Source organism: Actinomadura madurae, assembly GCF_047130825.1.
Taxonomy (GTDB): Bacteria; Actinomycetota; Actinomycetes; order Streptosporangiales; family Streptosporangiaceae; genus Spirillospora; species Spirillospora madurae.
In genome coordinates this window covers 3,002,863-3,059,310 of the sequence record NZ_CP083237.1, presented here as the reverse complement: position 1 = coordinate 3,059,310, position 56,448 = coordinate 3,002,863, and the positions used below count along the sequence as shown (strand labels likewise).

Genomic DNA, 56,448 nt, shown 5'->3' with positions numbered 1-56,448 from the left:
GTTCGTCCTGGTCGAGGCCACGGACCGGATCCTGCCGGAGGTCGGTCCCGACATGGGCAGGTGGACCGCGGAGCAGCTGCGCGGCCGCGGCATCGCCGTGAAGATGAAGACCTATCTCGAATCGGCCGTGGACGGGCAGATCGAGCTGTCGGACGGCAGCAGCTTCCCGGCCGGGACGCTGGTCTGGAACGCCGGCGTCAAGCCGTCCCCGGTCGTCCGGCACGGCGACCTGCCGCTGGACGAGCGCGGCCGGGTGAAGGGCACCGAGTACCTCACCGTCGAGGGCCTCGTCCGGGCGTTCACCGCCGGTGACAACGCCGCGATCCCGGACCTCACCCAGGACGGGATGTACTGCCCGCCGAACGCGCAGCACGCCGTCCGCCAGGCCAAGCTCCTCGGCGACAACATCGTCCGGTCGCTGCGCGGCAAGACGCTCAAGCCGTACGTGCACGGCAACCTCGGCACCGTCGCCGGCCTCGGCCTGCACAAGGGCGTGGCGAACCCCCTCGGCATCAAGCTCAAGGGCTGGCCCGCGTGGTTCTTCCACCGCAGCTACCACGGCGCGATGGTCCCGACGTTCAACCGGAAGATCCGCGTCATCGCGGACTGGACGCTCGCGCTGTTCCTCAAGCGCGAGACCATCTCGCTCGCCACCATCGAGCAGCCCCGGGCCGACTTCGAGCTCGCGGCCCTCGACGAGAGCAAGGCCAAGGCCAAGACCACCGAGTCCGCGGCCTGACCTTCCGGCCCGGCGCCCCGGCGGTCCCCGACCGCCGGGGCGCCGTCCGTTCTGGGGGAGAATCGGTCCGTGCGGATCGGCATCCTGGGCCCTCTCGACGTGCGCGCCGACGACGGCGCGCCCGTCGCGGTCGGTGGCGCCCGGCTGCGGGTGCTGCTGACGCTGCTCGCCCTCGACCCGGGCACGGCGATTCCGGCGGACCGGATCATCGACGCCCTCTGGGAGGACGCGGTCCCGCGGGGCGCGCCGAACGCGCTGCAGTCCCTCGTGTCGCGGCTGCGGGCCGCCATCGGGCGGGACGTCATCGAGTCGGGGCCCGGCGCGTACCGGCTCGTCCTGCCGCCGCCGGGGTCCGTCGACGCGCACGACTTCGAGGCGCGGGTCCGGGCCGCGCGGGCCGCCGCCGAGCCGGGCGAGCGGTCGGCCGGCCTCCGCGACGCGCTCGCCCTCTGGCGCGGCCCCGCGCTCGCCGACGCCGCCGGGCTGCGGTTCGCGGACGCCCCCGCCGCCCGGCTGGACGCGCTGCGCCGCACCGCGCTCGAAGACCGGCTGGACGCCGACCTGGCGCTCGGCCGCCACGCCGAGCTGATCCCCGAGCTGCAGGCGCTCGCCGCCGCCGACCCGCTCCGCGAACCCGTGGCCGCCCTGCTGATGCGGGCCCTGTACGCGTCCGGGCAGCAGGCCGAGGCGCTGGCCCGGTACCAGGACGCCAGGCGGGCGCTCGGCGAGGAACTCGGCGTCGACCCGGCGCCCGAGCTGGAGGCCGTCCACCTCTCGGTCCTGCGCCAGGACCCGTCCCTCCTGCCGGACGCCGCACCGCCCCCGAGCACGTCCAGGGGCAACCTCAAGGCCCGGCTGACCAGCTTCATCGGCCGCGACGCCGACCTCGGGCGGGTGGGCGACCTGCTGGCGCGCAGCCGGCTCGTCACGCTGACCGGGCCCGGCGGCGCGGGCAAGAGCCGGCTGTCGGTCGAGTCGGCGGAACGGCTCGCCGGGCGGATGCCCGACGGCGCCTGGCTGGTCGAGCTGGCACCGGTCAGCGACCCGGCCGAGGTCCCCGCCGCCGTCCTCACCGCGCTCGGGCTCCGCGAGCCGGCGCCGATCACCGCCGTCCCGCCGGCGCCGGCGCCCGACCCGGCGGACCGGCTCGTGACGGCGCTGTCGGGCAGGCGGCTGCTGCTGCTCCTGGACAACTGCGAGCACCTGCTGGACGCGGCGGCCCGGCTCGCCGAGGCGGTCCTGGAGAACTGCCCCGGCATCCGGATCCTCGCGACGAGCCGGGAACCGCTCGGCATCACCGGGGAGACGCTCCGCCCCGTCGAGCCGCTGGAGCCGCCGCCCGCGGACGCGGGCCCGGAGGAGGCGCTGTCCTCCCCGGCCGTCCGGCTGTTCGCCGACCGGGCGGCGGCCGTTTCGCCCGGGTTCGCGGTCACCGCCGCCAACGCCGGGTGGATCGTCCGGATCTGCCGCGCCCTCGACGGGATGCCGCTCGCCATCGAGCTGGCCGCCGCCCGGCTCCGCGCGATGACGCCGGCGCAGCTCGCCGTCCGGCTGGACGACAGGTTCCGGCTCCTCAACGCGGGCAGCCGCACCGCCCTGCCCCGGCACAAGACGCTCCGGGCCGTCGTGGAGTGGAGCTGGGACCTCCTGGACGGGCCCGAGCGGACGCTCTGGCGCCGTCTCGCCGTGTTCCCCGGCGGCGCCACCGTGCAGAGCGCCGAAGCGGTGTGCGCGGGCCCGGGGCTGGACGGCGCCGACGTCCTCGACCTCCTCGCCGCCCTCGTGGACAAGTCGCTCCTGACGGTCGGCGACACCGACGGCGAACCCCGCTACCGGATGCTGGAGACGATCCGCGCCTACGGGCTCGAACGCCTCGCCGGCTCGGGGGAGGAGACCGCGACCCGGCGGGCGCACGCCGGGTACTTCGTCCGGCTGGCGGAGGAGGCGGAACCGCACCTGTACCGGGGCGACCAGCTGGCCTGGCTGCGGCGCCTCACCGCGGAAGGGGACAACATCTCCGCCGCGCTGCGCTGGGCGATCTCCGCCGGGGACGCGCCGCTGGCGATGCGGTTCTGCGCCGCGCTCGGCTGGTACTGGTTCCTGCGCGGGCGGCTCGTCGAGGGGGCCGACAGCCTCCAGGACGTCATGGCCCTGCCCGGCGTCCCCGGCGACCAGATCACCGCCCGCGCCCTCGCGCTCGGCGCGCTCACCGCGCTGGACAACCGGCACAGCGGCGACCACGTCGCCTCATGGCTCGCCCGCGCGGAGGCGATCTGCGCTGGGCAGGACCGTGCGACGCTCCATCCCGTGCTGCGGCTCATGGCGGAGACCATCCAGATGTACACCGTCGGCTGGGAGGAGCCCCCGGCATCGGGCATCGCGGCTCTGCTGGACGACCCCGATCCGTGGGTGCGCGGCCTCGCGTACTTCATCCACGGCCAGATCGCCCACAACTTCGGCAGGATCGACGAGATCGAGCACGCCTTCGACCGGGCGCTCGCCGCGTTCCGGGAGTCCGGCGACCGCTGGGGCCTGTCGTTCACGCTGACCTCGCAGGCCGAGATCCTCGGCCGGCGCGGCGACCATCGCGGCTCCGTCGCCCTGTACGAGGAGGCGCTGCGGCTGAACGCCGAGCTGGGCGGCGGCACCGCCGGGCTCCTGCACGTCCGCATGAAGCTGGCGAACGGGCTGGACCTCCTGGGCGAACGCGACCGGGCCGAGGCGCTGCTGCGCGACGCCATGCGCGAGCCGCCCGGTTCCGGCGGGCCGGAGGAGAAGGCCGCCCTGCACTACCAGCTGGGCGAGTTCGCCCGCCGCTCCGGCGACACGGCCGAGGCCCTGCGGCGCTTCTCGCAGGCGGACGACCTCACCCGGGGCCTTCCCGGCCCGCCACAGTTCCGTGCCATGGTCCTGTGCGGGCGGGCTCAGGCCGACCTGGCGCTCGGCGCGATGGACGAAGCCGCCGCGCGCCTGGACGAGGCCCTGCGCGGCGCGGTCGAGGCGCGGGACTACCCGATCATCTCCCACGTCCTGGCCGGCCACGCCGAGCAGGCCCGCGTCCAGGGCGACCCCGAACGCGCCGCCGAGCTCCTCGGCACCGCCGACGCCCTGCGCGGCACCCGCGACCTCTCCCTGGCCGACGCCCTGGCCATCGAGCAGGCCACCAGAGCCGACCTGGGCGAGGCGGCCTTCGAAACCGCCTACACCCGAGGTCGAACCCGCACCTTCGACGACATCCTCGAAGACTTCGCCCTAACCCCGAGAACCTCCGGGCAAAAGCCGCCCGAGAAGGACCCTCTTGATAGGGAGCGGACCGAAACCGGCTCGTGACGAGGGTTCCAGGGGGTCGCCCCCTGGGAGGTCACGCTCGCTTCTTGAATGCCGCTAGGGAGAGGGGGGCGAAGACCAGGGAGATGCCGACGCCCCAGGCGAGGGCGACCCAGGCGTGTTCGAGGACGGGGCCGCCGACGAGAAGGCCGCGCATGGCCTCGACCAGCTTCGTCACCGGGCTGTTGTCCATGACGAACGCGACGGGGCCGGGGATGCCGTCGGTGTTCGGGATGAACGCGGTGCTGAGGAAGCTCAGCGGGAAGATCACCACGAATCCGAAGATCTGCACCTTCTCCGGCTCGTTCACCTTCATCGCGATGTAGACCGACGTCCAGGAGAACAGGATGGCGAAGGTCAGCAGGAGCACGAACGCGGTGAGCAGGGCCAGCACGTTCGTGCCGAGGCGGAACCCGATCGCGAACCCGACCAGCAGCAGGATCGCCATCGACCACGCCTGCTTGGCGGTGTCGGCGATGATCCGCCCGGCGAGCGGGGCGCTGCGGGCGATGGGGAGGCTGCGGAACCGGTCGAACACGCCCTTGGTGATGTCGGTGTTCAGCCCGAATCCGGTGCTCATCCCGGCGAACAGGGCGTTCTGCGCGATGATGCCGGGGATGACGACCGGCAGGTACGCCTCGACGCTGCCCGCCATCGCCGGGCCGAACACGTAGGCGAACAGCAGCACGAACATGATGGGCTGGATGGACAGGTCCAGCAGCTCCATCGGGTTGTGCTTGATCTGCACGAGGTTGCGCCACGCCAGGGTGGCCGTGTTGCGCGCGGCCGTGCCCGGCGCGATCCGCTTTGTCAGGTCCTGCGGCGCGAATGTCGCGGTGGTCATGCGGACGCCCCTTCCTTGCGCGCGGCCTGCTTCTCCAGCTCGCCGGCCTCGGCGTCGATGTCGTCGGTGTGGTGGCCGGTGAGGGCGAAGAACACCTCGTCCAGGCTGGACTTGCGCAGCGACAGCTCGCCGACGGTGACGCCGGCGTCGTCGAGCCGGCGCACCACGGCCGGCATCAGCTGCGGGTCGGTGATCGGCACGCTGACCAGCTCGTCGCGGATCTCGGGGTCGGCGTCCGCCAGCTCGCCGACGATCTTCGCGACGGTCTGGACGTCCGCCGCGGCGACCGGCCGGACCTCCAGCACCTGCCCGCCGACCTGCGCCTTCAGCACGTCGGACGTGCCGTGCGCGATGGCCTGGCCGCGGTCGATGACGATGATGTCGTCGGCCAGCTGGTCGGCCTCCTCCAGGTACTGGGTGGTGAGCAGCACGGTCACGCCGTCGTCGGTCAGGCCGCGGACGATGTCCCACAGGCCGTTGCGGCTGCGGGGATCGAGGCCGGTGGTCGGCTCGTCCAGGAACAGGATCTGCGGCTGCCCGACCAGGCTCGCGGCCAGGTCGAGACGGCGTCGCATCCCGCCCGAGTACGTCTTGGCCGCGCGTTCGGCGGCCTCGGTGAGCTCGAACCGCTCCAGGAGCTCGGCGGCCCGCGCCCTGGACGCCCTGCGCGAGATGCCGAGCAGCCGCCCGATCAGGACGAGGTTCTCGGTGCCGGTGAGCATCTCGTCGACGCCGGCGTACTGGCCGGTCAGCCCGATGAGCTGCCGCACCTTGTGCGCGTCCTTCACGACGTCGAACCCGCCGACCCGGGCGGAGCCGGCGGTCGGCTCGATCAGCGTGGCGAGGATCCGGGTCATGGTCGTCTTGCCCGCCCCGTTCGGGCCGAGCACGCCGAGGACCGTTCCGGGTTCGGCGGTGAGGGAGACGCCGGCCAGGGCCTGGGTCTCACCGAACCGCTTCTCCAGACCCTCGGCCTGGATCGCGTAGGTCATGTGATCTCCTAGGGTGTCGTCGCCGGACGTCTGCGTCCCGTTCGTAGGGGACCTGCCAAAATATGCGGTGTCCGGGTGGTGCGCATCCAGTTTTTCCGCCGCCTCTGGCAAAGCGCTGTCAGCGGCGTGAGACGCGCTCCCAACTTCGCATGTGCCACTGACAAAACGGCGCCGGGACCGCGATCGTGCCGCTCGTTCCGGGATTTCCGCCCAGCCGGGGCAACGGGAGAGGGCCCCCGGCGTTCTAAACTCGCGGTGTGACGTCGGTGCGGCACGGTCGCCAGGCGGACGGCGGGGCCCCGCACCCGCCGCGTCTACGGCCGCCCGAGCACCGCGTCTCGCCGCGCGCCGTCGCCCACTGGGCGATCGAGTACCTCCTCCTGTGGGGCCTGGCGTTCGGCCTCGCCCTGGGAGTGGCCGCCTGGGCGGGCGACTCCGACTGGGACGCGCTGCCGGGGTGGCTGACGGGCCGGGTCGGCTGGCTGCCCTACGCCATCGGCGTCGCCGGGCTGCTCATGGTGACCGTCGCGCCCGTGTGGCGCTACCGCGTCCACCGCTGGGAGGTCAGCGCCGACGTGGTCTACACCCGGACGGGCTGGTTCAGCCGCGAATGGCTGCTGGTGCCCGTCGGGCGGATCCAGACCGTCGACAGCAAGCAGGGCTGGATCGAGCGGATGCTGGGTCTCGCCACCATCGAGGTCAACACGGCCTCCCACACCGGCTCCTCGGAGGTCTCCGGCCTGCCCGTGGACGTGGCGACGCGCCTCGCCGAAGACCTCGCGCACCGCGCGCACGACCTCCGCGACGACGCCACGTGAGCGCACGCCTGCATCCGCTCACGTTCGTCGTCGGGGCGGTCCGCGAACTCATCGCCCTCCTGGCCGCGGGTGCCACGGGCCTCCTGGTCGGCGGGATGTCCACGGCGTTCTACTTCACGCTGGCGGGCCTCGCCTTCGGGCTCCTCTTCCATGTCGCCAACTGGGTGACGTTCACCTACGTCCTGTACGACGACCGGATCGAGCTCCGGCGGGCCCTCATCGGGCGGTCGGTGAAGAGCATCCCGCGCGACCGGATCAGGGGCGTGGACATCAGCACGTCCCTGCCGCACCGCCTGCTCGGCCTGGCGGTCGTCCACATCGACGCGGGGGCGGACGGCGGGGAGGGGGAGCTGAACGCCGTCTCGCGCCAGGAGGCCGAACGGCTCCGCGGCGTGCTGCTCACCCGCGACGCCCCGGCCCCGCCCCAGCGCGTCCTGGCCCGCATGCGGCGCCGCTGGTACGTGTACGCCCCGCTGAGCGGCGCCTACCTGTTCACGCCGTTCGCGCTGGCGGGCAGCCTCCTCGGCACCGTCTACAACCTCGGCGACGACCTCGGCCTCATCACGCGGGAGCGCGTGGAGCGCGTCGGCCATGACGTGGTCGGCCTGCCCACGGCACTCGTCCTCGCGCTGGCCATCCTGACGCTGATCGCCATGCCGGTCATGTCGGTGATCGCCTTCACCCTGTTCAACTGGGACTTCACCGTCCGCGAGCGGGACGGCTCGGTCGTCGCCGAACGCGGCCTCGCCACCCGCCGCAGCGTCTCCCTCGAACGCCGCCGGCTGCGCGGCGTCGAGTTCGCCGACAACCCGTTCGAGCGCGTGGCGGGCGTGACCCGCCTCGGCGCGCTCATCACGGGTCTCGGGGACGTGGCGCACCGGGGGCGCCTCCTGCCCGCCGCTCCCCGGAGGGTCGCCGAGTCGCTTGCCGCCCGTGTCGTCGGCGCCGTCCCCGGGCCGCTGGTCGCGCATCCCCGCGCGGCTCGCGGCCGCCGGGTCCTGCGCGCCGTGGCTCCGCCTGGGGGCGTCGCGGTGCTGGCCCTCCTGGCCGGGCAGCCGTGGGTGGCCTACCTGTGCGCCGCCGTGGCGGTGCTGGCCGTCCCCCTCGGGCTGGACCGCTACCGCCAGCTCGGCCACGCCACCGACGGCGAGCGCCTCACGGTCCGCTCGGGGTCGCTGCGCCGACGCCAGGTGGTCGTCGAGCACTCCGCCGTCATCGGCTGGCGGATCCGCCGCACCCTCTTCCAGCGCAGGCTGGGCCTGGCCACCCTCTTCGCCGCCGTGGGCGCCGGCGACGGCGGCTACTCCGCGACGGACATGTCCGAGGAGGACGCCGTCGCCCTGGCCGCCGCCATCACCCCCGACTGGCTGACCCCGTTCCTCGACGAGCCCCCCGCGTCCAAGGGCGGGCCCGTCCCCGACCGCGGCTCCGCCGGGAACGGCAGCGCCCCGCCCGCCGGGCCGGCCGAGGACGGCCTCACCGGGCACGGTGCCCCCGGCCGGGGACGCCGCACCCCCCGGGTCACTCGGGGCGGCGGGCCCCGAACATGATCTCGTCCCAGGAGGGGACGGAGGCGCGCTTGCCCTTGGACTTGCGCCGCCGCGCCGGGCGCTGAGGCGCCGCCGGCTCGCCGCCGGCCGCGGCGGCGGGGGACCCGGTCGCCGGCTTGTCCTGCGCCGCGGGCATCGTGGGACGGCCCGCCGGCTTCTTCTTCGCGGGCGGGCGCGGCGACTGCCGGCGCTGCGGCGCCGGCTGGGGGCTCTCCGCGGGCCGCGGGGCATCCCGGCCGGGCTCCCGGGGCTCGGCGCGGGACTCGTCCGGAGCGGGCGCGGTCTCCGGCTCGCCGCCGGACTCGGCCGGTGCCTCGGGCTCCGCCGCCGGTGCCGCGGGCTCTTCGTGGACGGCCGCGGGCTCGGCGATCACGTCCTCCGCACGCGGCCGCTCGGCGTCGCCGGACGCCGCCGGCTCGTCGTGGACGGCCTCGTCCGGCTCGTCGGACTCGTGCGCGGCGCTCGCCTCCGCGGGCTCCTCGTCCGGTTCGGTGGACGGGGCGACGGTCTCTCGGACGGGGCGCGTCTCGGCGGCCGGCGCCTCCTCCGCGGGCTCTTCCGGCACCTCGGATGCCATGCTCGCGTGGTCGCCGTCGTCCGCCCGCGGTGCTTCTTCAGGGGCGGCCGGCTCGGTGGCCTGGGAAGGCGTCGCGGCCTCGGTGGCGGCGGCGTCCGCGTCGCCGGTGTCTTCGGCGGTTTCCGCCAGGTGTGGGGCCGCGGAGCCGGGAGAGGCTTCGCGGGGCTCCTCGGCGAAGTCCTCGGGCGGTTCCGCTGCCGCACTGGGTCGGGACGATTCAGCGGGACCAGGCGCCTCGACGGGCCGGGGGGCCTCGCTGGGCCGGGGCCGTTCGAGAGGAGCGGCGGCCTCGCGCAGGGGGGCGCTCTCGGACGCCTCGCGGAAGGCGGCGCCGGGGTCGGCCGCCCGGCCGTGGTCGAGGAGATACTCGGGGGGCTCGGCGGCCCGCAGGGGTCCGGGGGCGGCGGGCTGCTCCGGTTCGGCGGGCAGGCCGCGAGCGGTCAGGTCACGGTCGCTGGAGACGACCTTCATCGCGGGACGGCGCGGGACGAGCGGGGTGACGGTGTCGGAGAGCGTCTCGTCGTCCCACTCGACGGAGGTGAGGCGGGCGGCGATCTCGTCCAGCGGGGTGACGTGCCGGCGGCGCGGGTCGAACGTCCACTCGGCGGCGTGCGGTCGGCCGCTCTCGAAGAACGACAGCCGGACGCGCCAGGTGCTGTCCTCGCACTTCCAGGAGTCCCATTCGGCCTCCTCCAGGTCGACGCCGCCGCGGCCGAGGCGCTCCTCGACGGTCTCGCCGAGCGGCGGGCCCGGGGCGGTCTCGCCGGGGCGGCGGACGGTGACGCGCTGCGCCTGCTGGGCCATGTACTCGCGTTCCTGCAGGACCGGACCCTCGAACCAGCGGACGCGTTCGACCGGGATGCCCGCCGACTCGGCGATCTCCTCCGCGGTCTCCCCGGACCGGATGCGTGCCTGGATCTCCTTGGGGCGCAAGGGACTCTCCACTTCGATCTCGAACTGGCCGAGGCGGGAGAAGTGCCCACGGACGGCTGCGCGGAGCCGGTCGTCGACGGGCAGGGTGAACCGGGTGCCTCGGCCCGCGGTGGCCAGGACGAGGTACGTACCGTCCTCGCTGACCGCGACGAGGCGCAGCTCCTGCATGCGTGTCCTTCCTGCCCTGTTCTGATGGCACGGAGGACGCCGGACCGCGCGACCGTGCTCTCAACGGTCGGCCGTCCGATGCCCACCGAGGGCGCATGCGTGCCCTTCCCCCGGGTTCCCGAGTCTCTCTTTCGGACACACCTGCTGCCAGCACCGTACCCGGCATGTCCGAACATCGCCGCTCTCGAAGCCCTCTTCACGAGGTCGAAGAGGGCACTGCCCAAGCTTGCCGGTGTCGCGACCGGCGGGGGGTCGCCCTGCCGGATTCTTGTGCATCCTTTTCCACACCGTGCCCGGCGGGCCGGGACGATGCCGCCCGTCTTGACGTTGCGAGTGTCACGTCTTGGGCAGGAACACCCGGGTCCTCCTGATCAGTTCCTGGTCGTGGGGAATCGTGGCGATGGATAGGGGTGATACGGGTCATGCCGCGCAAGCTGCCGGATCTGAGCACGACGCAGCTGATCGCGAGTGCGGTGGCGACGGCGGTCGCCGCCCTGGGAGCGTCCTACCTGGGGGTGTACGGCACGATCATCGGCGCGGCGCTGATGAGCGTGATCTCGACGGCCGGGTCGGCGGTCGGCAAGCACTACCTCGATCAGGGCCGGGAGCAGATCCGGGAGCTGACGCACCTGCAGTCGGCGGTGCGGCGGCGGGACGCGGCCGAGAGCGCGGCGGCGCGGGCGACCAGCGCGGACCCGACCCGGACGCGGGTGTGGTCGGGCGATCCGAACGCGACGCGCTTCGACCCGCCGTTCGACGGCGACCCGAACGCCACGCGCCTGGACCCCGGCGGCGACCCGAACGCCACCCGGGTGGACCCGGGCGAGGCGGTCGCCGCCGCGTTCGCCCGGGAGGCCGGCGAGGACGCCGTGCGCGAGGTCGTGCGCCGGTCCGCGCTGCTGAGCACGGTCGAGTGGGCGAAGGCGCACTGGGTGAAGCTGGTCGTGGCGTCGGCGGCGGTGTTCGCCGTCGTGATCGGCGGCATCACGATCTATGAGGCGACCACCGGGCAGCCCGTCGGGGCCGGCGGCGGCAAGGGGCTGACCGTGACGAAGGTGCTCGGCGGCGGCGGGAGCGGGCAGACGGACGACACCCCGTCGCAGAGCCCGTCCGGCGGTACGCCGGAGCCCGGTGCCACGCCGAGCGGCGAGCCGACCGGCGGGACGCCGTCGACGGGGGCGAGCACTCCCGCCCCGCAGCCGGCGGAGCCGTCCGAGCGGCCCACCCAGCAGCCGACGACCGCGCCGACGACGCCGGCGCCGACCGCTCCGGAGACGCCGGCGCCGACCGGCGGCGAGCAGGAGGGCGGTCCGGGCGCCACGAACCCGCAGGGGCAGACGGCCCCGGCGGGGTGACCCGCCCGGTCAGTCGCCGAAGACCTGCCTTGCGTAGGGGTTGGCGAAGCGGCGGTCGGGATCCAGTTCGTCCCGCAGGGCGCGGAAGTCGCCGAACTTCGGGTACGCCTTCTCCAGGTAGGCGGCGTCGCGGGTGTGGAGCTTGCCCCAGTGGGGACGGCCGCCGAACGCGGTGAGGAGTTCCTCGACGCCGCCGAAGTAGTCCTCGTGCGGGTCGCGGTGGTAGACGTGCACGGCGATGAAGGCGCTCCGCCGTCCGTGGGCCATCGAGAGCCAGGCGTCCTCGGCGGGGAGCAGGCGGACCTCGATGGGGAAGCTGATCCGCCAGTCCCGCTTGGCGAACAGGGAGCGGAGCTCGCGCAGCGCGGGCACGAGTTCCTCGCGCGGGATCGCGTACTCCTGCTCCTTGAAGCGGACCGCCCGGGGGCTCGTGAAGACCTTGTAGGACGTGTCGCTGTAGGTGCGCGCCCCGAGCGCCTTGGCGGAGATGCCGTTCACGAAGGGCGTCGCGGCGGGCGCCAGGTGCGTGACCTGGTTGATGGCTCCGAACACCGTGTTCGACAGGAATCGGTCGTCCAGCCAGTACTTGGCCTTGGACAGCGGCTCGGCGGGGCCGTCGACGCGGTTGTTGCGCTTGGTCAGGCAGCCCTCGGTGTGCGGGAACCAGTAGAACTCGAAGTGCTCGTTGGCCGCGTCGAACTCGTCGACGCGGGAGAGGACCTCGTCCCACTTCATCGGCGCCTCCTGCGCGCGCAGGAGGAAGGCCGGGACGGTCCGCCAGGTGATGGCGGTGACGATGCCGAGGGCGCCGAGCCCGGCGCGGGCCGCGTCGAACAGGTCGGGGCGCTCCTTTCGCGAGCAGGTGACGGTCGTGCCGTCGGCGAGGACGAGTTCCAGCGCGGCGACCTGGGAGACGAGGCCCGCCGCGTCGCGGCCGGTGCCGTGCGTGGCGGTCTGCAGCGCGCCCGCGACGGTCTGTTCCTGGATGTCGCCCATGTTGGCCAGCGCGAGGCCGTGCTCGTCCAGGACGCGGTTGAGCGCGTGGAGGGGGAGCCCCGCCTCGACGGTGACGAGGCCGCTCGCCGTGTCGACCGAGCGGACGGCCGTGAGGGCGGTGGGCCGGAGCAGGACACCTTCGGCGACGGCCGCGCCGGTGAAGGAGTGTCCTGTGCCGGTCATGCGGACCGTGAGGCCGTCGCCGGCGGCCGACCGGACCTCCGCGGCGACCTCGCCGACGGTGCGCGGCGTGGCGACGCGCCGCGGCGTGGCCTGCTGGTTTCCGGCCCAGTTCCGCCACTTCTCATGGGTCACGGGGGACATGCGGCGACTCTACTCAGATATCGATCGTGAGGAAAGTTCATGTTTATCCCGGGCGCCCCTCGGGGGCAGATCGGGCGATAACGTACGATCCGGTAACTGCCCGCAGGGTAACCGTCCGTGGCGACACGCGTTGGGATCAGTTGTGGCTCCTCCTTCAGCACCGCGCACCGGCGCGGCCGGCGGTGGTGAGGCGACCGCCGCCCCTCCGGCGGGACCGCGGCCCGGGAAGAAGAAACCGCGTCCCGAGAAGAAGAAGCGCGCTCCGCGGGAGGCCGCCGCGCGGCCGGCCCAACGGCCGGCTCGCCGGCGGGGCGGGCGGGGCCTGCCGTTCCTCATCGGCACCATCGCGGTCCTCGCCGTCGCCAGCACGTCCGGCGGCGTCTATGCGGCGCTGACCACGGAGACGACGGCGGAGGCGTCCGGCCCCGCGCAGCGGACCGCGCCGGGCGTGCCGCCGGGCGACCCGGTCAACGTGGCCACCGGCGGGCAGGTCGCGCCGCTGCGCCGCGTCGTGCCGCCCGACGTGCTCGCCGTCGGCACCGGCTCGATCCCCGCCGCCAAGATCAAGCGGATCGCCAGGCTGGGGCGCGTCAAGGACGTGATGGCGGTCGCGGGCGGAGCCGTCCAGCTCCAGGGACGCCAGGTCAACGCGTTCGCCGTGGACCCGTCGGCGTACCGGTCCTGGACGCCGCCCGGGACGGCGAAGAAGACAGAACTGTGGGGGGCGCTGGCCGGGAACCGGTTCGTGGTGTCGCCGGCCGCCGCCGAGCAGCTCCAGCTCACCCGGGGCTACGAGTACCCGGTCGTGGGCCGGACGATGCCGAGGCTGACGATGGGCGGTTCCGGCCCCCTCGGCCTGCCCGGCATCGACATGCTCGTCAGCGAGAAGACCGGCCGGGAGATGGGGCTCGTCCCGAACGTGGCGGTCCTCGTCAACGCGCCCGGCGTGAGCCCGGCCAAGGTCGTCCAGGCCGTCACCAAGGTCCTCGGCACCGGGACGAGCGTGCTGAACCTCCACGAGAGCAAGTACCGGTCGCCGTCGGACGGCGGTGGCGCGAGCGGCTACCTCGACCTGTACAAGCAGGCCGCCACCAGCTGCCCGGGCCTGTCCTGGACGGTCCTCGCCGCGATCGGCCAGGTCGAGAGCGACCACGGCCGCAACGCCGGACGCTCCAGCGCCGGCGCGCTCGGCCCGATGCAGTTCATGCCCGCGACGTGGAAGGCGTACGGGGTGGACGGCGACAGGGACGGCAAGGCCGACATCATGAACCCCTACGACGCCATCCCAGGGGCCGCCAAGTACCTGTGCGCGAACGGCGCGGGAAGGGGCGGCAAGCAGCTCTACAACGCCGTGTGGCACTACAACCACGCCGACTGGTACGTCCAGAAGGTGCTCAACCTCGCCAAGGCGTACGCGGCGCGCTACGAGTGAGGCGCGCCACGAGTGACCGGCCCCTGGCGGGGGCATCGGACCCTGGCTGGTTGGATGGACGCATGACGTCCTACGACGCGTTGCTTCTGCTGTCCTTCGGGGGGCCGGAGGGGCCCGAGGACGTGATCCCGTTCCTGGAGAACGTCACCCGCGGCCGCGACATCCCCAGGGAGCGCCTGGAAGAGGTGGGCGAGCACTACCACCTGTTCGGCGGGGTCAGCCCGATCAACCGCCTGTGCCGCGACCTGAAGGCCGCGATCGAGGCCGACTTCGCGGCCCACGGCGTGGATCTGCCGGTGTACTGGGGCAACCGGAACTGGACCCCGTACCTCGCCGACACCGTCCGGCAGATGAAGGAGGACGGGATCCGGCGGGCGGCGGCGTTCGTCACGTCCGCCTACAGCGGCTTCTCCACGAACGACCAGTACCTCAACGACATCGCGCGGGCACGCGACGAGGTCTCGGACGCTCCGAAGATCGACAAGCTGCCCGTCTACTGCGACCGGCCCGGCTTCGTCGACCCCTTCGTGGACGCGGCGAAGGACGCCCTCGGCCGCCTCCCGCAGGATGCCCGGCTGGTCTTCACCGCGCACAGCGTCCCCCTGGCCCAGCCCAACCGGGAACTCTACGAGGCCGAACTGCACACGGTCGCGCGGACGGTCGCCGAGGCGGCTGCCCCCGGCAGGCCGTGGGACCTCGTCTACCAGAGCCGGAGCGGGCCGCCGAGCCAGCCGTGGCTGGAGCCGCAGATCACCGACCATCTGGAGAAGCTGCACGGCGAGGGCGTCCCCGCCGTCGCGGTCGTGCCGATCGGCTTCGTCTCCGACCACATGGAGGTCAAGTACGACCTCGACGTCGAGGCCGCGGGACGGGCGGCCGAGCTCGGGCTCGCGTTCGCCCGCGCCGCGACGCCCGGGACCGATCCGCGCTTCGCCCGGCTGCCCCGCCTGCTGCTGGAGGAGCGCGGATGAGCCTCGCCGGTGAGCTGCTGGAGCTGGCCGCCGCCACGGCCCGCGAGGCCGGCCGGATGCTGGTCGACAAGCGCCCGGCGGACGGCCCGGACGTCGTGCAGACCAAGTCGTCCCCGACCGACGTCGTCACCCAGATGGACCGCGCCGCCGAGCAGCTGATCATCGAGCGGATCCGGGCCGTCCGCCCCGACGACGCGTTCCTCGGCGAGGAGGGCGGCACCCGCACCGGGGGCAGCGGCGTCCGCTGGGTCGTCGACCCGATCGACGGAACCGTCAACTACCTCTACGACCTGCCCGACTGGGCGGTCAGCATCGCCGCCGAGGTGGACGGCGCGGTCGTCGCCGGCGCCGTCGAGATCCCGCGCCGCGGCGAGTCGTACACGGCCGTGCGCGGCGGCGGCGCCCTCCAGCACACCGCGTCCGGCACCCGCGAGCTCCGCGTGAACGCGCACGTGCCGCTGGACAGGGCGCTGGTGTCCACGGGCTTCGGCTACGAAGCCGGACGGCGCGCCCGGCAGGCGGAGGTGCTCACCGGGGTGCTGCCGAACATCCGCGACATCCGCCGGGGCGGCTCCTGCTGCGTGGACCTGTGCTCGCTCGCGGCGGGACGGGCCGACGCCTACTACGAGCGCGGCGTCCACGCGTGGGACATCGCGGCGGGCGGGCTGATCGTCCAGGAGGCCGGCGGACGCGTCGAGGGGCTGCATGGAGCGGCTCCGGGGCCGGAGCTGACCATCGCCGCCGGGCCCGGCACGTTCGAGGCCCTGCACGCCCTCCTGGCCCCGCTCGACCCGGCCCGGGACTAGCGGGCCCCGGCCCGGACGGGACGCAGACGGACGGCATGGAGACGCGCGCATGGAGACGGGCGGCATGGAGACGGGCGAGCGCGGAAACGGGGAGCCCGGGCCGGATGGTCCCGGGCTCCCCGTTCACGGGTCGCGCCTCGCGGTTCGGCGGGTCAGTCGCAGCGGGGTGGTTCGACGCCGATGTCGTTGTTCGCTGCGATCCGGCGCAGGTCGTCGATCTCCTCCTGGCGAATGCCCGCCAGGTAGGTGTCGCCGTCTGCGTGGGCGCTCCGCAGCGACGCGTACGCGTCGTCGAGCCGCTGCTGGATCATGCGTGACAACTCGCCCATGGGCCTCCTCCCGGATCGTGCCCATGCTTACCCAGGCCTAGGCTGAAGGTAAACCTGCGCACCGATGCAATTTTCGCGGATTCTTGCGTCCGCTACGGCACGGTGTGGCGTACAAGAAGCGGAACAGCTGCTTACGGGCGTCTTACGACCCCCATGGCATATGTGAAGCAGGCATGTTCGGAAGACCCGGGGCCCGCCGAGCCCCGGCCAGGAGGGGGACCCCGTGCGTGTTCTAGTCGTCGAGGACGAGCGCGTGCTCGCCGACGCCATCGCCACCGGCCTGCGCAGGGAGACGCTGGCCGTGGACGTGGCCTACGACGGCGCGGGCGCGCTGGAGCGGGCCGGCGTCAACGAGTACGACGTGATCGTGCTCGACCGCGACCTGCCCAAGGTCCACGGCGACGACGTCTGCAAGCAGCTCGTCGCCCAGCGCTACCCGGCGCGGATCATCATGTTGACGGCGGCGGGCGAGCTGGACGACCGCGTCGAGGGGCTGTCCATCGGCGCCGACGACTACCTGGCCAAGCCGTTCGCGTTCGCCGAGCTGATCGCCCGCGTGCGCGCCCTCGGCCGGCGCGCCGCGGCGCCGCTGCCGCCCGTCCTGGAGCGCGCCGGGATCACGCTCGACCCGGCCCGCCGGGAGGTCGCGCGGGACGGCCGCCCGGTGGAGCTGACCCGCAAGGAGTTCGCGGTCCTGGAGGTGCTGCTCAGCGCGGACGGCGCCGTCGTCAGCTCCGAGCACCTCCTGGAGAAGGCCTGGGACGAGCACATCGACCCGTTCACCAACGTCGTCCGGGTCACGATGATGACGCTGCGCAAGAAGCTCGGCGACCCCCCGGTGATCGAGACCGTGCCCGGAGTGGGATACCGACTGTGACCGACGAACCAGCACCCCGGAACCGGCCGGACGAGACCGGCGGCGCGGCCCAGGAGCAGGGCCCCGCCACCCGCACCGACGCCGGATGGGGGAACGGCGCGCAGGCGACCGGGCCGACCGCCGTCCCCGGCGCGGACGGCGCGAACGGCGACGCCGGCGGCGCGCGGCGCGGCGGCCGGTGGCGCCGCCCCGGCCCGCAGCAGGTCCCGCAGCCCTACCCGGCGGGCGTGTGGCGCGGCGAGGGCAGCGGGCCGTTCCCGCAGCTGGACGTGGTGCCCGCCAGAATGAGCGTGCGGCTGCGCCTCACCCTCCTGTACGGGCTGCTGTTCTTCATGGCCGGGGCGCTGCTGCTCTTCGTGATGTCGGTCCTGATGGCCAACATCCTCGGCAACGTCAAGGTGATCGGCTTCGGGATCTCCGACGCGGAGGCGGCCGAACTGCAGCGCCAGTTCGTCGAGCAGACGATGAAGCAGCTCGTCGGGCGGTCGCTGCTCGCCCTCGGCGGGGTGGGGGTCATCACGCTGGTGCTCGGCTGGTTCGTCGCCGACCGTGCCCTCAGCCCCCTGCAGCGGGTCACCACCACCGCGCGCCGATTGTCGGAGAGCACCCTGCACGAGCGGATCGCGCTGGAGGGCCCCGAGGACGAGATCAAGGAGCTGGCCGACACCTTCGACGCGATGCTGGAGCGGCTCGGGCAGGCGTTCGACTCGCAGCGCCGGTTCGTCGCCAACGCCTCGCACGAGCTGCGCACCCCCCTCGCGATCAACCGGACCCTGCTGGAGGTGGCGCTCGGCGACCCCGAGGTGTCGGACGACCTGCGCGCCGTCGGCCGGACGCTGCTGGCGACCAACGCCCGGCACGAGCGGCTCATCGAGGGACTGCTGCTGCTGGCCCGCAGCGAGCGGGAGCTGACCGCCCGCACGCCCGTCGACCTGGCGGAGGTGGCGGCGACCGTGCTGGAGCAGTCCGCCCGCCGCGAGCACGACAACGACGTCACGGTGCACCCGGAGCTGACGTCGGGGGCGGCGCTCGGCGACCCGGTGCTCCTGGAGCATCTGGTGTCCAACCTCGTCGAGAACGCCGTCAAGCACAACCGGGAGGACGGCGGCGAGCTGTGGATCCGCACCGGCATGCTGGAGGGGTACGCCACCGTCCAGGTCGAGAACACCGGGCCCGTCGTGCCCGCCTACGAGGTGGAGCGGCTGTTCGAGCCGTTCCGGCGGCTGAACGCCGACCGCGTCGAGTCGGCCAAGGGCGCGGGCCTCGGGCTGTCGATCGTCCGCTCGGTGGTGCTGGCGCACCGCGGCGCGGTGTACGCGGCGCCCCGCCCCGGCGGCGGGCTGATCGTCACCGTCCGGCTGCCGCCGGCGGGCCCCGTCACATGAGCGGCGTCACATGAGCGGCGTCACATGAGCGGCGTCACATGAGCGGCTACTTGAGCGCGGCCGTCGCCACGGTCGGGTCGCCGTCGTAGTCCATCGCCAGCTTCACGTACTCGCCCTGCCGGAGGACGGCGACACGGCCGTCGTTGACCAGCGGAATCAGCGCCATGTCGTCCAGCGCCACCTTCTCGGCCTGCTTGAACAGCTCGGTGCGGTTCTGGGCCGGACCGGTCCTGAGCGCGGTGGAGACCAGGTTGTCGAAGCGGTCGTTCTTGTACTTGCCGAGGTTGTAGTAGGCGTTGCCGCTGGTCGCGACCAGGTCGCCGCCCAGCAGCGGCCAGAGCATCGTGTAGGCGCCCGGGTAGTCGGGGCCGTAGGGCAGGAAGGCCAGCCCGGACGCGTCCCCGGCGATGACCGCCTCGCGGTACTTCGTGAACTCGGCGACCGGATACGACTTCATCTCCACCCGCAGGCCGAGCACCGACCTCAGCTGCTGGCCGACGACCTCGGCCAGGCGCTTGTCGACGGGCGACTCCCGGAAGTAGATCGGGACGGTGTCGCCCGTCTTGAGCCCGGCCTGGGAGGCGAGCGTCTTCGCCCGCTCCGGGTCGTACTTGTCGCAGGACGGGCAGGCGCCGGGCTTGCCGAACCCCGGGACCGATGCCGGGACGATGCCGTGGGCGGGCTTGGAGAAGCCGCCGAGCGTCAGGCTGAGCTTGCCGCGGTCGATGGCGTAGGAGACGGCTTCCCGCGCCTCCTTCGACTTCATCGGGCCCTTGGCCGTGAGCGGGACGAGCATCCTGGTGAACGGCAGGGGACGGGAGGTGACCCCGGTGTCCGGAACCGTGGACAGCTCCTCGGTGCCGATCGTGTACCAGTCGACCTCGCCCGCCGCGTACGCCGCGCGTCCCTTGGCGGGATCGCTGCCGAGCATGACGGTGACGCGGTCCAGCTTGGTCTTGCCGAACGCCCAGGCGGTGTTGCGGACGAGCGAGACGCTCGCCTCCTTACGGTACTCCTCCAGCCGGAACGGCCCGTTGCCGATCGGGCGCTCGTTGTACACGGTGTTGTCGGGCTTCCCCGCCGCCTGCGGAGCGGGCATGAAGGGCGGTTCGGACAGCCGCGCCCCGAAGTCGCAGTTGGGATCGCTCAGCCTGACGACCAGGGTGGTGGGCGACGCCACCTTGACCCCGGACAGCTCCCCGCTCCCCGCGGACGATACGGAGGAGAACCCCTCGATGTCGTTCATCAGGTACGAGCCGGGTCCGGTCTTCTCCGCCGCGCTGCGCGCCCAGCCGCGGGCGAACGACTGCGCGTCGACGGGCTCGCCGTTGCTGAACGTCGTCCCGTCCTTGATCGTGATCGTCCACTGCCGGCATTCGGCGTCCGGCTGGATCGACGTGGCGAGGCGGTGGCGGGCGACGCCGTCGGCGCCGAGCTCGGTGAGGCCGGTGAACAGCTGCTTGGTGAGGAACTTCTCGGTGCCGGCGTAGGCGTGCGACGGGTCGATCTCGCCCTTGATCGTCGTCGGTGACGACATCGAGACCGGCAGCGTCCCGCCGGTCCGCCCGGTCGCCGGCGGAGTCTCCTCGGAGTCTCCGCGAAGCTGGATGTAGGCCAGGCCCGCGGCGAGCACCAGCACGGCGAGCGCGGCGCCGCCCGCACTGGCGAGGACGGTGATGCCGCGCCGCCCGCCCGTCCCGGACGGCGTGGTGAAGCCGCCGGGATGCCCGAGCTGCCCGGGATGCCCGGCCCTCGGCCATGTGCCCGGCGTGCCCCCGTTGGGCGGCGGGGCGGGGGAGGGCCACGCCGGGCCCGGCATGGGCGGCGGCGTCTGCGGTCCGGGGATTGGCGGCTGCGGGAAGGGCGGCGGTGTCTGGACGCGCAACTGCACGGACTCGGTGGCGGCCGTCTGAGCGCCCTGCGTGAGCATCACGGCGTCCGCGCCGCCCTGCGGTGCGCTCGGCTGCGGCAGGCTCCCGGCCAGTTCCAGCAGGTGCGCGAGGACCTGCTGGGACGCCGGACGCAGCGCCGGGTCCTTGCTGAGGCAGTCCGTGACGACCCGGCGCAGCGGCTCCTGGAGATCGCCGAGGTCGGGCGGCAGGTTGAGGATGCGATGCATGACCGCGGGGATCGAGTCCTGCCCGAACGCCGGGCGCGCCGTGGCCGCGTACACCATCGTCGCGGCCCACGCGAACACGTCGGCGGCCGGGCCGACCCGCGCGCCGGAGATCTGCTCGGGCGCCATGTAGGCGGGCGTGCCGATGGCCGTGCTCGACATCGTCCCGGTGGCGTCCAGCGCCCGCGCGATGCCGAAGTCGATCACCCGCGGGCCGTCCGGCGCGAGCAGCACGTTGGCGGGCTTGAAGTCGCGGTGCACGACCCCCGCCTGGTGGATGGCGGCGAGCGCGGTCATCGTCCCGATCGCCAGCCGGTCCAGGTCGGCGCCGCGCCGCGGCCCCTCGGCCGTGAGCACGTCCGACAGCGCCGGCCCGTCGATGTACTCGCTGACGATGTAGGGGCGGTCGCCCTCGACGTCGGAGTCCAGGACGCGGGCCGTGCAGAACGCCGACACCCGCTTGGCGACCGCGACCTCGGCCGCGAACCGGGACCGCGCCTTCGGGTCGCCGCTGAAGCGCGCGTGCAGCAGCTTCACGGCGACCCGGTGGCCCGGCTCGTCCTCTCCGAGGTAGACGGCGCCCTGACCGCCCTCGCCGAGGAGGCCGGTCAGCCGGTAGGAACCGAGCTGCGAGGGGTCACCCGGGCGGAGCGGGGCGACCTCCGCGGTCACTTGCTCACGGTCCCGTAGGCGTCGGGGCTCGGGGACGACTGGGTCTGCCGCCACTCCCACCGCATCGAGGTGGAGCTGGACGGGATGAACGTGATGTAGCCGGAGGCGCACTCCTTCGGGTCCATCCCCGCCATCGGGGTCTCGCGGTACTCGACCTTTCCGCCGTCGCCGTCGTCGGAGATGAGGGACAGCCTGGTGTAGCAGTTGTCCTGCGCGCCCGACGGGTAGGTGTACCGGGCCGTGCCGCTGGTGTAGAGCAGGGCGAAGCGCACCTGGAAGCTCGTGTGCCCGGACGAGGCGCTCGGCTGGTTGCCGTTGCCGTCCCACACGCCGAGCAGCCCGCCGGTCGTGCTGGTCGTCGGCCTGTCACTCGGGGTGTAGGTGTTCGTCGGCGGCGTGTACGTCGTCACGGGCGGGTCGTCGTCGCTGTTGGCGCCGATGATGACCAGCACCACGACGACCAGGATCACGATGAGCGCCAGCGCGCCGCAGCCGATCGCGATGATCGGGCCGGCGGAGCTGGACTGCTTCGGCGGCCCGTACCCCGGCCCCGGCGGGACGGGCTGCTGCATCTGCATCGGGGGCGGCGACGGCGGCATCGGCGCGCCCTGGTACATGGGCATGGGCGGCGGCGTGATCGGCTGCGGCGGCGGGGTGTTCGGCCCGCCCATGTTGCCGCCCATGCCGCCCTGGTGCAGCGGCATCGGCGGCGGGGTGATCGGCTGCTGCTGCGGCTGGGGCCGCGGCGCGGGCGGCACCGGGGGCGGCGGCGGAAGCTGCGAGGCGATCCGGGTGCCCTGGTTGAGCAGGTCCTCCTGGCCGGCGCCCTGCCCGGCCGGGGCGGCGCCGACGTGGCCGAGGAGGTTCAGCAGCAGCTGCGGCGCGGGCGGGCGCAGCCCCGCGTCCTTGGACAGGCAGCGCCCGATCAGGTCGCGCAGCGGGCCCGGCGGCAGCGCCGACAGGTCGGGGTCCTCGTTCAGGATCCGGTTGATGATGACCGGCAGCGTGTCGGCCTCGAACGGCGACTGCCCGGTGGCGGCGAACACCATCGTCGCGGCCCAGGCGAAGATGTCGACGGCCGGGGTGAGCGGCGCGCCGGTGAGCTGCTCGGGCGCCAGGTAGCCCGGCGTGCCCACCACCATGCCGGTCGCGGTGACGGCGCTCTCCTGCGAGTTCACCGTCCGCGCGATGCCGAAGTCGACGACGCGCGGGCCGTCGGACGCCAGCATGACGTTGTTCGGCTTGAAGTCGCGGTGCACGATCCCGGCCTCGTGGATGGCCGCGAGCGCGGTCACCGTGCCGATCGCCAGCCGCTCCAGCTCGGCGGCGCTGCGCGGCCCGTCGTGCGCGACGACGTCGTGCAGGGACGGGCCGTCGATGAACTCGCTGACGACGTACGGCTGGTCACCGTGGACGTCGGCCTCCAGCACGCGCGCTGTGCAGAAGGGCTCGACCTTCTGCGCCGCCGACACCTCACGGGTGAAGCGGGCCCGCGCGGCGGGATCGTTGGCCATCTGCGCGTGCAGCAGCTTGACCGCGACGTATTGCCCTCCGGGCGCCTTGCCCAGGAAGACGGCGCCCTGGCCCCCGGCGCCCAGGCGTCCGACGACCTCGTACTGTCCGAGTGCCCTAGGATCGCCCGGCTCCAGCGGAGCGGCATCCGGCATCTGACCCTCCAGTGACCCGCAGTGATGTCCGCGACATTGTGCGCCGGACCCGTCTCCGGAGTTCCGTAGCCGGCGATCGCCGGGCCGGGCCCCCGCAGGGGGTCCGCCCCCAATCTCAGGCGGGCACGATATCGCGTTAGTTCAGACGTTTCACCGAAGCGTCTGGTTCGAAGTTCCGCCAGCCGGATCGGGCCATCTCGCTGTGCCGGGCCGGTCGGCGCGCGCAACGCCCCCCGGACCGATATGATCCCCGCCGCCGCGGGAACCCCGGCAGGTGTCCCGGCCCTCCGGACCGGGCCGTGGCATTCGCCGGGTATGTGACGGAAGACACAGTACGAGGAAAGATCCGGGTGATGGGTGTCACTCGTGGGAACGGTCGCGCCTCGTGTGTCGCAGGTCACCAACCGTGACAGAATTTCCGGCCCGGATCGGGCACAAGAACGGTCCCCCGAGCGTTAGATCCGCGCGACGGGGCGCATAAAGACCTGAGGGGGATGGAGATAGAAGATGGCGACCGACTACGACAGCCCACGCAAGACAGATGACGACCTGAGCGAGGACAGCCTCCAGGAGCTCCAGGCCCGGCGGGCCGACAAGGCCGCCAGCATCATCGACGAGGACCTGGACGCCGGTGAGGTCGCCGAGCTCCCGGGCGCCGACCTGTCGAACGAGGAGCTCACCTTCCGGGTGGTCCCGCGGCAGGCCGACGAGTTCACCTGCACCCGCTGCTTCCTCGTGCACCACCGCAGTCAGCTGGCCACGGAGAAGAACGGCCGGCCGATCTGCCGCGAGTGCGCCGCCTGACCGGGAGTGGCCGCGGGGTGGCGGGAGAGATAGAACGACGCCGTGACGAGGTGGAGCCGGCGCCCGGCGACGGCTCCACGGAACTGGGTGAGCTGATCGGACGGCTCACCGCCGACGAGGACATGGACCGCGAGACCCGCGGCCGCCTGCTCGGACGACTGGCCAGGCTGCTCGGCCAGAGCGCCCGCAAGGTGGGCGCCGCGGGGATCGGGCGCGGCCGCTGGCTCGCCGACCTGCTCGTCGAGGTCGCGCCGCACATCACGATCCGCGACCTGGAGACGCTGCAGGCGCACCACCACGGGCTGATGGGCGAGGAGCTCGCCGACCGGATCGTCAAGGTGGCGGGCAACACCACGACCACGATCGGCGCCGCCGGGGGCGCGCTGGCCGCCGTGGAGTTCGCCGCCCCGCCGCTGCTGCTGACGGCGCCCGCCCAGCTCGCCGCCGAGACGCTCGTCGTCGCGGCGGTCGAGGTCAAGATGATCGCCGAGCTGCACGAGGTGTACGGGGTCCGCGTGCAGGGCACCGGCACCGCCCGCGGCGCCGCCTTCGTCACGTCCTGGGCGCGGCAGCGCGGCATCAACCCGCTGGAGACCGGCTCCCTCACCAGCGCGCTCGGAACGGCCGCCAAGTCGGCCCTGCGCAAGCGCATGCTCCGCACCTTCGGCCGCAGCCTCGGCACGATGGGCCCCTTCCTCACCGGCGCCGCCGCGGGAGCCGCGCTCAACCGCTCGGCGACCCGGGCCCTCGCGACGAAGCTCCGCAACGACCTGCGCGAGACCGCCGGCATCCCGCCGAGGCTTCCCGGCGACGACACCCGCGGCCTCACGCCCTAGCCGGCCCGCGTCGCCGCGGGCAGGGTCAGACCTCGGCCTTGAGATGCGACGGGAGCTCCCCGGTGCCCTTGGCCCACTGGCGGGCGGCGGCACGGGTGGCGAGCAGGCGGGCGATCTCCATGCCCACCCCCATCACCACGGCCCACCCGAGCGCCTCGGTCAGCGCGACGTCGGGGGATTCGGGATTGGTCGGCGGCTCCTTGCCGGTGCTCTTCTTCCAGGCCAGCGTGATCACTTTCTTCGCGACGAAGCCGCCCGCGAATGCGGCCGCGCCGGCCATCACCCGCCAGCCGATGTCGCCCTTGTCCGCCATATTCGTCCTCCACTCGTCTGTCGTCTCCGACGCTACCGGAACGGTCCGCCCCCGGCGGTGGAGGTGATCGCCGCGTCCGCGCGGGTAATCAGCGTGCGACCCGGGCCGTTGTCAATACCATTGAGCGCATGACAGAGCAGCCGCGTACTCCGCACGTTCCTCCGAAGCCCTCCCTGGACGGCCTGGAGGACAAGTGGGTACGCGTCTGGCAGGAGGAGGGCGTCTACCGCTTCGACCGCACCCGGCCGCGTGCCGAGGTCTACTCGATCGACACCCCGCCGCCCACCGTGAGCGGTTCCCTCCACGTCGGCCACGTCTTCTCCTACACCCACACCGATACCGTCGCGCGGTTCCACCGCATGCGCGGTCGGGCGGTCTTCTACCCGATGGGATGGGACGATAACGGGCTTCCCACCGAACGCCGCGTGCAGAACCATTTTGGTGTCAGGTGCGATCCATCGCTTCCCTACGACCCCGACTTCGAGCCGCCCGCCAAGCCGGATCCGAAACGGCAGCGGCCGATCTCCCGGCGCAACTTCATCGAGCTGTGCGAACGGCTGACCGAGGTCGACGAGAAGGCGTTCGAGGAGATGTGGCGCCGCGTCGGCCTCTCGGTCGACTGGAACCACCTCTACACCACCATCGGCGACACCGCCCGGACGGCGTCCCAGCGCGCGTTCCTGCGCAACCTCGCCCGGGGCGAGGCGTACGTCTCCGAGGCGCCGACGCTGTGGGACGTCACGTTCCGCACCGCCGTCGCGCAGGCCGAGCTGGAGGACCGCGAGCAGCCCGGCGCGTTCTACCGCATCCGGTTCCACGGCGAGCGGCGCCCGGTCTACATCGAGACCACGCGGCCGGAACTGCTCCCCGCGTGCGTCGCCCTGGTCGCGCATCCCGACGACGAGCGGTACCAGGAGCTGTTCGGGACGACCGTCCGCACGCCGCTGTTCGGCGTCGACGTCCCGGTCGTCGCGCACCGGCTCGCCGAGCCCGACAAGGGCTCCGGCATCGCGATGATCTGCACGTTCGGCGACGTCACCGACGTCACCTGGTGGCGCGAGCTGAACCTGCCCACCCGCGCGGTCGTCGACTGGGACGGGCGCCTCGCCGCCGACCCGCCGGAGGGCGTCCCCGCCCGGCCGTACGACGAGCTGGCGGGCAGGACGGTGTTCTCCGCCAAGGAGCGCGTCGTCGAGCTGCTGCGCGAGTCCGGCGACCTCGACGGCGAACCCCGAAAGATCAGCCGGCCGGTGAAGTTCTACGAGAAGGGGAACAAGCCGCTGGAGATCGTCACGACCCGGCAGTGGTACATCCGCAACGGGGGCCGCGACGAGGGCGTCCGCGCGGAGCTGCTCGCGCGCGGGCGGGAGCTGGAGTGGCACCCCGGCTACATGCGGGCCCGCTACGAGAACTGGGTCGAGGGCCTGAACGGCGACTGGCTCATCTCGCGGCAGCGCTTCTTCGGCGTGCCGATCCCCGTCTGGTATCGGCTGGACGACTCCGGCGACCCGGTCTACGGCGAGCCGATCGTCCCGTCCGAGGACGCGCTGCCGGTCGACCCGTCGTCGGACGTCCCGCCGGGCTTCACCGAGGACCGGCGCGGCACGCCGGGCGGCTTCATCGGCGACCCCGACGTGATGGACACCTGGGCGACGTCGTCGCTGACCCCGCAGATCGCGGGCGGCTGGGAGCGCGACGCCGACCTGTTCGGCCGGGTCTTCCCCTACGACCTGCGGCCGCAGGCGCACGACATCATCCGGACGTGGCTGTTCTCCACGGTCGTCCGCTCGCATCTGGAGCACGGCTCGCTGCCGTGGGGGGCCGCCGCGCTGTCGGGATGGATCCTCGACCCGGACCGCAAGAAGATGTCGAAGTCGAAGGGGAACGTCGTCACGCCGATCGACCTGCTGATCCAGTACGGCTCCGACGCCGTCCGCTACTGGGCCGCCGGCGGGCGCCCCGGCACCGACACGGCGTTCGACACGGGCCAGATCAAGGTCGGCCGCCGGCTGGCCATCAAGATCCTCAACGCGTCGAAGTTCGTGCTCGGGCTCGGCGAGGTCACCGCGGACGCCCCGGTGACCGAGCCGCTGGACCGGGCGATGCTGGCGGCGCTGTCCGGTGTCGTCCAGGACGCGACGGACGCGTTCGAGGGCTACGACTACGCGCGTGCGCTGGAGCGGACGGAGCGGTTCTTCTGGGAGTTCTGCGACGACTACCTGGAACTGGTCAAGGCGCGCGCCTACGGGGACGGCCCCGAGGCGCGGTCGGCGCGGGCCGCGCTGCGCACGGCGCTCGCGGTGCTGCTGCGCCTGTTCGCGCCCGTCCTGCCGTTCGTGACCGAGGAGGTCTGGTCGTGGTGGCGGCGCGGGTCGGTGCACACGGCGTCCTGGCCCACGGTCGCCGAACTGCCCCGCGGCGGCGACCCGGCGGTGCTCGCCGCGACGGGGGAGGCGCTCCGGCAGGTCCGCAAGGCCAAGTCGGAGGCGAAGGCGTCGATGCGCGCCGACGTGTCCCGCGCGGTCGTCCGCGGCGCCGAGGTCATGCGGATCGCGCGGCCGGATCTGGCCGCGGCCGGGCGGATCGCCGACCTGACGCTGGAGGACGCGCCCGCCGCCCTGACCGTCGACGTCGTCCTCGCCCCCGCGACGTAGGGCACCGGGCCCGCCGAGTCGTGGGGCCGTTCAGAACGTGCAGGGCAGGTGCTTGATGCCGTTGATGAAGTTGGAGTAGAGCATCTGCGGCTCACCGGCGGCCCGGATCTCCGGGACGCGGGTGAACAGCTCCCGGAACATCACCGTGATCTCCTGCCGGGCCAGGTTGGCGCCGAGGCAGAAGTGCGGGCCCGGCCCGCCGAACCCCACGTGCGGGTTGGGGGAGCGGGTGATGTCGAAGACGTCCGGGTTCTCGAAGACCTCGGCGTCGCGGTTGGCGGAGTTGTAGAACAGCAGGACCTTGTCGCCCGCCCTGTACTGGTGACCGTTCATCTCGTGGTCGCGGGTGACCGTCCGGCGGAACTGGATGACCGGCGTCGCCATCCGGACGATCTCCTCCACCGCGCCCGGGATGTGCGCCTCGAAGTCCTCCGTCAGCAGCGCCCGTTGCTCGGGGTTGTCGGTGAGCAACTTCAGCCCGTGCGTCATGGCGTTGCGGGTCGTCTCGTTCCCGGCGACGACGAGCAGGATGAAGAACGAACCGATCTCCTGGTCGGTCAGCGACTCCCCGTCCACGTTGGCGGACACAAGCCGCGACACCAGGTCGTCGCCGGGGTACCGGCGGCGCCGGCTGGCCAGCTTCATCGCCAGGTGGTTCAGCTCGTATCCGGCCGTCATCGCCTTGAGCAGCCCGTACAGGACGCCGATCCGGGTGATGCCGTCGCGGTTGAAGTCCTTGCCGCCGGTGTACTCGGGGTCGCCCAGGCCGAGGATGATGTTCGTCCGGTCGTACACCATCGGCCGGACCCGCTCGGGGATGCCCATCATGTCGCAGATGACCTGCACGGGGAGCCGGGCCGCGACGTCGGTCACGAAGTCGGCGGAGCCCTTGCGCCGCAGGTCGTCGACGATCCGCGTCGCCGTCGTCTGCAGGTCGGCGTCCAGCTTGGCGAGGACGCGGGGGGTGAACGCCCGCGACACGATCCGGCGGATCTTGGCGTGCCGCGGGTCGTCCATGTTGATCATCGAGCCGAAGTAGCGGGCCATGTACCGGGGCAGGTCGGCGATGCTGTTGGAGCACGGCTCGCTGCTGAAGACCTCCGGCGTCCGGCTGGCCTCCACCACGTCCGCGTGCCGGGCGAGCGCGTAGTAGCCCGGTCCGGTCTTGATGAACGGCAGCTTGAGCTCGGGGAAGAACGCCGGGGACTCGCGCTCCCGCAGCCGCGCGAAGGCCTCCAGCCGCCGGGCCGGCGGCAGGGACCAGAAGGCGAGGTCCGACAGGTCGTCCTCGGTCGCCCTTAGCGTCGCGGTCACCGCACACCGTCCTCAGAAGTCAGAACGCCATTCGGTTTCCATCGAACCGACCCCGCCGGACATCCGTCAAGACCGATCAGCCGGCCGCCACGATCCTGCGGTGCAGAACGGCCCGCTCCACCGCCGTCCACGCCCCGGACGTCAGCAGGTACAACCCCGCCGCGAGCGGGACGAACGCCGCGACCGCGATCGTCCCGAACGGCATGAGCCGCGCCGCGACGCCCATCGGCCCCTCGGCGGTGACCCGCCGCGACGTCCAGACGGCGACGCAGGCGAGCAGCGCGAACAGTCCCAGGAAGACCAGCGACGGCGGCGAGAGCAGCCCGCCGCCGAGGACGCCGATCCAGTTCTGGCCCAGCGGCGCCGCGAGCAGCGTGTGCGTGAGCAGCAGGTTCTGGTGCCCGGCGACCGTCGCGGACACGAACAGCCGGTACGTCACCATGAAGAACGGCACCTGCGCGAACATCGGCAGGCATCCGCTGAGCGGCGTCGCGCCCTCCTTCTCGTAGAGCGCGGCCATCTCCCGCTGGAGCCGCTGCGGATTCTTCGCGTGCCTCTTCTGCAACGCCTGGACCTGGGGGAGCAGCCGGGCCCGCGTCCGCTCGCCCTTCGCCGCCGAGATCGCGAGCGGGACGAGCAGCAGCCGTACCGCCGCGGTGAACAGGACGATCGCCAGCGCGGTGGCCAGCCCGCCGGCGACCGGGTCCAGGGCGTCCGCCAGCCCGCCCACCAGGGCAGCGGCGATCGAGACAGGAATGTCGAACATGAGAGAGCCTTCCGGAACGTGGGGATCGATGGCGTATCGGCCGCGCTCAGGCGGCCGCGATCCCCGTTCCGGGTGCCCTCGGACGGGGCCGTCCCGCCGCGTCCGGGTCGCGCTGCGGCAGGAACGCCGTGCGCAGTGTCCGCTCGCGCAGGGCCGTCCGCACCCGCGCCAGTGAGGCCCGCCGTCCCCGGCACGCCGCGCGGACGCGCACGGCCGCCAGCACCAGCAGCCCCGCCACGGTCAACGAGCCCATGACCACCAGCACGGACTGCCCAGGAGCGGCGGAGCCGAGCCATTCGGCCACGGCGAACCACCGCACGATCGCGGCGACCACCAGCGACCAGGACACGGGCCCACCTCCACGGCGACTCTGCCATACCCGACGCCCGACGCCCATGTCCGGTTCCAGCCTCGTCACCCCGTGAGCAGAAGCGTGAGTGCGATCAGCGACACGACCGCCGTCGTGGTCTTCATCCGGGGGAGCCGGGCCGCCACCGTGGCGTCCCGGTGGTCGTCCCGGGCCAGGTAGGTGAGGAGGGCGCTCAGGGCCCGGCCCAGGCCGAAGGCGGTGCCGGTCAGGACGGTGACCGGCAGGCTCTCGTGGACGAGGAGCAGCGCCAGGGCCAGGACGTAGGGCGCGGTGGCGGAGACGTAGGTGCGCACGCCGGTGCCCAGCTCGAAGCCGAACTGGAGGGTGCCGCGGCGCAGGTGGGTCTGCAGGACCTCCTGCGGGATCTGCCGCGCGTTCTGGGGGAGCGGTATGCGGATCAGGCCGAGCTCGCGGGCGACGCCCACCGCGGCCACGGCCAGGATCGCGGCCGTCCGGGCGGACGGCGGCAGCGGCGCGGAGAGGCCCGACAGCAGCCAGATCACCGTCGCGCTCAGCGTGCCCCCGAGCAGGAGCCCGAGGGTGAAGACGGCCAGGATCCCGCCCTGCCGTATCGGGGCCCGCCAACCTGGCGAGAACAGCACGGATTCGCTGTTGCGCGTTCAAACGCTGCCGGACAGGGAGAACCCGGCGAGCGCGCCGACCGAGGCCCAGCACAGGACGGTGGCGTCCAGGGCGGCGGCGGAGACCGCGAGAAGCGCGAGGGCCGCGACGGGGATCAGGGGATCGGTCGCACCCCGCCGCAGCCGTCCCGCGGTCAGTTCTTGCACGCGGTCGCTTTGCGGCAGATGGTCTTGTACCAGTTGCCCTTCTTGGACTTCTTCCAGCCGTCGTGGCAGCGCCAGGTGACGCCCTTCTTGCACTTGCCGCAGCTCTTGGAGTAGGCCCAGAGCCATCCGTCGTAGCCGCCGCTGTAGCACTGGCTGGGCCGCAGCTTGTACCAGCCCGGGTGCGACACCCCGGACTTGTGGAAGCCCTTGTACTTGCCGCTCGTCCGGCAGCACCAGCTGCACGCGTAGCTCGGCCCGCAGCCGGGGGAGCAGTTGTGGTTGGCGGCGTACGACGGGCAGCGCGGATAGATGTCGTAGTAGCCGACCAGCTGGAACCCGGACGAGAGGGCCTCACGGGCGGGCGGGAAGACGCCGAGGGCCTTCAGCCCGGCGGTCGCGCCGGCGGCGGCGAGGCCGGTGAGGACGCTGCGCCGCACCGGCCGGAACCTCGGCTCGTCCGCGGGGACGGGACGGCGCCGGACGCGCTGTGCCCCCTCGGGGCGCGGGCCGCGCAGCGGGGGGATGTCCTCCAGTTCGATCATCGTGCCCCCTCCAGGGCGAGGTCGCGGAGGGCCTCGGCGGAGCCCACCGGCTCGGCGGACCGCACCCGCCCGTCGGCGCCGACGAGCACGGCGAACGGCGTGGCGGGGACGGCGTAGTCGGCGAACAGGCCGTCCTGCTCGCCGGTCAGCACGGTCACGCCGGGCCGGGACGCGCCGTCCGGCGGCGGGCCGGCGAAGATGGCGTGCAGCGGGCGGTCCAGGGCGCCGGCGGCGGCCAGCACGTCGGTGCAGACGCCGCAGTCGCGGTCCAGGAACAGCAGCAGGCCCGGCCCGAGCCGCTCGAAGGCCGGTGCCCGCGTCCCGGGCGCGGGGCCGAGCCCCGGCCGCGGGGACGCGCCCTGGCCGAGCGCGTGCACCTGCCGGACCAGACCGGCGACGACCAGGGCGAGCAGCAGGATCGCCACCCATGACAGCAGCAGCGCGCTGGTCTGGAAGGTCATCCGGCCGTCCTCCTCTCCTCGATCATTGCGTGCGGGAGCGTCCAGAGGATCACCGCGAACCCGAGGCCCGCCGTGCCGGCGACGAACAGCTCGGAGGCGGTGGAACCGGCGGGGAGGCCGTGCAGGGCGCCGGCCGCCGCCAGCGCGGAGAGCGCGGCGGCCCGTCCGGCGACCCAGCCGGTCATCGGTGTGCGGGCGCCCGCGCAGCCGCACGGGACGCCGTGCCGCGTGCGGGAGACATGGGCCGCGTAGATCGCGTACAAGGCGAGCAGGGCGGCCGCGGCCGCGCACGTCACGCGCATGGGCCCGTCCCGCCAGAGCAGCAGCGCCGCCGCGCCGGCGAGGCCCGTGGCCGCCTCCACGGCGATCACGGCCGCCGCGACGGCGCCGGCGAGGGCGGGCGGGAACACGCCGTGCGCGCGCAGCGCCGACGGCAGTGCCGCCGTGCTCCGGAGCTGCCCGGCGAGCGAGGCCAGCAGGACGAGCGGCACCGTGACGGCCGCGATGCCGGCGAGCAGCGCGGTCACCGGATCGCCTCGACCGCCAGCCCCGCGAGCCGGCGCGGCGTCTCCCGCACCTGGTCCTCCTCGGGCAGCACGGTCACCAGCAGCGACCGGAGCGCGAGCAGGAAGTACGGCCCCTGGCCCTCCACCGTGTCCTGGAAGAGCTCGCCGCCCGCCACCGAGGCGCCGCGCCACGGCGGCAGCCTCCTGCGGGTCTGCGTGGTGAGCGGGGTGATCTCCAGGAGGCCGAGCCCGGGGACCTCCTTGACCATCTCGGCGGGGTCGGGGCGGCGCGCCCGCCCGCGCGGGACGGCGGTCACGCCGTCGGCGTGCTCGGTGAGCCGCAGCGTGCCGAAGAAGGCCACCGCGTCCGCGGGGCGCCCGTGGTAGAGGTGCGTGAACACCGCGTGCCGGCGGCCCTCCCACACGGCCGCGAGGACCGGGTCGCGCAGCCCGGTGTCGGGGTCGCGGGTCGTCGTCCGGCCGACCCGCAGCCGCCCGCCCTGGAGGTGGAACTCCTCCTCGAAGCGGTCGAGCCCGATGTCCTCCGCCCAGCCGAGCGCGTCCTCGCGGGTGCCGGAGGAGATCTCGTGGAGCCGGCCGCCGTCGGCGATCCGCGCCACCGACGTGCACGGATGCCGGAAGTCGTGCTTGCCGGAGAGCCGGACGCGCACACCGTCCAGCGACCGATGGGTGACCTCGCGTCCAGGTTTGCCCATGTCGTCCCCTTCCTGTGGGACGCATGTCCCACAGAAGCACCGCGGGTAACAGAAGTGACGCTACGCGTGATCTGGAGCTTCGGGGCCAAACCTTCCGGAAGTGGTCACGTCCGGGACCGGGTAGGGTCAACTGCCGGACTCTCGCGCGGCGGCGGCGTTTCAGCGGCGGCCGGGCTCGGTGCCCTGGGTAGGGTCGTGGGGTTTTCCGGCAGGTTGAGCGCGTGAGGTGGAACCCGTGAGCAAGGTCGATGTGCTGATCCAACGGCTCGATCCGCGGTTGCCGCTGCCGCAGTACGCCCATCCCGGCGACGCGGGCGCCGATCTGGTCACCGCCGTGGACGTCGAGCTGCCGCCGGGGGAGCGCGCGGTCGTGCCCACCGGGATGGCGATCGCCCTGCCGGACGGCTACGCCGCTTTCATTCACCCGAGGTCCGGATTGGGCGCTAGGTTGGGAGTGACCATAGTCAACGCACCCGGAACGGTCGACGCCGGCTATCGGGGTGAGATCAAGGTGACCCTGCTGAACACCGACCCCCGCGCCACGGTGACGCTGCGGCGCGGAGACCGCATCGCGCAGATGGTCGTGCAGCGGGTCGAGCGGGCGGTGTTCCACGAGGTCGCCGACCTTCCCGGATCGGCGCGCGGAGCGGACGGCCTCGGGTCGACCGGCGGATTCGGCCCGGCGCCCGGGTCCGGGAACAATGAGCACAGTCGAGAAGGAGCGTGAGTCGTGGCTTTTGGACGTCGCCGGCAGGCCGAGGAGCCCGAGAAGGGTGCCGAGGTGGCCGAGGAGCCGGCGGAGACCGCCGAGGAGGCTCCCGCCGAGGCGGAGTCGGCCACGGGCGGGCCGTGGGACTCGGGGGACTCCTTCCCCGAGTTGCAGCGGCTCGATTTCGGGGCGCTCAAGGTGCCGGTCGCCCCGGGACTGGGTTTCCAGGTGAACTTCGAGGCCACCCAGGTGGACGAGGAGGGCAACCCGCTGGACGGGCGGCCCGTCGCCGTGCTGGTGCAGTACGAGGAGAGCGCCATGCAGCTCCAGGTGTTCGCCGCGCCGAAGCGCAGCGGCATCTGGGAGGACGTGCGCCGTGAGACCGCCAAGGACATCCAGGAGGAGGCCCAGGGCCAGATCCAGGAGGGCGAGGGCCCGTTCGGCCCCGAACTGCTGGCGATGGTGCCCGCCGCGCTGACCGAGGAGGTCCTCGCGGAGATGCCGCAGGAGGTCCGCGAGCAGATCCCGGCCGAGTTCATCGAGCAGGGCTGGGCGCCGCAGATCATCCGTTTCCTCGGGGTGGACGGCCCCCGCTGGTTCCTCCAGGCCACGGTGCACGGCGCCGCGATCGAGGACGAGGAGCAGTGGCAGGTCCTCGAGGACGTGCTGAGCGGCATCGTCGTGCACCGCGGCGACGCCCCGATGCCTCCCCGCGACCTGCTGGAGCTGCAGATCCCCAAGGAGTTCAGCGAGGGCGCCGAGGAGCAGGAGGGCGAGGCCGAGGAGACCTTCAACCCCTTCGAGCGCGGTCCCGAGATCACCGAGGTCCGCTGAGGCCGAGCCTCGCCGGCCGCCCGCCGGGGCCTCCGGGGTCCCGCGCCGGACGAGCCTGCGCCGGATCACCGCCCGCCGGGGCGCACGCCTTTTCGGACGTGCGCCCCGGCGGGTTCCTGCCGTCTGCGCCCGGCGGATTCCTTGCCTTGGACGGCCCGCGGGTGGTCAATCAGGGCATGTCGAAGAAGACGCGCAAACGCCGTGCCCGCAAGAGAAGCAAGCACAACAAGGGCAAGCGGCCCAACGCCCGCCGCTAGGACCCGATCATCTCGAACGTCATCGCGTGCTCGACGCCGGCGGCGCGCCCGCCCTCCTCGGCCATGCCGGTGAGGAACGCGGCCGCGTCGAACCCGGCGCCGAGGTTCGAGAAGTACACCCTGTGCGCGAGCAGGGAGTCGATGCCCGCCTGCAGGTGGCCGCCGACGTCGACGTAGTGGGTGGCCGACGGCGACCCGCCGAAGAGCGCGAACCGGACGCCCTGCCACGGTTCGAGGTCGAGGTCGCGGAACACCCACCGGTTCGCCGCGTCCCTGATCGCGTCCGCGACGGCGAGGCCGAGCGCCCGGTGGTCGGCCATGTTGAAGCCGCCGCCGGGGAAGGTCTCCCGGAAGTTGACCGACAGGACGACCTCGGGCCGGTGCCACCGGATCGCGGCGGCGATGGAGCGCCGCAGCGGCAGCCCGTACTCCAGCATGCCGTCCGGCAGGTCGAGGAACTCGACGGTCTCGACCCCGACGATCCGCGCCGCCTCGATCTGCTCCGCGCTGCGGATCCGGCGGACCTCGTCGGGGTCCATCGAGTCGATCCCGGCCTCGCCGCGGGTGGCGAGCACCTCGGTCACGGTCTTGCCCTGGCCCGTCCACCTGGCGACCGCCGCCGACGTCCCGTACTCCAGGTCGTCGGGGTGCGCCACGACCGCGAGGGCCCGGTCCCAGTCCTCAGGTACTTCGTCCATCCCCTCATCCTGACCGATCCCGTCCGGGATATGGCTCACAGGTAGCGCAGCCAGAGGTAGGGGGTCGACAGGGCGACCATGGCGAGGGTGACGACGAGCCCGTAGCGGGTGAAGCGCCAGAAGCTGATCGGGGTGCCGTTGCGGGCGGCGATGCCGAGCACGACGACGTTGGCGCTCGCGCCGATCGCGGTGGCGTTGCCGCCGAGGTCGGCGCCGAGGGCGAGCGCCCACCACAGGACGTGCCCCTCCGTGCCCGGGTACTGCCCGGCCAGGTCGGCGACGATCGGGCTCATCGTGGCGACATAGGGGATGTTGTCCACGATCGCCGACAGGCCGGCGGACGCCCACAGCAGCAGCATCGCGGCGACCCCGAGCCGTCCGCCGGTGGCGTCGGCGGCGGCCTCGGAGATCTGGCCGATGACGCCCGTCCGGACGAGCCCGCCGACCATCACGAACAGGCCGGCGAAGAACACCAGCGTGGGCCACTCGACCTCGGCGAGCGCCTCCTCGGTGGTGACCCGGGTCGCGGCGACGAGCAGCCCGGCGCCGAGCAGCGCGACCACGGACGGCTCGTAGTGCAGGACGGGATGCAGCACGAACGCCGCCACGACGACGCCGAGGACGGCGAGTCCCTGCGCGAGCAGCCGCCGGTCGGTGATGGCCTCCCGCTCCTCCAGCTCCATGATCTCGGCGGCGAGGCCGGGGTCGTAGCGGAACGCCGAGCGGAACAGCCACCGGCACAGCCCGCAGAAGACGATGACCAGCAGCACGACGAGGGGCGCGAGGTGGACGAGGAAGTCGTTGAACGACAGTCCGCCGCGACTGGCGATGATGATGTTGGGCGGGTCGCCGACGAGCGTCGCGGTGCCGCCGATGTTGGACGCCATGACCTCGGCGATCAGGTACGGCTCGGGCGCCAGGCGGAGCCGCTCGCAGACGAGGAAGGTCACGGGCGCGATCAGCAGGACGGTGGTGACGTTGTCCAGCAGCGCGGACGCCCCGGCCGTCAGGGCGACCAGCATCACCATCAGCCGGTAGGGGCGTCCCCGCGCGCGCTTGGCGGCCCAGATCGCCACGTACTCGAACAGGCCGGTGCGCCGCAGCACCGAGACGATCACCATCATGCCGAGGAGCAGGAAGACGACGTTCCAGTCGATCCCGGACTCGGGGGAGAAGAACGCGTCCTCGGCGTCGGTCACGTGCAGCAGGAGCATCAGGCCGGCGCCGCCGAGCGCCACCGCCGTCCGGTGCACCTTCTCCGAGGCGATCATCACGTACGCGCAGACGAAGATGATGATCGCGGCGGTGGCCTGCACGGAGCCTCCCGGTCGGCGTGCTGGTGGCGGGAGGTGCCGGCCGGGCCGGGCCTCCCGCCGCACCGGGGGCGACTCTACTGGGCACCCCCGCGCCGGCACGACGGCGGGGCCCGGCGATGGTGGGGTTTTGCCTACCCCGATCGGCGTGCTGGACCCATCCTCGGCGGCCTTCGCCGTCCGTAGCTTCGTTCCCGAGGCGCCCCGCGAGGGGGCGCCGGGCGGGAGGTAAGACGATGTTCGGACGCAGCAGGGAGCCGCGGCGGGCGCCCGGGGGGCCCGGCGAGGCGCTCCGGCTGGAGAACGTGCGCCGGGTGTACGGCACGGAGGGCAACCAGGTGGCCGCGCTGGACGGCGTGTCGCTGTCGTTGCCGGCCGGGTCGTTCACCGCGGTGATGGGCCCGTCGGGGTCGGGCAAGAGCACGCTGCTGCAGTGCGCGGCGGGCCTGGACCGTCCGACCGAGGGCCGGGTCTTCGTGGACGGCGCCGAGCTGACCGGCGACGGGGAGGCGGCGCTGACGAGGTTCCGGCGGCAGCGGATCGGCTTCGTCTTCCAGCAGTTCAACCTGCTGCCGACGCTGACCGTCATGGAGAACACGGTGCTTCCGCTGAAGCTGGCGGGCCGCCGGCCCGATCGGGCGCGGGCGCGGGAGATCCTGGAGCGGGTGGGGCTCGGGCAGCGGCTCGGCCACCTGCCGGTGCAGCTGTCCGGCGGCCAGCAGCAGCGGGTGGCGATCGCGCGGGCGCTGGTCACCGAGCCGCGCGTGGTGTTCGCGGACGAGCCGACCGGCGCGCTCGACACGCGCAGCGCCCGTGACGTGCTGAGCCTGCTGAGGGAGTCGGTGCGGACGTTCGGGCAGACGGTGGTGATGGTCACCCATGACCCGGTCGCCGCGTCCTATGCGAACGCCGTCCTGTACCTGGCGGACGGACGGATCGTCGGCCACCAGACCGCGCCCACGGCCGAGGCCGTGGCGGAGCGGATGACGCACCTGGCCGACGAGGTCGAGCGGCAGCGCACGATGGCGGGAGCGTGACATGTTCGGTCTGGCGATCCGTTCACTGCGCCGGCGCGCGAGCGCGTTCACGGCGAGCTTCCTCGCGATGTTCCTCGGTTCGGCGATCATCATGGCGTTCGCCTCGATGCTCGACACGGCGCGGGCGAGCGGCGTGACCGGGCCGCCCCGGGACACGCTCGTCATCATGGCGAACGTCGTCGGCGGCTGGGGCCTGCTGCTGGTGGTCTTCGCCGTCACCTCGACGCTGACCCTGTCGGTCCGGCAGCGGGCCGCGGAGATGGCGCTGCTGAAGAGCGTCGGCGCGACCCCGGGCCAGGTCGGCCGCATGATCGTCGGTGAGGCGGCGGGCCTCGCGGTGGTGGCGGCGCTGCTCGGCATCGTCCCGGCGATGCTGATCGGGCGCGGCCTGGTCTGGATGCTGCACGACACCGGCCAGGTGCCCGCGGGCGTCGCCCACTCCTTCGGTCCGATCGCGCTGTCGATGGGCATCGGGATCACGCTGGTGTCCGCGGCCGGCGCCGCGCTGATCACCGCGCGCCGCGCCGTCCGGGTCCGGGCGGCCGAGTCGATGGCGGACGCGGCCGTCGACACCGGCCGGCTGAGCAGGAAGCGCATCGTGTTCGCGGTGCTGTTCCTGCTGGTCGCCGTGAGCGAGGCGGTCGTCACGGTGACGCTGATGGACGGCAAGGGCACCGACGCGATGGCGACGTCCGGACAGGCCGACATCTTCGCCTCGATCGCGCTGGCGCTGCTGGCTCCGGCGATCATGCGCGGGGTCACGGCGCTGCTGGCGCGCCCGGTCCGGCTGCTCGGCGGGGCGGCCGGCGACCTGGCGATCACCACCATGCGGCGCCGCCTCGGGGCGCTGGCGTCGGCGGTCACGCCGGTCATCCTGTTCGTCGGCATCGCGGTCGGCACGCTGTTCCTGCAGGCCGCCGAGAACGCGGCCATGGACGCGGCCGGGCTGGCCAAGGACGCCGAGCAGAAGAGCATCGAGATGCTCAACCTCGTCGTCATCGGCATGGTGGTGCTGTTCGCCGCGATCATGCTCGTCAACACGCTCATCGCGGCGACGGCGCACCGCGGCCGCGAGTTCGGCCAGACCCGGCTCGCCGGCGCGACCCCGCGCCAGGTGCTCGGCGCGGTCGCGGTGGAATCGGCGGTGCTGACCGTCACCGGCGTGGTCTGCGGGACGGTCGCCGCGGTCTTCACGGTCGTGCCGTTCGGCCTCGCCCGGCGGGACACGCTGGCCCCGGACGGGAGCGTGTGGACCTACCTCGGGGTCGTCGCGCTCGCCGCGGTGCTGACCGGCGCGACCGCCTACGGCGCGGCCCGCCGCACGATCCGCGTGCCGGCCGTGGAGGCGGCGCTGCGCTGACCGGTTGTGCTCCGCGTGAGTGCTCATCCATACTGGGTGAGCACTCACTCATTTCGGGAGGCGGACATGGCCGGATCGGTCGAGGTCGCGGGCGGCGGGTTCCCCGTCATGGACGCGATCCGGGGGCTGCGCTCCTTCTGGTCGAACGGGCGCCGCGTCGAGCGCGCCGCCTACACGATCGGGGCCCTGCTGCTCCTCTCGGGCCTGCTGCACCTGGTGGTGTTCGCCATTGACGGCGGGCCGTGGACGGGACCGGTGTCCTGGCGCAAACCCGTCACCTTCGGGCTGTCGTTCGGCCTGACGCTCGTCACGATCGCCTGGGTGGCCTCGTTCGTGCGGCTCGGCGGCCGCGCCCGGAACGTGATCATCGGTGTGTTCGCGGCCGACTGCGTCGCCGAGGTCTCCCTCATCACCCTCCAGGCGTGGCGGAAGGTGCCGTCCCACTTCAACGAGGAGACCGCCTTCGACACGGCCGTCACCCGGATGCTGGCCGCGGGCGGCGGCATCCTCGTCGTCACGGTGGTCGCGCTCGCGGTGGCCGCGTTCCGCCGGAATCCCGACGTCGCGCCCAGCATGCGCCTCGCCGTGCGCTCCGGGTTCGTCGCGCTGATGCTCGCGCTGGCCTCGGGCGCCGTGATGATCGCCCGGGGCGTGACGACGGTGCGGACCGGCGACCAGCAGGCCGCCTACCACATCGTCGCCGCCCTGAAGCCGGCGCACGCCGTGACGATGCACGCGATCCTCGTCCTGCCGCTGCTGGCCTGGGCGCTCACCTTCACCGGCCGCCCGGAGACCCGTCGCGTGCGGGACGTCGCGCTCGCCTCCGCGGCCTACTGGGTGCTGGCGGCGGCCGTCGTCATCGTCTCCGCCGTCCGGTTCGCGACCGCCTGACGCGACCGCCCGAACGTCCGTCCGGACGAAGACGGGCGGCGCGTCCGCGGGCATACTGGCCCGTCCGGGGGTGGTGCGGAATGAGCGAGCGCGACGGGCGCCGGATCCTCATGCCGGGGGTCCTGGACGAGGCGGAGCGCGCGGAGCCGCCCGGCGAGCCCGAACCGGGCCTCGTCCCCGTCCGCGACCCCGGCGACGTCGCCGACCCGGGGACCGCCGACCGCCCCGGCTCGGAGGGCGACGAGATCGGCGGCGCCGCGCAGGCCGCGCCGCCCGGCGTCGCGCACTCCAGCGCCGTCATGGCGATCGGCACCGTGTTCTCCCGGCTGACCGGCTTCCTGCGCACCGTCGTGATCGGCGCCGCGCTCGGCACCGCCCTGCTCGGCGACGCCTACCAGGCCGCCGAGATGATCCCCTACACCGTGTACGAGCTGCTGCTCGGCGGGATGCTGGCGAGCGTCTTCGTCCCCTTCCTGGTCAAGCGCCGGATCCGGGACGCCGACGGGGGAGCGGCCACCGAGAACCGGCTGCTCACCGCCGTCATCGTGGCCCTCGCCGTGCTCACCGCGGCCGCCGTGCTCGCCGCCGGATGGCTCGTGTCGCTGTACGCGGGCGGGTACACCGGACGGCAGCGCGAGGTCACCGTCCTGCTCACCCGCCTGCTGCTCGCGCAGATCTTCTTCATCGGCGTCAGCGGCCTCGCGAGCACGCTGCTGAACGTCCGGCACCGGTTCGGGGCGCCGATGTGGGCGCCCGTCGTCAACAACCTGGTCACGATGGGGGCGGGCCTGCTGTTCCTGTGGGTCGCGGGACGCGGGCGGACCACCGCGAACGTGACCGACGCCCAGCTGACCCTCCTCGGCCTCGGCTCCGCCCTCGGCACGGTCGCGCAGAGCGCGGTGCTCGCGTGGACGCTGCGGTCCGCGGGGTTCCGCTGGCGCCCGCGCCTCGACCTGCGCGGCTCGGGATTCGGCGAGGCCGCCCGCACGGCGACGTGGATGCTGCTCTACATCGTCGTCGCGCAGGCCGGGGTGCTGGTGACCGCGAACGTGGCGACCCGGGCCGGCGACCGCGCCGCCGGCCCGGGCAGCGGCCTGGCCACGTACAAGTTCGCCCTCGTCGTCTTCCAGCTCCCGTACGCGATCATCGCGGTCTCGGTCATCACCGCCCTGCTGCCGCGGATGAGCGCGCACGTCGCCGACGGCCGCCGCGACCTCGTCCGCGCCGACCTCTCCCGCGGCCTCCGGCTGGCCTGCGCGCTGCTCGTCCCGCTCTGGCTCGGGATGCTGGTGTTCGCGATCCCCGGCTCGGTCACGTTCTTCGCCTACGGGAGCCTCACGCCGGACGGGGCGCGCCGGATCGGCCTCGTCCTCATGGTGTTCGCCGTGATGGTGCTGCCGTTCACCGTCCACCAGCTGCTCATGCGCGTCTTCTACGCCCTCGGCGACACCCGCACGCCCGGCCTCATCGCCGTCCCCGCCGGGATCGCGCAGGCGGCCGCCGCGTTCGCGCTGCTGTGGTCCGTCCCGGCGCGGCAGGTGGTGGTCGGGCTGCCGGTCGCGTACGGGCTGTTCTACGCGCTCGGCGCGGCGGGCGCGGCGCTCGTCCTGCGCAGGCGGCTCGGCGGGCTGGACGGGCGCCGCATCCTCCGGGCGCTGGTCCGGCTGCACCTGGCCGCCCTGCCCGCCGTCGCGTTCGCCGCGCTGATCGTGTGGGCCTTCGGCCACCTGTCCGGCGACCGCGTCCCCGCCCTGCTCGCCGTCCTCGTCGGAGGCGCGGGCGGCGGCGCGATCTACTACGCCACCGCCAGCCTGATGAGGATTCCGGAGATCGGCTACTTCACCGCGATGGCCGCCGCCCGCCTGCGCAGATCATGAGCGGTTCGTTGTGGAGACGGGACCGGCGGGGGGAACTCATCGTTCCCCCGAAACGCCGGACTCGCCGTCCGGGCGGACGGCGAGCCGGGCGGAGGGTGCTCAGTGGGCGCGGGCCCGGCTGGGGAGGAGGAAGGCGACCAGGAACGCGGCGGCGGTGAGGCCGGCGGTAAGGACGGTCACCTGCTTCGCGGCGTCCAGCGCGGCCGCCGCGGCGAAGTGCCCGGCCACCGGGGCGCCGATCGCCCCGAAGAACACCGTGCCGAGCGCCGCGATGCCGAGGGACGCGCCGAGCTGCTGCACCGACTCCAGCGCGGCCGAGCCGGACCCGACCTCGTGGTCGGCGATGCCCGCCACGATGATGTCGAACAGCGGGACGAAGATCATGCCCATCCCGGCGCCGAACAGCAGCAGCGGCGCCGCCAGGTGCCAGCCGCCGAGCCCCGTCCCGGCCGCCTCGAACACCGCGTACAGCGCGGCCAGGCCGGCGGTCATCAGCGCCAGGCCGAGGTGCAGGATCCGGCGGCCCAGGCTGGTCATCGTCATGCCGCTGAACGCCGACCCGGCGAACGCGCCGATCGCCCAGGACGACATCGCCAGGCTCGCGGCGAGCGGGGTGTAGCCGAGGCCGAGCTGCAGGAACAGGCCGGTGGCGAGGGAGAAGCCGGTGATCGTGCCGAAGAAGACGATGACGAACAGGACGCCCGAGGTGTACGACCGGTTCGCGAACACGCTCAGCCGGACCAGCGGTGTCCGGCCGCGACGGGTGCGGCGGAGCTGGTGCGCGGCGAACAGGGCCAGGGCGGGGACCGAGCCGGCGAGCAGCGCGAGCGACCAGGCGGGCCAGCCGAGCTCGCGTCCCTGGACGAGCGGGTAGACCAGCATGCTCATGCCGAGGCCGCCCAGCAGCATGCCGGTGACGTCCAGGCCGCCGGAGCGGTCCGCGGTCACCGGCGCGGGCAGCACCCGGGCGCCCATGACCAGCGCGTACGCGCCCACCGGGATGTTCACCAGGAAGATCGCGCGCCAGCCGGTGCCGAACAGGTCGGCGTCGATGAGCAGCCCGGCGACCACCGGTCCGAGGATCGTGGCGAGCCCGATCACCGGCCCGAACAGCGCGAACGCCTTGCCGGTGTCCGCGCCGAACAGGTCGCGGATCAGGCCGAAGCCCTGCGGGATCATCACCGCGGCGAACAGGCCCTGCGCGACGCGGGCGGCGATCAGGCTCTCCGGCGACCAGGCGAGCGCGCAGGCCGTCGAGGTGACGAGGAACCCGGCGGCGCCGGCGAGCAGGACCGGCCGCCGCCCGAACATGTCGCCGAGCCGTCCGCCGGTGAGCAGCGCCACGGCGAGGGCCAGGGTGTAGCCGGCGGCCATCCACTGGAGCGCGGAGTAGGACCCGCCGAGGTCGGCGCGGATCGCGGGCGCGGCCACGTTCACGACGGTGGAGTCGAGGAGGTTCAGCAGGGTGGCGGCCAGGATCGCCGAGAGGCCGAGCCAGCGGCGCGGGTGCGGCGCGACGGCGCCGTCCCGGCTCGTTTCCGTGGTGCGTGTCCCCGCGGCGGGGGCCGCGGTGTCGAGCGTGGCGGTCACGGCTTGTCCTTCCTCTTGGAGCGGAATGCTCTGTTCCAAGAGTATCAGAACGGAATGCTTCATTCCACTGTGAGCCGGGTCGAGTTTCCGGTGAGGGTGAAGGATCCGGTTCGTCCGGGGATGCCATACGCTTCGAGGTATGGACGAGGTTTCGGCCGGCACGCCGCAGGCGGCGGAGCCCGCCGGGCGCGAGCGAGGGAAGGGCGGCCTCCGGCGCTTCCTGCGGCGCATGGCGGCCGGCAAGGCCGAGCTCGAGGCCGAGGAGCTGCAGAAGAGCGCCGATGACGAGGGCGCGACGCCGATCAGCGACTGCGCCGCGCGCAAGCGGCACTGCGTGGCCGGTACGCTACGTACCGTGACCCTCCGGCCGCGGGGCGGAGCCCCCGCCCTGGAGGCCGAGCTCTACGACGGCACCGACGTGGTCAACCTGGTCTGGCTCGGCCGGCGCAAGATCGCCGGCATCGACCCGGGCCGCCGGCTGCGCGCCGAGGGGCTGGTCAGCGAGCAGGACGGGCGCAAGGTCATGTTCAATCCGCGCTACGAGCTGCGCGGCGGCTGATGAGGCCGCGGCGGGCAGCCGGGAGACCCACGTGAGCGAAGTGAAGACGGGCGCCGAGCGGGAGACCGCCGCCCACGACACCGTGGAGGCCGCCGTCCGCGCCCAGCTGAGCAAGGCGCTCGGCGGCGTCCGCGGCATGGTCGAGGCGGCCGTGCCGACGATCGCCTTCACCGGCACCTACGTGGCGGTCGAGGACATCAAGCTCGCCGTCACCGCCGGCGTCGGCGCCGCGGTGCTGCTGCTCGCCGTCCGGCTCGCGCAGCGCTCCAGCCCCCAGTTCGTCCTGAACAGCCTCATCGGGATCGCGATCGCCGCGTTCTTCGCGCTGCGCTCCGGCAAGGCCGAGGACGCGTTCCTGCCCGGCATCATGCTCAACGCCGGCTACGCCGCCGCGATGATCTTCTCGATCGCGGTGCGCTGGCCGATCGTCGGCTTCATCATCGGGTCGGTCACCGGCGACCCGACCGCCTGGCGGTCCGACCCCGGCATCGTGAAGCTGTGCTCCCGGCTCACCTGGCTGCTCGTCCTGCCCTGCGCCGCCCGGGTCGCCGTCCAGTACCCGATCTACCTCGCGGACGGCGACCAGAGCGGCCTGCTCGGCACGGCCAAGATCGTGATGGGCTGGCCGCTGCAGGTGGCGGCGCTGGCCGCCATGGTGGGGCTGCTCGCCCGCGGCCGCACCCCGATCGACCGCGAGGAAACCGCCTGACCCTCGCGGTCACCTGCCGCCGAGCAGCTCCGCGAGCTCGTCCTCCACGTCCTGGCTGGCGACGAACATCAGCTCGTCGCCCGGCTCCAGCGTGTCGTCGGACGAGGGCACCAGCACCCGCCCCTCCCGCAGGATCGCCACCAGCGCGGTGTCGCGCGGCCAGGCCACCGACCCGACCCGCTGCCCGCCGAGCGGCGCGTCCTCCGGCAGCGTCAGCTCCACCAGGTTCGCCTCGCCCTGCCGGAACGTCATCAGCCGGACGAGGTCGCCGACGCTGACGGCCTCCTCGACCAGCGCCGACAGCAGCCGCGGCGTGGACACGGCCACGTCCACGCCCCACGACTCGTTGAACAGCCACTCGTTGTTCGGGTGGTTGATCCGCGCCACCACCCGCGGCACCCCGTACTCGGTCTTGGCCAGCAGCGACACCACCAGGTTGACCTTGTCGTCGCCGGACGAGGCGACCACCACCTGGCAGCGCTCCAGCGCGGCGTCGTCCAGTGCGGAGATCTCGCACGCGTCGGCCAGCAGCCACTCCGCGCGCGGCACCATCTCGACCTTGATGGCCTTGGGGCTCTTGTCGATCAGCAGCACCTCGTGCCCGTTCTCCAGCAGCTCCTGGGCGATGGAGCGGCCCACCGCGCCCGCCCCGGCGATCGCGACCCGCATCAGGCCTCCTCCCCGTTCCGCGCCGCGACGGCGGCGTTCACGCGCTCCAGATCGTCGGCGCCCGCCATGATGTGCACGATGTCGCCGTCCTGGATGACCGTGTCCCGCTCGGGGACGAGCGCCTCGCCCATCCGCGACAGGAACGCCACGCGGGTCCGGGCGTGCTCCTCCAGCGCCCCGACCTTCTCGCCCACCCACAGGTGACCGGAGTCCAGCTCGGCGAGGACGACCGCGCCGGTCGGGTCGCGCCACAGCGGCTCGGCGCCCTCGGGGAGCAGCCGGCGCAGGATCTGGTCGGCCGTCCACCGGACGGTCGCGACCGTGGGGATGCCGAGCCGCTGGTACACCTCCGCCCGGCGCGGGTCGTAGATCCGGGCCACCACGTTGTCCACGCCGAACGTCTCCCGCGCCACCCGCGCGGAGATGATGTTGGAGTTGTCGCCGCTGCTCACGGCCACGAACGCGGACGCGCGCTCGATGCCCGCCTCGGCGATCACATCGCGGTCGAACCCGAACCCGGTGATGCGGCGGCCCCGGAACCCGCTGCGGAGCCGGCGGAACGCCTCCGGGCTCTGGTCGATGATGGCCACCGAATGGCCCTTGTCCTCCAGGATGTGGGCGAGCGTCGACCCGACCCGCCCGCATCCCATGATCACGATATGCACGGCCGTTCCTTCTTCCGTCCAGGGGGACGTTCCCCCTGTACCCCCCGCGCCGTGCACGGCATTCGCCGCCGAGACCGTGCCGCGCCCGAGGACCGTTTCCTGTGAATGATCCCTGCCGGGCTGCAAACCTACACATCCCCCCAGCCGAGTACTACCCGACCGGCCCGCCGAGGGGCCTGCGACGCCCGAACGCGCTGCTCAGAACACTGAAGGCGGGCGGCGGCGGGGGCGTCACCGGCACGGGCTAGAGTCTCGTTGCGTGTCAAAGGTTCCGGACCTCACGAAGAGGCTCCTCCTCGGCCGCGCGCTGAGCAGCTCCCAGCAGCACGAGCAGCTGCTGAAGAAGCGGATCGCGTTGCCGGTCTTCGCGAGCGACGCCCTCTCCTCGGTGGCCTACGCGCCGCAGGAGATCCTGCTCGCCCTCGGCGCCGGCGGGCTGGTGATGTACCACTACACGCCGTGGGTCGCGGCGGCCGTCGTGGTCATCCTGCTCACCGTGGTCGCGTCCTACCGGCAGAACGTCCGGGCCTACCAGAGCGGCGGCGGCGACTTCGAGGTCGCCACCACCAACCTCGGCGGCAACTGGGGCGTCATCGTGGCGAGCGCGCTGCTCGTCGACTACGTCCTCACCGTCGCGGTGTCGGTGTCGTCCGGGGTGGAGAACCTCGGCGCGCTGCTGGAGTTCATGCAGCCGCACGAGGTCGGGGTCGCCATCGGCATCGTGGTGCTGCTCACCCTCGGCAACCTGCGGGGCCTCAAGGAGGCCGGGGTCGCGTTCGCGATCCCCACCTACCTGTTCATGTTCGCGGTCGTCGGCATGCTGGCGTGGGGCCTGGTCCGGCTGGTCTCGGGCGCCGAGCTGGAGGCCGAGACCGCGCACTACGAGATCCGCGGCGACGAGACCGACCTCGCCGGGTTCGCGCTGGTCTTCCTGCTGCTGCGGGCGTTCTCCTCCGGCTGCGCCGCGCTGACCGGCGTCGAGGCGATCAGCAACGGCGTGCCCGCCTTCCGCAAGCCCAAGGGGGAGAACGCCGCCACCACCCTGCTGATGCTGGGCCTCGTCGCGATGACGATGTTCGGCGGCGTCACCGCGTTCGCCTACATCACCGACGCCAGGTTCGCCGAACCCGACCAGGGCAGCCACCTCGTCGACCCGGCCACCGGCCGCGAGCTGCACGACGCCGACCCGGTGATCGCGCAGGTCGCGCACACCGTCTTCAGCAACTTCACCCCGGGGTTCGCGCTCGTCACCGCGATGACCGCGCTGATCCTGTTCCTCGCGGCCAACACCGCGTTCAACGGCTTTCCGGTGCTCGGGTCGGTCCTCGCCCAGAACCGCTACCTCCCGCGCCAGCTGCACACCCGCGGCGACCGGCTGGCCTTCAGCAACGGCATCATCATCCTCGCCACCATGGCCGGGCTGCTGATCTACGCCTACGACGCGTCGGTCAGCCGGCTGATCCCGCTGTACACCGTCGGCGTGTTCGTGTCGTTCACGGTCAGCCAGATCGGCATGGTCCGGCACTGGAACCGGCTGCTCACCACCGAGAACGATCCGGCGCAGCGGCGCCGGATGAAGACCTCCCGCGCGATCAACGCGTTCGGCGCCACCCTCACCGGCATCGTCCTGGTCGTCGTGCTGATCACCAAGTTCGCGCTCGGCGCCTACATCGTGTGCATCGCGATGCCGCTGCTGTTCCTGCTGATGAAGGCGATCAGGCGGCACTACGACCGGGTCGCCGCGGAGCTGGTGCCCTCCGGCGAGGACGTCGCGCTGCCCGCCCGCAACCACGGCATCGTGCTCGTCTCCAAGATCCACAAGCCGACGCTGCGGGCGCTCGCCTACGCCCGCGCTACCCGGCCCTCCACGCTGGAGGCGGTGACGGTCGCGGTGGACGCCGAGGAGTCGCAGCGCCTCCAGGAGGAGTGGGACGCCCTCGACATCCCCGTGCCGCTGAAGATCCTCGACTCGCCGTACCGGGAGATCACGCGGCCCGTCCTGTCGTACGTCAAGAGCGTCCGGCGCAAGAGCCCCCGCGACGTCGTCACCGTGTTCATCCCCGAGTACATCGTCGGCCACTGGTGGGAGCAGCTGCTGCACAACCAGAGCGCGCTGCGGCTGAAGGGCCGGCTGCTGTTCCAGCCGGGCGTCATGGTCACGAGCGTCGCCTGGCAGCTCCAGTCCTCCGACCGGCTGAAGGCCCGGCCCGAGCCGCCGGGGCCGGGCGCCTCCCGGCGTCCGCCGCGGACCGGAACGCGTCCCGGTGCCGGTAGTGTTTCGGACCGTGACTGAACTCGAACCCGACGTCCTCGACCTGGAGGTCGGCAACGTCGCCAACGGCGGTTTCTGCGTCGCCCGGCACGAGGGCCGCGTGGTCTTCGTCCGGCACGCCCTGCCCGGCGAACGGGTGCGAGCCCGCGTCACCGACCGCACGAAGAACTTCCTGCGCGCCGACGCCGTGGAGATCATCGAGGCGTCCCCGGACCGGGTCGAGCCGCCGTGCCCGTTCGCCGGCCCCGGCCGCTGCGGCGGCTGCGACTGGCAGCACGCCTCCCTGCCCGCCCAGCGGGCGCTCAAGGCCGCGGTCGTCGAGGAGCAGCTGCGGCGCCTCGCCGGGATCACCCGCACGGTGGTCGTCGAGGAGGTCCCCTACCCGGTCGAGGGCGACGTGGCCCCGCCCCCGGGGCTCGGCTGGCGCACCCGCGTGCAGTTCGCCGTCTCCTCCGGAGCCGTCGGCCTCCGCCGGCACCGGTCCCACGACATCGAGCCGATCGACGAGTGCCTGATCGCCCACCCCGGCGTGGAGCTGATGGGCATCGAGCGCAAGCGGTGGCCCGGCGCGAGCGGCGTCGAGGGCGTCGTCTCCGCCGCCACCGGCGACCGGCTGGTCGTGCTGCGCGGGCGGGACCGCCGCAAGATCCGGGTGCCGCGGCTGGACGTGCCGGTCCGGCTCGTCCGGGGCAGGCCCGAGCCGGGCGCCGCGCTCCCGTACGTCCGCGAGGAGGTCTCCGGGCGGCTGTACCAGGTCAGCGGCAGCGGCTTCTGGCAGGTCCACCCGGGCGCCGCGCGGCTCCTGGCCGACGCCGTGCTCGACGCCCTCGAACCGAAGCCCGGCGACATCGCCGTCGACCTGTACTGCGGCGTCGGGCTGTTCGCCGGCGTCCTCGCCGACCGGGTCGGCCCCGACGGGCTCGTCGTCGGCGTCGAGTCCGACGGGCAGGCCGTCCGCGACGCCCGCCACAACCTGCGCGACCTGCCGAACGTCTCGATCGAGCGCGGGGCGGTGGAGGAGGTCGTCGCCGACCTGGAGTTCGGGATCGCGTCCGCCGGGTCCCGCACGCAGAACAAGCGCGGCACCGGCCACCACCGAGGTTCCCGCGTCCGGCGCGCCGACGTCGTCGTCCTCGACCCGCCGCGCGCCGGTGCGGGCCGCGACGTCGTCGAGCACATCACCCGCCTCGCCGACCGCAAGATCGCCTACGTGTCCTGCGACCCGGCCACCCTGGCCCGCGACCTGGCCTACTTCGGCGAGCGCGGCTGGACGCTGGAGACCCTCCGCGCCTTCGACGCGTTCCCGATGACACAGCACGTGGAGTGCCTCGCGACCCTGGTCAGGGGCTAGCACCCCGGTCGCCGCACCAGGGGCAGGAAGATCGTGTCGACGATCTCCTCGATGACCTCGTCGGGCACGGGGGCGAAGGTCAGCAGAATCTCGTGGCGCAGCAGGTCGAACGGCAGGCTCCTGATGCGGTCGGTCAGGCGGTCCGGGTCGATCTCGCCGCGCCGGACGGCACGGCCGTACATCGTGTCGAGGGCCTCGGCCCGGCCCGTCACGGCGGGGTCGCGCAGCTCGCCGAGGCTCTCGCCCACATCCCGGTGGTAGCCCGCCAAGGCCCCGTACACGAGGGTGATGAGCCGCACGCGGGCCCTGCTGATCTCCCGCATGAGGGTCACCAGGTCGTCCCGCAGGCTGCCCGTGTCGGGGAGCTCCAGCAGTGATTCCTTGAGCACGTGGGCGATCGCCGCGCGGACCAGCTCGTCGCGGTCGGACCAGCGGCGGTAGAGCACCGGGGGACTGGTGCCGGCCCGTCTGACCACGGCGTCGACCGTGAACCTGGCGTAGCCGTGCTCGGCGAGCTCGTCCCAGGCCGCATCGAGGAGCGCCTTCTCCAGTGCCGCTCCCCGGCGCCGCTCCGCCATCCGCCCGCCTCTCGCTTGAGAAAGAGTTGTCTATCTCATCGTAGCGGCCTACGCTGGGCGCGTAAGATAGAGAGTCCTATCTAAAGGGCGGTCACCCGTGAGCGTTCCCCGAGACACGACGGCCGCGTCCCCGGCACCGGAGTCCGAGCGTGTCGACCCCGCCGTGTGGCGCATGGCGGTCACCCTCATCGTCGGCGCCCTGGCCGTCGTGTTCGACACCACCATCGTCAGCGTCGGCCTCGACGACCTGGCGACCGATCTGCACACGTCCCTGTCCACGGTCCAGTGGGTGAGCACCGCGTACCTGCTGGCGGTGTTCGCCGCCATCCCGCTCGCCGGCTGGGCCCAGTCGCGCCTCGGCGGGCGGCGGCTGTGGATCTCGGCCCTGGGCGGGTTCCTGCTCGGATCGGTCCTGAGCGCCCTGGCGTGGGACGCGGCCAGCCTGATCGCCTTCCGCGTGGTCCAGGGCGTCGCGGGCGGCCTGATGATGCCCCTCATGGTCACCCTGCTCATGCAGGCGGCCGGGGGCCGTCACATCGGCAGGGTCATGGCCATGATCACCGTGCCCACCGCGCTCGGCCCCATCCTGGGGCCGGTCCTGGGCGGCCTCATCCTGGACCGGGCCGACTGGCGCTGGATGTTCTACGTCAACATCCCCTTCTGCGCCGCCGGTGCCTGGCTCGCCCGGCGCAACCTGCCCGACGACCGGCCCGCGCCCGGGAAGCCCCCCGCCCGCCTGGACCTGGTCGGTCTGCTACTCCTGTGCCCCGGCACCGCCGCTCTCATCTACGGGCTCTCCCGGGTCCAGAGCAGCGCGGACGTCACCGCCGCCCATGTCCTCGTCCCGCTGCTCGGCGGACTCGCCCTGGTCGCCGCCTTCACCGCCCGGACGCTGGCCCGGCCCGCGGGCGCCCTGATCGACCTGCGGCTGTTCCGCCACCGTGCGGTCGCCTCCTCCTCGGCCCTGCTCTTCCTGGGCGGCCTCTCCCTGTACAGCGCGATGATGCTGCTGCCGCTGTACTTCCAGCAGGTCCGCGGGCACGACGCGCTGGGCGCCGGTCTCCTGCTCATCCCGCAGGGCGCCGGCGCGCTCCTCGCGCGAGGCCTGGCGGGGACCTGCGTCGACCGCTTCGGGCCCCGCCGGGTCGCCGCCGTCTCCTTCGCCTTCGTCGCCGCGGCGACCGTGCCGTTCGCGTTCGTCACCGCCGGCACCGGCGAGATCCTGCTCATGGCCGCGCTGTTCGTCCGCGGCGCCGGCCTGGGCGCCGCCATGATCGCGCCGGCCGGCGCCGCGTACGTCGGCCTCGGACACCACGAGATCCCCGATGCCAGCATCATCAGCCGCGTCGCCCAGCAGATCGGCGGGTCCGTGGGCATCGCCGTCCTCGCCGTCGTCCTCCAGGATGGCGCCGGAGGCGCCCGCGGGCCGGAGGCCCTGGCCGTCGGCTACGACCACGCCTTCTGGTGGTCCGTGGCCTTCACCCTTGCCGCCCTCCCGCTGTGCCTGGTCCTGCCGGGTCGTGCCGAGCCCCCGTCCATCGTGCGGTGACCAGCGGAAAAACGGTTGCGGTGGGGCATAGCGTGGAACTGTGATCGAAATCAGGGACATCCCGGAGGCCGACGCCGTCCGCATGCGCGACTTCGCGGGGGTGGTGTTCCACCTCTCCATGGACGACGGGGACCAGGAGCGGGACGGCTGGCCTCTCCTGCGCGCCGAGCGCATCGGCGCCTACGACGGCGGCACGCTCGTCGGCCAGCTCGGGACCCTGCCCATGCGGCTCGCGGTCCCGGGCGCGCTGCTCGACTGCTCGGCGGTCACGTTCGTCGGAGTCCTGCCGACGCACCGCCGCCGCGGGATCCTGACGTCCATGATGGACCGGATGGACGCCGACGCCATCGCGGCGGGACGTCCGGTGGCCGCGCTCTGGGCGTCCGAGGGCGTCATCTACGGCAGGTACGGCTTCGGCCTGGCCACGCGCGCGATCGGCCTGGAGGTCGACTCCTCGCGGCCGCTCGATCTGCGCACGGTGCCCGACGACCGCCCGCTGCGACTGGTCGACACCGCCTCCGCCCCCGACCTGCTCGGCCCGATCCACGATCGGTCGCTGGCGGTGCGTCCGGGCGGCCTGGTCCGCGACGCCGACTGGTGGACGCGGGGGGTCCTGCGGGCGACCGACCGGGACGCCGAGGGGTACACCGCGCCGCGCATCGTCCACCACCCCGCCGGCTACGCGGTCTACCGGGCCCGCGGGGGGACGATCCGGGTCGTCGACCTCGTCGCCGACACTCCGCAGGCAGAGGCGGCGCTCTGGCGGTTCCTGGCCTCGATCGACCTGTCGTCCCGCGTGGTCGCCCCGAACCGCCCGGTGGACGACCTGCTCCCGCACATGGCCGCCGACTCCGAGCAGGTCACCGTCACGCACGGCTTCGGCGCCCTCTGGCTCCGGCTGATCGATGTGCCGGCCGCCCTGCGCGCCCGCTCCTGGGCCACCGACGACACCTTCGTCCTGGAGGTCGGCGACCCACGCATCCCGGGCAACGACGGACGCTGGCGCCTTGGTACCTCCACCACCGGCGCCGCCGCCTGCGAGGCGACCACGGAGCGGCCGGACCTGACGCTCACCGCGGCCGACCTCGCGGCCGTCTACCTGGGCGGGCAGGACCCGGTCACGCTGACCAGGGTCGGCGCCGTGACCGAGCACACGCCCGGCGCCGCCGCCCGCCTGGCGACCTCCCTGGCCGTTCCGCTGGCGCCCTACATCAACGACGACTTCTAGCCGGCCGCCTCCGGGCGGCTAGCGCCAGAAGAAGACCTTGGCGCTGCCCTGGGTGAGGGTGGCGGCCGCGGAACCGCGGTGCAGCAGCTGGAACCGCACCCGCTTCCCCGCCTCGACGGTGTCGGCGGCGAGGTTGTAGACCAGGTTGGTGCTGTCGCCGGCGGAGACGAAGTCCTGGACGGGGCCGGCCTGGAACTTGCCGGTGTCCTCGATCTCCACCTCGACCACCCGGGCCTGGATGAGCGTGCCCGCGGGGACGCCGCGGACGGTGGTGCCCACGGACAGGCTGTACCGGGCCGACCCGGTCAGCAGGCTCGGCCCGCCCGGGTCGTTGTGCTGGTGGTGGCTGTCGGAGTACTCCTTGCTCCAGGTGACGTTCGTCCACGTCCCGGGAGCGAGCTGTTGCTCCTTGCCGCCGGTTCCGACGGACACGTAGTCGGGCATGTCGTCTCCCTCGGGCGAGACGCCGACGCGCCACTGCCCGTAGTCGCTCTTCACGGCGCGGTCGTAGTCGACGCCGACGCCGTTGATGGTGTGGTCGTTGGAGTACTGCTGCAGCTGGGCCCGCGCGTCCCACCTGCCGCCGGACCAGGCGTACGTCTGCCAGCCGAAGGTGATCTTCTTCGCGTCGAAGGCGCGGTCGACCGGGCCGTAGCCGCCGTAGAGCCCGACCCGGTCGCGGCCGATCACGCTCGCCGCGCCGTCGAGGTAGGCGTTGATCTCGTCCTGCTGCCCGGCGGAGGCGTCCCAGTCGGCGGCGAAGTAGATGGGCCGGTCGTCCGGCATGCCGCACGCCTCGGCCTGCGCGGCGGCGTCCCGGGCGTCGGCGACGCCGGCGGATCGTCCGGCCAGGGGGCGCTGCGCGGTCGTCTCCCAGACGACGACCAGCCAGATGCCCGCCGCGGACAGCTCGTCGGCCTCCGCGCGCGTCAGGTTCTTGCCGGTCGTGTCGTGGGACAGGTAGCGGCACGCGAACTTCGCCCCGGCGCGTTTCAGCGCGGCCGCGCCGGGGCGGCCCCACGCGTAGTCGACGCCGAAGACAGCCATGTCAGCTCCAGAGTCAGGGGTAGGGGTCAACGTCGATTCAACAACCCGGGACGCCTGTGGCGCAGGAGATTGGGGAGGTTCAGGCGGGATGAGGACCATCGGTGACAGTTATGTTACCGTGCGTGACGGCACGTCAATGCGGTGCCGGGTGGACGGCCCGGTGCTCGCCGGATGGACGTATCCGTCGAATTCTCGCAGGTCACGGGGGGCAAAGTGATCCGGACACTGAAGGGGCGCGGCCTGGTCCTGCTGGCCGCCGCTCCGCTGCTGGGAGGTGTGGCGGCGGCGCCGGGAGCGCATGCCGACGTTCCCGTCCCGGCGGTGCACGAGGGGGGCCAGGACGCCGCTTCGAAGCCGCCTCCGCGGCAGAAGGCGCACGGCAAGCACAAGTCGAAGAAGCACAAGTCGAAGAAGCACAAGTCGAAGAAGCACTCGTCCAATAAGCACTGCCACGAACACGGCAAGAAGCACGGCGGGAAGCACGCTGGCAAGCACAAGGGCCACGGCAAGAAGCACAAGAAGCACTCGCATCACGGTGGCCAGGCGGCCAAGCACAAGGCCAATGCGTCGAAGCACCAGGCTCACGGCAGGGTGGTGCTCCACACTGACGGCCCTGAGAGGGCGGTGGTTCCCGGGCGCACCTACGAGTGGTCGTTCGAGGTGCTCGCCAAGGGGGCGCAGAAGTCGGCCAGAGCGGTGTTCCTGGTGACGCTGCCGCGGTCGCTGGTGTTCGTGTCCGGGGGGCGCTGCAAGGCCACCGGGCGGACGGTCGTCTGCAACCTGGGCACCCTGAAGCAGGGCCGGTGGGCCGACGGCGAGTTCAAGGCGAAGGTCTCCGAGCGCGCGAGGTCCGGGCAGAGGATCGCCCTGCGCGGGACGGTGATGTGGGGCTCGGCCGTCGACGCCGGGGGCTTCCCGGCGGTGCGGGTCGCGAAGGCCGCCGGGCACGGGCACGCGAAGCCCGCCAAGAACAAGCCGTCCGGGCAGGGGCATGCGAGGCCGTCCGGGCAGGGGCATGCGAAGACGCCTCCGGACAGGGCGCGGATCGCCGGGACGCCCTGACCCGCCGCGCGGGCGGCGCCGGGTCCGTACGAGGATGGGGTCATGCGACTTCGGATCTTCACTGAGCCCCAGCAGGGGGCGAGCTACGAGACTCAGCTGGCCGTGGCCAAGGCGACGGAGGACCTCGGCTTCGACGCGTTCTTCCGCTCCGACCACTTCGTCAAGATGGGCGACGTGACGGGCGAGCCGGGCCCGACCGACTCCTGGATCACGCTGGGCGCGCTGGCCCGGGAGACCAGCCGGATCAGGCTCGGCACGCTGGTGACGGCCGGGACGTTCCGCTACCCGGGGCCGCTGGCGATCTCGGTCGCGCAGGTCGACCAGATGAGCGGCGGGCGCGTCGACCTCGGGCTCGGCACGGGCTGGTTCGAGGACGAGCACACCGCGTACGGCATCCCGTTCCCGAGCCTGGCGGAGCGGTTCGAGCGGCTGGAGGAGCAGGTCGAGATCGTCACCGGGCTGTGGGGGACGCCGTCCGGGGAGACGTACTCGTTCAGCGGGAGGCACTACGCGCTGTCCGACTCGCCCGCGCTGCCGAAGCCGGCGCAGGCGGGCGGTCCGCCGATCATCATCGGCGGGTTCGGCGCGAAGCGGACGCCGCGGCTGGCGGCCCGCTACGCGGACGAGTACAACGTCCCGTTCCACCAGGTGAAGGACACCGCCGGGGCGTTCGACCGGGTCCGCGCGGCGTGCGCCGAGGCGGGCCGGACGAGGCCGCTGGTCTACTCGGCCGCCCAGGTCGTCTGCTGCGGACGGGACGAGGCCGAGCTGAAGCGCCGCGCCGACGCCATCGGCCGGGAGGTGTCGGAGCTGCGCGGCAACGGCCTGGCGGGCACGCCGGGGGAGCTGGTCGACAAGATCGGCCAGTTCGGCGAGCTGGGCGCCGAGCGCGTCTACCTGCAGGTTCTCGACATGCACGATCTTGACCACCTGGAGCTGCTGGCGGCGGAGGTGCTGAGCAAGGTCTGAACAGGGCGCGGGCCCGCGGTGGGGGGAGTCCCTCCACCGCGGGCCTCGTCTTGTGTCGGACGGTCTCCTTCAGACCGGCTCTTCTTCCGGGCGGGGGTGCATCGGCAGCAGGAACGTCGCCAGGAAGGTGAGGCCGAGGAGCCCGACCTCGACCCACAGCGTGATCTTCATGGCGTCGCCGAACCCGGTCTTGGCCGAGTGCCCGGCGGCGTCCGCGACCGCCTTCTGCACGGCCGGAGCCGACTGCGGCGCGGCGCCGACGGCGGCCCGGACGTC

52 protein-coding genes (2 of these 52 cut by a window edge) are annotated in these 56,448 nt (G+C 73.1%); 27 read left to right on the top strand and 25 right to left on the bottom strand.

All coding sequences use genetic code 11. The annotated features are described in order from the left end of the window. Positions 1–739 carry the 3' portion of an NAD(P)/FAD-dependent oxidoreductase gene (locus tag K8Z49_RS13805; protein ID WP_021600125.1) on the top strand. The gene continues 635 nt to the left of window position 1, outside the view, so 739 of the gene's 1,374 nt are visible here — the last part of the coding sequence; its start codon lies off the left edge, out of view; the stop codon is at positions 737–739. 69 nt (positions 740–808) lie between these two features. Further along, entirely contained in the window at positions 809–4,069 is a 3,261-nt protein-coding gene (locus tag K8Z49_RS13800; RefSeq protein WP_412519076.1) for a BTAD domain-containing putative transcriptional regulator, read from the top strand. Between the two features lie 31 nt (positions 4,070–4,100). Here K8Z49_RS13800 and K8Z49_RS13795 read toward each other — a convergent pair whose 3' ends face one another. Next, on the bottom strand, positions 4,101–4,910 hold the full coding sequence (locus K8Z49_RS13795) for an ABC transporter permease (RefSeq protein ID WP_021599111.1): 810 nt from the start codon (positions 4,908–4,910) through the stop codon (positions 4,101–4,103). Continuing rightward, positions 4,907–5,902 (bottom strand): daunorubicin resistance protein DrrA family ABC transporter ATP-binding protein, encoded by a 996-nt coding sequence (locus K8Z49_RS13790; RefSeq protein WP_021599112.1) that lies wholly within the window; start codon positions 5,900–5,902, stop codon positions 4,907–4,909. The genes K8Z49_RS13795 and K8Z49_RS13790 overlap by 4 nt, the downstream gene beginning before the upstream one ends. A 257-nt stretch (positions 5,903–6,159) precedes the next feature. On the opposite strand from K8Z49_RS13790, the gene K8Z49_RS13785 reads away from it, so the two are divergent. Both K8Z49_RS13785 and K8Z49_RS13780 read left to right on the top strand, forming a co-directional pair. Beyond that, entirely contained in the window at positions 6,160–6,720 is a 561-nt protein-coding gene (locus K8Z49_RS13785) for a PH domain-containing protein (RefSeq protein WP_075020210.1), read from the top strand. Continuing rightward, positions 6,717–8,270 (top strand): PH domain-containing protein, encoded by a 1,554-nt coding sequence (locus tag K8Z49_RS13780; protein ID WP_083597342.1) that lies wholly within the window; start codon positions 6,717–6,719, stop codon positions 8,268–8,270. Before K8Z49_RS13785 ends, K8Z49_RS13780 begins: the two co-directional genes overlap by 4 nt. Here the strand turns inward: K8Z49_RS13780 and sepH are convergent. After that, positions 8,242–9,948 carry a septation protein SepH gene (gene sepH, locus K8Z49_RS13775; protein ID WP_412519073.1) on the bottom strand — a complete coding sequence of 569 codons (1,707 nt, stop codon included), beginning with the start codon at positions 9,946–9,948 and terminating at the stop codon, positions 8,242–8,244. The two genes, K8Z49_RS13780 and sepH, sit on opposite strands and share 29 nt — an antisense overlap. A 422-nt stretch (positions 9,949–10,370) precedes the next feature. Between sepH and K8Z49_RS13770 the strand changes: the two genes are divergently transcribed. Then, positions 10,371–11,303: a hypothetical protein gene (locus K8Z49_RS13770; protein ID WP_412519071.1), complete on the top strand. Its 933-nt coding sequence runs from the start codon at positions 10,371–10,373 to the stop codon at positions 11,301–11,303. A 9-nt stretch (positions 11,304–11,312) separates the two neighbouring features. Here K8Z49_RS13770 and K8Z49_RS13765 read toward each other — a convergent pair whose 3' ends face one another. Next, the gene (locus K8Z49_RS13765) at positions 11,313–12,623 is read right to left on the bottom strand and encodes a D-arabinono-1,4-lactone oxidase (RefSeq protein WP_412519069.1); all 1,311 of its coding nucleotides are present in this window, start codon (positions 12,621–12,623) and stop codon (positions 11,313–11,315) included. Positions 12,624–12,765: 142 nt separating this feature from the next. Here K8Z49_RS13765 and K8Z49_RS13760 point away from each other — a divergent pair, with 142 nt between their 5' ends. The 3 genes from K8Z49_RS13760 to K8Z49_RS13750 all read left to right on the top strand — a co-directional run bounded on the left by K8Z49_RS13760 (position 12,766) and on the right by K8Z49_RS13750 (position 15,832). Continuing rightward, positions 12,766–14,055, top strand: a complete 1,290-nt coding sequence (locus K8Z49_RS13760; RefSeq protein WP_244938399.1) for a lytic transglycosylase domain-containing protein — start codon at positions 12,766–12,768, stop codon at positions 14,053–14,055. Positions 14,056–14,117: 62 nt separating this feature from the next. Then, complete coding sequence (locus tag K8Z49_RS13755; protein WP_111829789.1) at positions 14,118–15,026, top strand: ferrochelatase; 909 nt, start codon at positions 14,118–14,120, stop codon at positions 15,024–15,026. Then, the gene (locus K8Z49_RS13750) at positions 15,023–15,832 is read left to right on the top strand and encodes an inositol monophosphatase family protein (RefSeq protein ID WP_021598674.1); all 810 of its coding nucleotides are present in this window, start codon (positions 15,023–15,025) and stop codon (positions 15,830–15,832) included. Before K8Z49_RS13755 ends, K8Z49_RS13750 begins: the two co-directional genes overlap by 4 nt. Before the next feature lie 152 nt (positions 15,833–15,984). Here K8Z49_RS13750 and K8Z49_RS13745 read toward each other — a convergent pair whose 3' ends face one another. Beyond that, positions 15,985–16,161 (bottom strand): hypothetical protein, encoded by a 177-nt coding sequence (locus K8Z49_RS13745; RefSeq protein ID WP_021598675.1) that lies wholly within the window; start codon positions 16,159–16,161, stop codon positions 15,985–15,987. Positions 16,162–16,384: 223 nt separating this feature from the next. Between K8Z49_RS13745 and K8Z49_RS13740 the strand changes: the two genes are divergently transcribed. Together K8Z49_RS13740 and K8Z49_RS13735 are read left to right on the top strand one after the other, a co-directional pair. Then, a complete protein-coding gene (locus tag K8Z49_RS13740; protein WP_024935038.1) occupies positions 16,385–17,038 on the top strand; it encodes a response regulator transcription factor in 654 nt (217 codons plus the stop codon). Then, entirely contained in the window at positions 17,035–18,423 is a 1,389-nt protein-coding gene (locus K8Z49_RS13735; RefSeq protein WP_412519065.1) for a sensor histidine kinase, read from the top strand. The genes K8Z49_RS13740 and K8Z49_RS13735 overlap by 4 nt, the downstream gene beginning before the upstream one ends. Before the next feature lie 46 nt (positions 18,424–18,469). Here K8Z49_RS13735 and K8Z49_RS13730 read toward each other — a convergent pair whose 3' ends face one another. Together K8Z49_RS13730 and K8Z49_RS13725 are read right to left on the bottom strand one after the other, a co-directional pair. Next, the gene (locus K8Z49_RS13730) at positions 18,470–21,211 is read right to left on the bottom strand and encodes an ABC transporter substrate-binding protein (protein ID WP_412519063.1); all 2,742 of its coding nucleotides are present in this window, start codon (positions 21,209–21,211) and stop codon (positions 18,470–18,472) included. Continuing rightward, on the bottom strand, positions 21,208–22,878 hold the full coding sequence (locus tag K8Z49_RS13725; protein ID WP_024935040.1) for a serine/threonine-protein kinase: 1,671 nt from the start codon (positions 22,876–22,878) through the stop codon (positions 21,208–21,210). Before K8Z49_RS13725 ends, K8Z49_RS13730 begins: the two co-directional genes overlap by 4 nt. A 507-nt stretch (positions 22,879–23,385) precedes the next feature. Here K8Z49_RS13725 and K8Z49_RS13720 point away from each other — a divergent pair. Continuing rightward, a complete protein-coding gene (locus tag K8Z49_RS13720) occupies positions 23,386–23,682 on the top strand; it encodes a DUF4193 domain-containing protein (RefSeq protein WP_021593594.1) in 297 nt (98 codons plus the stop codon). Between the two features lie 17 nt (positions 23,683–23,699). Then, complete coding sequence (locus tag K8Z49_RS13715; protein WP_235206393.1) at positions 23,700–24,518, top strand: hypothetical protein; 819 nt, start codon at positions 23,700–23,702, stop codon at positions 24,516–24,518. A gap of 25 nt (positions 24,519–24,543) precedes the next feature. On the opposite strand, the gene K8Z49_RS13710 is transcribed toward K8Z49_RS13715, so the two are convergent. After that, positions 24,544–24,831, bottom strand: a complete 288-nt coding sequence (locus tag K8Z49_RS13710) for a DUF4235 domain-containing protein (protein ID WP_021593592.1) — start codon at positions 24,829–24,831, stop codon at positions 24,544–24,546. 128 nt (positions 24,832–24,959) lie between these two features. Here K8Z49_RS13710 and valS point away from each other — a divergent pair, with 128 nt between their 5' ends. Beyond that, entirely contained in the window at positions 24,960–27,485 is a 2,526-nt protein-coding gene (valS, locus tag K8Z49_RS13705; RefSeq protein WP_412519060.1) for a valine--tRNA ligase, read from the top strand. 30 nt (positions 27,486–27,515) lie between these two features. Here valS and K8Z49_RS13700 read toward each other — a convergent pair whose 3' ends face one another. The 9 genes from K8Z49_RS13700 to K8Z49_RS13660 form a co-directional block, all read right to left on the bottom strand. Beyond that, a complete protein-coding gene (locus tag K8Z49_RS13700; RefSeq protein WP_412519058.1) occupies positions 27,516–28,799 on the bottom strand; it encodes a cytochrome P450 in 1,284 nt (427 codons plus the stop codon). Between the two features lie 76 nt (positions 28,800–28,875). After that, positions 28,876–29,565: a YidC/Oxa1 family membrane protein insertase gene (locus K8Z49_RS13695; RefSeq protein ID WP_412519056.1), complete on the bottom strand. Its 690-nt coding sequence runs from the start codon at positions 29,563–29,565 to the stop codon at positions 28,876–28,878. A 46-nt stretch (positions 29,566–29,611) separates the two neighbouring features. After that, positions 29,612–29,914: a DUF6412 domain-containing protein gene (locus K8Z49_RS13690; protein ID WP_075020218.1), complete on the bottom strand. Its 303-nt coding sequence runs from the start codon at positions 29,912–29,914 to the stop codon at positions 29,612–29,614. 65 nt (positions 29,915–29,979) lie between these two features. Continuing rightward, entirely contained in the window at positions 29,980–30,537 is a 558-nt protein-coding gene (locus tag K8Z49_RS13685; protein ID WP_021593586.1) for a hypothetical protein, read from the bottom strand. Positions 30,538–30,555: 18 nt separating this feature from the next. Continuing rightward, on the bottom strand, positions 30,556–30,723 hold the full coding sequence (locus K8Z49_RS13680; protein WP_021593585.1) for a hypothetical protein: 168 nt from the start codon (positions 30,721–30,723) through the stop codon (positions 30,556–30,558). Continuing rightward, positions 30,711–31,265 (bottom strand): hypothetical protein, encoded by a 555-nt coding sequence (locus tag K8Z49_RS13675; protein ID WP_021593584.1) that lies wholly within the window; start codon positions 31,263–31,265, stop codon positions 30,711–30,713. The genes K8Z49_RS13680 and K8Z49_RS13675 overlap by 13 nt, the downstream gene beginning before the upstream one ends. Then, the gene (locus tag K8Z49_RS13670) at positions 31,262–31,726 is read right to left on the bottom strand and encodes a hypothetical protein (RefSeq protein ID WP_021593583.1); all 465 of its coding nucleotides are present in this window, start codon (positions 31,724–31,726) and stop codon (positions 31,262–31,264) included. The genes K8Z49_RS13675 and K8Z49_RS13670 overlap by 4 nt, the downstream gene beginning before the upstream one ends. Next, positions 31,723–32,253 carry a MauE/DoxX family redox-associated membrane protein gene (locus K8Z49_RS13665; protein ID WP_075020220.1) on the bottom strand — a complete coding sequence of 177 codons (531 nt, stop codon included), beginning with the start codon at positions 32,251–32,253 and terminating at the stop codon, positions 31,723–31,725. The genes K8Z49_RS13670 and K8Z49_RS13665 overlap by 4 nt, the downstream gene beginning before the upstream one ends. Beyond that, positions 32,250–32,948, bottom strand: coding sequence for a hypothetical protein (locus tag K8Z49_RS13660; protein ID WP_412519053.1), 699 nt, complete (start codon positions 32,946–32,948; stop codon positions 32,250–32,252). Before K8Z49_RS13660 ends, K8Z49_RS13665 begins: the two co-directional genes overlap by 4 nt. Positions 32,949–33,183: 235 nt before the next feature. Between K8Z49_RS13660 and dut the strand changes: the two genes are divergently transcribed. Together dut and K8Z49_RS13650 are read left to right on the top strand one after the other, a co-directional pair. After that, on the top strand, positions 33,184–33,675 hold the full coding sequence (gene dut, locus K8Z49_RS13655; protein WP_021593580.1) for a dUTP diphosphatase: 492 nt from the start codon (positions 33,184–33,186) through the stop codon (positions 33,673–33,675). A gap of 3 nt (positions 33,676–33,678) precedes the next feature. Continuing rightward, positions 33,679–34,491, top strand: coding sequence for a DUF3710 domain-containing protein (locus tag K8Z49_RS13650; RefSeq protein ID WP_024935042.1), 813 nt, complete (start codon positions 33,679–33,681; stop codon positions 34,489–34,491). A gap of 253 nt (positions 34,492–34,744) precedes the next feature. Here K8Z49_RS13650 and K8Z49_RS13645 read toward each other — a convergent pair whose 3' ends face one another. Both K8Z49_RS13645 and K8Z49_RS13640 read right to left on the bottom strand, forming a co-directional pair. Beyond that, positions 34,745–35,446: a PIG-L deacetylase family protein gene (locus K8Z49_RS13645; protein WP_021593578.1), complete on the bottom strand. Its 702-nt coding sequence runs from the start codon at positions 35,444–35,446 to the stop codon at positions 34,745–34,747. Between the two features lie 35 nt (positions 35,447–35,481). Next, positions 35,482–36,762, bottom strand: a complete 1,281-nt coding sequence (locus K8Z49_RS13640; protein WP_021593577.1) for an ArsB/NhaD family transporter — start codon at positions 36,760–36,762, stop codon at positions 35,482–35,484. Positions 36,763–36,995: 233 nt separating this feature from the next. Here K8Z49_RS13640 and K8Z49_RS13635 point away from each other — a divergent pair, with 233 nt between their 5' ends. The 4 genes from K8Z49_RS13635 (at position 36,996) to murJ (ending at position 41,924) form a co-directional block, all read left to right on the top strand. Then, the gene (locus K8Z49_RS13635) at positions 36,996–37,796 is read left to right on the top strand and encodes an ABC transporter ATP-binding protein (RefSeq protein ID WP_412519050.1); all 801 of its coding nucleotides are present in this window, start codon (positions 36,996–36,998) and stop codon (positions 37,794–37,796) included. A 1-nt stretch (position 37,797) separates the two neighbouring features. Then, positions 37,798–39,156, top strand: coding sequence for an FtsX-like permease family protein (locus K8Z49_RS13630; protein WP_021593575.1), 1,359 nt, complete (start codon positions 37,798–37,800; stop codon positions 39,154–39,156). 66 nt (positions 39,157–39,222) lie between these two features. Continuing rightward, positions 39,223–40,047 (top strand): hypothetical protein, encoded by an 825-nt coding sequence (locus tag K8Z49_RS13625; protein ID WP_412519048.1) that lies wholly within the window; start codon positions 39,223–39,225, stop codon positions 40,045–40,047. 80 nt (positions 40,048–40,127) lie between these two features. Then, a complete protein-coding gene (murJ, locus tag K8Z49_RS13620; RefSeq protein WP_256255230.1) occupies positions 40,128–41,924 on the top strand; it encodes a murein biosynthesis integral membrane protein MurJ in 1,797 nt (598 codons plus the stop codon). A gap of 99 nt (positions 41,925–42,023) precedes the next feature. Here murJ and K8Z49_RS13615 read toward each other — a convergent pair whose 3' ends face one another. Next, the gene (locus K8Z49_RS13615; RefSeq protein ID WP_021593572.1) at positions 42,024–43,514 is read right to left on the bottom strand and encodes an MFS transporter; all 1,491 of its coding nucleotides are present in this window, start codon (positions 43,512–43,514) and stop codon (positions 42,024–42,026) included. Between the two features lie 139 nt (positions 43,515–43,653). Between K8Z49_RS13615 and K8Z49_RS13610 the strand changes: the two genes are divergently transcribed. Then, positions 43,654–44,073, top strand: coding sequence for an OB-fold nucleic acid binding domain-containing protein (locus K8Z49_RS13610; RefSeq protein WP_021593571.1), 420 nt, complete (start codon positions 43,654–43,656; stop codon positions 44,071–44,073). A gap of 31 nt (positions 44,074–44,104) precedes the next feature. Next, positions 44,105–44,782: a DUF3159 domain-containing protein gene (locus tag K8Z49_RS13605; RefSeq protein WP_075020221.1), complete on the top strand. Its 678-nt coding sequence runs from the start codon at positions 44,105–44,107 to the stop codon at positions 44,780–44,782. Between the two features lie 9 nt (positions 44,783–44,791). On the opposite strand, the gene K8Z49_RS13600 is transcribed toward K8Z49_RS13605, so the two are convergent. Continuing rightward, positions 44,792–45,451, bottom strand: coding sequence for a potassium channel family protein (locus K8Z49_RS13600; protein WP_021593569.1), 660 nt, complete (start codon positions 45,449–45,451; stop codon positions 44,792–44,794). Next, complete coding sequence (locus K8Z49_RS13595; protein WP_021593568.1) at positions 45,451–46,116, bottom strand: potassium channel family protein; 666 nt, start codon at positions 46,114–46,116, stop codon at positions 45,451–45,453. The genes K8Z49_RS13600 and K8Z49_RS13595 overlap by 1 nt, the downstream gene beginning before the upstream one ends. Before the next feature lie 259 nt (positions 46,117–46,375). Here K8Z49_RS13595 and K8Z49_RS13590 point away from each other — a divergent pair, with 259 nt between their 5' ends. Then, on the top strand, positions 46,376–48,409 hold the full coding sequence (locus K8Z49_RS13590) for an APC family permease (protein ID WP_021593567.1): 2,034 nt from the start codon (positions 46,376–46,378) through the stop codon (positions 48,407–48,409). Continuing rightward, entirely contained in the window at positions 48,402–49,739 is a 1,338-nt protein-coding gene (locus K8Z49_RS13585; RefSeq protein WP_021593566.1) for a class I SAM-dependent RNA methyltransferase, read from the top strand. Before K8Z49_RS13590 ends, K8Z49_RS13585 begins: the two co-directional genes overlap by 8 nt. Here K8Z49_RS13585 and K8Z49_RS13580 read toward each other — a convergent pair. After that, the gene (locus tag K8Z49_RS13580) at positions 49,736–50,317 is read right to left on the bottom strand and encodes a TetR/AcrR family transcriptional regulator (RefSeq protein ID WP_021593565.1); all 582 of its coding nucleotides are present in this window, start codon (positions 50,315–50,317) and stop codon (positions 49,736–49,738) included. The genes K8Z49_RS13585 and K8Z49_RS13580 overlap by 4 nt on opposite strands. Positions 50,318–50,414: 97 nt before the next feature. On the opposite strand from K8Z49_RS13580, the gene K8Z49_RS13575 reads away from it, so the two are divergent. Together K8Z49_RS13575 and K8Z49_RS13570 are read left to right on the top strand one after the other, a co-directional pair. Beyond that, on the top strand, positions 50,415–51,866 hold the full coding sequence (locus K8Z49_RS13575) for an MDR family MFS transporter (RefSeq protein WP_111829795.1): 1,452 nt from the start codon (positions 50,415–50,417) through the stop codon (positions 51,864–51,866). A gap of 40 nt (positions 51,867–51,906) precedes the next feature. Further along, positions 51,907–53,094, top strand: a complete 1,188-nt coding sequence (locus K8Z49_RS13570) for a GNAT family N-acetyltransferase (protein WP_255268516.1) — start codon at positions 51,907–51,909, stop codon at positions 53,092–53,094. A gap of 18 nt (positions 53,095–53,112) precedes the next feature. Here K8Z49_RS13570 and K8Z49_RS13565 read toward each other — a convergent pair whose 3' ends face one another. Next, positions 53,113–54,141 carry a glycoside hydrolase domain-containing protein gene (locus tag K8Z49_RS13565; protein ID WP_021593562.1) on the bottom strand — a complete coding sequence of 343 codons (1,029 nt, stop codon included), beginning with the start codon at positions 54,139–54,141 and terminating at the stop codon, positions 53,113–53,115. A gap of 213 nt (positions 54,142–54,354) precedes the next feature. Here K8Z49_RS13565 and K8Z49_RS13560 point away from each other — a divergent pair, with 213 nt between their 5' ends. Continuing rightward, positions 54,355–55,203: a hypothetical protein gene (locus K8Z49_RS13560; RefSeq protein ID WP_412519042.1), complete on the top strand. Its 849-nt coding sequence runs from the start codon at positions 54,355–54,357 to the stop codon at positions 55,201–55,203. A 42-nt stretch (positions 55,204–55,245) separates the two neighbouring features. Further along, positions 55,246–56,172 carry an LLM class F420-dependent oxidoreductase gene (locus tag K8Z49_RS13555; protein ID WP_021593560.1) on the top strand — a complete coding sequence of 309 codons (927 nt, stop codon included), beginning with the start codon at positions 55,246–55,248 and terminating at the stop codon, positions 56,170–56,172. Positions 56,173–56,241: 69 nt separating this feature from the next. Here the strand turns inward: K8Z49_RS13555 and K8Z49_RS13550 are convergent, their stop codons facing one another. Further along, positions 56,242–56,448, bottom strand: partial view of an MFS transporter gene (locus K8Z49_RS13550; protein ID WP_412519040.1) — the 3' portion only. 1,500 nt of this gene lie beyond the right edge of the window; only the last 207 of its 1,707 coding nucleotides appear in the window; the start codon falls outside the window, past its right edge; the stop codon is at positions 56,242–56,244.

What these genes read in the sequence shown, in the direction of transcription:
- K8Z49_RS13635 (WP_412519050.1), top strand. Translation starts at nt 36,996, where the DNA reads ATGTTCGGACGCAGCAGGGAGCCGCGGCGGGCGCCCGGGGGGCCCGGC.
- K8Z49_RS13725 (WP_024935040.1), bottom strand. Translation starts at nt 22,878, where the DNA reads ATGCCGGATGCCGCTCCGCTGGAGCCGGGCGATCCTAGGGCACTCGGA.
- K8Z49_RS13720 (WP_021593594.1), top strand. Translation starts at nt 23,386, where the DNA reads ATGGCGACCGACTACGACAGCCCACGCAAGACAGATGACGACCTGAGC.
- K8Z49_RS13675 (WP_021593584.1), bottom strand. Translation starts at nt 31,265, where the DNA reads ATGATCGAACTGGAGGACATCCCCCCGCTGCGCGGCCCGCGCCCCGAG.
- sepH (WP_412519073.1), bottom strand. Translation starts at nt 9,948, where the DNA reads ATGCAGGAGCTGCGCCTCGTCGCGGTCAGCGAGGACGGTACGTACCTC.
- K8Z49_RS13610 (WP_021593571.1), top strand. Translation starts at nt 43,654, where the DNA reads ATGGACGAGGTTTCGGCCGGCACGCCGCAGGCGGCGGAGCCCGCCGGG.
- murJ (WP_256255230.1), top strand. Translation starts at nt 40,128, where the DNA reads ATGAGCGAGCGCGACGGGCGCCGGATCCTCATGCCGGGGGTCCTGGAC.
- K8Z49_RS13670 (WP_021593583.1), bottom strand. Translation starts at nt 31,726, where the DNA reads ATGACCTTCCAGACCAGCGCGCTGCTGCTGTCATGGGTGGCGATCCTG.
- K8Z49_RS13795 (WP_021599111.1), bottom strand. Translation starts at nt 4,910, where the DNA reads ATGACCACCGCGACATTCGCGCCGCAGGACCTGACAAAGCGGATCGCG.
- K8Z49_RS13660 (WP_412519053.1), bottom strand. Translation starts at nt 32,948, where the DNA reads ATGGGCAAACCTGGACGCGAGGTCACCCATCGGTCGCTGGACGGTGTG.
- valS (WP_412519060.1), top strand. Translation starts at nt 24,960, where the DNA reads ATGACAGAGCAGCCGCGTACTCCGCACGTTCCTCCGAAGCCCTCCCTG.
- K8Z49_RS13695 (WP_412519056.1), bottom strand. Translation starts at nt 29,565, where the DNA reads ATGTTCGACATTCCTGTCTCGATCGCCGCTGCCCTGGTGGGCGGGCTG.
- K8Z49_RS13710 (WP_021593592.1), bottom strand. Translation starts at nt 24,831, where the DNA reads ATGGCGGACAAGGGCGACATCGGCTGGCGGGTGATGGCCGGCGCGGCC.
- K8Z49_RS13745 (WP_021598675.1), bottom strand. Translation starts at nt 16,161, where the DNA reads ATGGGCGAGTTGTCACGCATGATCCAGCAGCGGCTCGACGACGCGTAC.
- K8Z49_RS13765 (WP_412519069.1), bottom strand. Translation starts at nt 12,623, where the DNA reads ATGTCCCCCGTGACCCATGAGAAGTGGCGGAACTGGGCCGGAAACCAG.
- K8Z49_RS13565 (WP_021593562.1), bottom strand. Translation starts at nt 54,141, where the DNA reads ATGGCTGTCTTCGGCGTCGACTACGCGTGGGGCCGCCCCGGCGCGGCC.
- K8Z49_RS13580 (WP_021593565.1), bottom strand. Translation starts at nt 50,317, where the DNA reads ATGGCGGAGCGGCGCCGGGGAGCGGCACTGGAGAAGGCGCTCCTCGAT.
- K8Z49_RS13555 (WP_021593560.1), top strand. Translation starts at nt 55,246, where the DNA reads ATGCGACTTCGGATCTTCACTGAGCCCCAGCAGGGGGCGAGCTACGAG.
- K8Z49_RS13630 (WP_021593575.1), top strand. Translation starts at nt 37,798, where the DNA reads ATGTTCGGTCTGGCGATCCGTTCACTGCGCCGGCGCGCGAGCGCGTTC.
- K8Z49_RS13770 (WP_412519071.1), top strand. Translation starts at nt 10,371, where the DNA reads ATGCCGCGCAAGCTGCCGGATCTGAGCACGACGCAGCTGATCGCGAGT.
- K8Z49_RS13750 (WP_021598674.1), top strand. Translation starts at nt 15,023, where the DNA reads ATGAGCCTCGCCGGTGAGCTGCTGGAGCTGGCCGCCGCCACGGCCCGC.
- K8Z49_RS13600 (WP_021593569.1), bottom strand. Translation starts at nt 45,451, where the DNA reads ATGCGGGTCGCGATCGCCGGGGCGGGCGCGGTGGGCCGCTCCATCGCC.
- K8Z49_RS13790 (WP_021599112.1), bottom strand. Translation starts at nt 5,902, where the DNA reads ATGACCTACGCGATCCAGGCCGAGGGTCTGGAGAAGCGGTTCGGTGAG.
- K8Z49_RS13755 (WP_111829789.1), top strand. Translation starts at nt 14,118, where the DNA reads ATGACGTCCTACGACGCGTTGCTTCTGCTGTCCTTCGGGGGGCCGGAG.
- K8Z49_RS13645 (WP_021593578.1), bottom strand. Translation starts at nt 35,446, where the DNA reads ATGGACGAAGTACCTGAGGACTGGGACCGGGCCCTCGCGGTCGTGGCG.
- K8Z49_RS13625 (WP_412519048.1), top strand. Translation starts at nt 39,223, where the DNA reads ATGGCCGGATCGGTCGAGGTCGCGGGCGGCGGGTTCCCCGTCATGGAC.